General features: G+C 63.1%; 50 protein-coding genes (2 of these 50 only partly in view). 25 read left to right on the plus strand and 25 right to left on the minus strand.

The window, feature by feature from the left end; translation table 11 throughout:
• Positions 1-94, plus strand: the 3' end of a protein-coding gene (tam, locus tag JOE27_RS02630; protein ID WP_046785497.1) for a trans-aconitate 2-methyltransferase. It extends 683 nt beyond the left edge of the window; 94 of the gene's 777 nt are visible here — the last part of the coding sequence; its start codon lies beyond the left edge, outside the window; the stop codon is at positions 92-94.
• Here the strand turns inward: tam and JOE27_RS02635 are convergent.
• Together JOE27_RS02635 and JOE27_RS02640 are read right to left on the minus strand one after the other, a co-directional pair.
• Positions 84-458: a DUF2784 domain-containing protein gene (locus JOE27_RS02635; RefSeq protein WP_204917781.1), complete on the minus strand. Its 375-nt coding sequence runs from the start codon at positions 456-458 to the stop codon at positions 84-86. The genes tam and JOE27_RS02635 overlap by 11 nt on opposite strands.
• A gap of 100 nt (positions 459-558) precedes the next feature.
• The gene (locus JOE27_RS02640) at positions 559-1428 is read right to left on the minus strand and encodes a LysR substrate-binding domain-containing protein (protein WP_115275080.1); all 870 of its coding nucleotides are present in this window, start codon (positions 1426-1428) and stop codon (positions 559-561) included.
• Between the two features lie 240 nt (positions 1429-1668).
• On the opposite strand from JOE27_RS02640, the gene JOE27_RS02645 reads away from it, so the two are divergent.
• From JOE27_RS02645 to JOE27_RS02665, 5 genes are all read left to right on the plus strand, one after another.
• Positions 1669-2985, plus strand: coding sequence for an MFS transporter (locus JOE27_RS02645; protein WP_046785494.1), 1317 nt, complete (start codon positions 1669-1671; stop codon positions 2983-2985).
• Positions 2986-2999: 14 nt separating this feature from the next.
• Complete coding sequence (locus JOE27_RS02650) at positions 3000-4391, plus strand: FAD-dependent oxidoreductase (protein ID WP_174141464.1); 1392 nt, start codon at positions 3000-3002, stop codon at positions 4389-4391.
• 94 nt (positions 4392-4485) lie between these two features.
• Positions 4486-5196 (plus strand): YebC/PmpR family DNA-binding transcriptional regulator, encoded by a 711-nt coding sequence (locus JOE27_RS02655; protein WP_039603624.1) that lies wholly within the window; start codon positions 4486-4488, stop codon positions 5194-5196.
• 135 nt (positions 5197-5331) lie between these two features.
• The gene (locus tag JOE27_RS02660; RefSeq protein WP_204917783.1) at positions 5332-6276 is read left to right on the plus strand and encodes a LysR family transcriptional regulator; all 945 of its coding nucleotides are present in this window, start codon (positions 5332-5334) and stop codon (positions 6274-6276) included.
• A 200-nt stretch (positions 6277-6476) separates the two neighbouring features.
• Positions 6477-7889: a DOPA decarboxylase gene (locus tag JOE27_RS02665; RefSeq protein ID WP_204917785.1), complete on the plus strand. Its 1413-nt coding sequence runs from the start codon at positions 6477-6479 to the stop codon at positions 7887-7889.
• Positions 7890-7924: 35 nt separating this feature from the next.
• Here the strand turns inward: JOE27_RS02665 and JOE27_RS02670 are convergent, their stop codons facing one another.
• Complete coding sequence (locus JOE27_RS02670) at positions 7925-9298, minus strand: MFS transporter (RefSeq protein WP_046785490.1); 1374 nt, start codon at positions 9296-9298, stop codon at positions 7925-7927.
• A 493-nt stretch (positions 9299-9791) separates the two neighbouring features.
• Between JOE27_RS02670 and quiC the strand changes: the two genes are divergently transcribed.
• Both quiC and JOE27_RS02680 read left to right on the plus strand, forming a co-directional pair.
• Positions 9792-11699, plus strand: a complete 1908-nt coding sequence (gene quiC, locus JOE27_RS02675; RefSeq protein ID WP_012314114.1) for a 3-dehydroshikimate dehydratase QuiC — start codon at positions 9792-9794, stop codon at positions 11697-11699.
• Positions 11700-11872: 173 nt separating this feature from the next.
• Entirely contained in the window at positions 11873-12544 is a 672-nt protein-coding gene (locus tag JOE27_RS02680; protein WP_012314115.1) for a TetR/AcrR family transcriptional regulator, read from the plus strand.
• Between the two features lie 7 nt (positions 12545-12551).
• On the opposite strand, the gene JOE27_RS02685 is transcribed toward JOE27_RS02680, so the two are convergent.
• On the minus strand, positions 12552-13559 hold the full coding sequence (locus JOE27_RS02685) for a GlxA family transcriptional regulator (RefSeq protein ID WP_046785488.1): 1008 nt from the start codon (positions 13557-13559) through the stop codon (positions 12552-12554).
• Positions 13560-13698: 139 nt separating this feature from the next.
• Here JOE27_RS02685 and JOE27_RS02690 point away from each other — a divergent pair, with 139 nt between their 5' ends.
• The 4 genes from JOE27_RS02690 to JOE27_RS02705 all read left to right on the plus strand — a co-directional run bounded on the left by JOE27_RS02690 (position 13699) and on the right by JOE27_RS02705 (position 17295).
• Positions 13699-14178, plus strand: coding sequence for a hypothetical protein (locus JOE27_RS02690; protein WP_046785487.1), 480 nt, complete (start codon positions 13699-13701; stop codon positions 14176-14178).
• A 53-nt stretch (positions 14179-14231) separates the two neighbouring features.
• Complete coding sequence (locus tag JOE27_RS02695) at positions 14232-14444, plus strand: PLDc N-terminal domain-containing protein (RefSeq protein WP_012314118.1); 213 nt, start codon at positions 14232-14234, stop codon at positions 14442-14444.
• 120 nt (positions 14445-14564) lie between these two features.
• Positions 14565-15059, plus strand: a complete 495-nt coding sequence (locus tag JOE27_RS02700; RefSeq protein WP_115275073.1) for a GNAT family N-acetyltransferase — start codon at positions 14565-14567, stop codon at positions 15057-15059.
• A 136-nt stretch (positions 15060-15195) separates the two neighbouring features.
• Entirely contained in the window at positions 15196-17295 is a 2100-nt protein-coding gene (locus JOE27_RS02705; protein WP_204917788.1) for an EAL domain-containing protein, read from the plus strand.
• A gap of 26 nt (positions 17296-17321) precedes the next feature.
• Here JOE27_RS02705 and JOE27_RS02710 read toward each other — a convergent pair whose 3' ends face one another.
• Positions 17322-18146, minus strand: coding sequence for an aldo/keto reductase (locus tag JOE27_RS02710; RefSeq protein ID WP_119688821.1), 825 nt, complete (start codon positions 18144-18146; stop codon positions 17322-17324).
• A gap of 227 nt (positions 18147-18373) precedes the next feature.
• On the opposite strand from JOE27_RS02710, the gene JOE27_RS02715 reads away from it, so the two are divergent.
• From JOE27_RS02715 to JOE27_RS02730, 4 genes are all read left to right on the plus strand, one after another.
• Positions 18374-19252 carry a DMT family transporter gene (locus JOE27_RS02715; protein ID WP_012314122.1) on the plus strand — a complete coding sequence of 293 codons (879 nt, stop codon included), beginning with the start codon at positions 18374-18376 and terminating at the stop codon, positions 19250-19252.
• A gap of 312 nt (positions 19253-19564) precedes the next feature.
• Positions 19565-21823: a catalase/peroxidase HPI gene (katG, locus tag JOE27_RS02720; RefSeq protein ID WP_119688822.1), complete on the plus strand. Its 2259-nt coding sequence runs from the start codon at positions 19565-19567 to the stop codon at positions 21821-21823.
• 238 nt (positions 21824-22061) lie between these two features.
• On the plus strand, positions 22062-23273 hold the full coding sequence (locus JOE27_RS02725; RefSeq protein ID WP_174141468.1) for a M24 family metallopeptidase: 1212 nt from the start codon (positions 22062-22064) through the stop codon (positions 23271-23273).
• 114 nt (positions 23274-23387) lie between these two features.
• Positions 23388-24722 carry an MFS transporter gene (locus JOE27_RS02730; RefSeq protein WP_174141469.1) on the plus strand — a complete coding sequence of 445 codons (1335 nt, stop codon included), beginning with the start codon at positions 23388-23390 and terminating at the stop codon, positions 24720-24722.
• Between the two features lie 4 nt (positions 24723-24726).
• On the opposite strand, the gene JOE27_RS02735 is transcribed toward JOE27_RS02730, so the two are convergent.
• Positions 24727-25719: a GlxA family transcriptional regulator gene (locus JOE27_RS02735; protein ID WP_119688824.1), complete on the minus strand. Its 993-nt coding sequence runs from the start codon at positions 25717-25719 to the stop codon at positions 24727-24729.
• A gap of 156 nt (positions 25720-25875) precedes the next feature.
• Here JOE27_RS02735 and pssA point away from each other — a divergent pair, with 156 nt between their 5' ends.
• Complete coding sequence (gene pssA / locus JOE27_RS02740; protein ID WP_239539283.1) at positions 25876-27204, plus strand: CDP-diacylglycerol--serine O-phosphatidyltransferase; 1329 nt, start codon at positions 25876-25878, stop codon at positions 27202-27204.
• Between the two features lie 82 nt (positions 27205-27286).
• The gene (locus JOE27_RS02745) at positions 27287-28453 is read left to right on the plus strand and encodes a GGDEF domain-containing protein (protein WP_115275065.1); all 1167 of its coding nucleotides are present in this window, start codon (positions 27287-27289) and stop codon (positions 28451-28453) included.
• Positions 28454-28556: 103 nt separating this feature from the next.
• Here JOE27_RS02745 and ppnN read toward each other — a convergent pair whose 3' ends face one another.
• On the minus strand, positions 28557-29930 hold the full coding sequence (gene ppnN / locus JOE27_RS02750; RefSeq protein WP_115275064.1) for a nucleotide 5'-monophosphate nucleosidase PpnN: 1374 nt from the start codon (positions 29928-29930) through the stop codon (positions 28557-28559).
• Between the two features lie 50 nt (positions 29931-29980).
• On the minus strand, positions 29981-31042 hold the full coding sequence (locus JOE27_RS02755; protein ID WP_204917791.1) for a YeiH family protein: 1062 nt from the start codon (positions 31040-31042) through the stop codon (positions 29981-29983).
• Between the two features lie 110 nt (positions 31043-31152).
• Here JOE27_RS02755 and JOE27_RS02760 point away from each other — a divergent pair, with 110 nt between their 5' ends.
• On the plus strand, positions 31153-32022 hold the full coding sequence (locus tag JOE27_RS02760) for a LysR substrate-binding domain-containing protein (protein ID WP_204917792.1): 870 nt from the start codon (positions 31153-31155) through the stop codon (positions 32020-32022).
• A gap of 22 nt (positions 32023-32044) precedes the next feature.
• Here JOE27_RS02760 and pncB read toward each other — a convergent pair whose 3' ends face one another.
• Positions 32045-33244 (minus strand): nicotinate phosphoribosyltransferase, encoded by a 1200-nt coding sequence (gene pncB, locus JOE27_RS02765; RefSeq protein ID WP_115275062.1) that lies wholly within the window; start codon positions 33242-33244, stop codon positions 32045-32047.
• Positions 33241-33891 (minus strand): isochorismatase family protein, encoded by a 651-nt coding sequence (locus tag JOE27_RS02770; protein WP_204917794.1) that lies wholly within the window; start codon positions 33889-33891, stop codon positions 33241-33243. The genes pncB and JOE27_RS02770 overlap by 4 nt, the downstream gene beginning before the upstream one ends.
• Positions 33892-34029: 138 nt before the next feature.
• Here JOE27_RS02770 and JOE27_RS02775 point away from each other — a divergent pair, with 138 nt between their 5' ends.
• Both JOE27_RS02775 and JOE27_RS02780 read left to right on the plus strand, forming a co-directional pair.
• Positions 34030-34734 (plus strand): NUDIX hydrolase, encoded by a 705-nt coding sequence (locus JOE27_RS02775; protein WP_115275061.1) that lies wholly within the window; start codon positions 34030-34032, stop codon positions 34732-34734.
• Between the two features lie 191 nt (positions 34735-34925).
• Entirely contained in the window at positions 34926-35720 is a 795-nt protein-coding gene (locus JOE27_RS02780; RefSeq protein WP_309298330.1) for an RHS repeat-associated core domain-containing protein, read from the plus strand.
• A gap of 183 nt (positions 35721-35903) precedes the next feature.
• Here JOE27_RS02780 and JOE27_RS02785 read toward each other — a convergent pair whose 3' ends face one another.
• Positions 35904-37316: a cytosine permease gene (locus JOE27_RS02785; RefSeq protein WP_119688918.1), complete on the minus strand. Its 1413-nt coding sequence runs from the start codon at positions 37314-37316 to the stop codon at positions 35904-35906.
• Between the two features lie 417 nt (positions 37317-37733).
• Here JOE27_RS02785 and JOE27_RS02790 point away from each other — a divergent pair, with 417 nt between their 5' ends.
• Positions 37734-39899: a response regulator gene (locus tag JOE27_RS02790; RefSeq protein WP_204917796.1), complete on the plus strand. Its 2166-nt coding sequence runs from the start codon at positions 37734-37736 to the stop codon at positions 39897-39899.
• A 6-nt stretch (positions 39900-39905) separates the two neighbouring features.
• Here the strand turns inward: JOE27_RS02790 and JOE27_RS02795 are convergent, their stop codons facing one another.
• From JOE27_RS02795 to JOE27_RS02840, 10 genes are all read right to left on the minus strand, one after another.
• The gene (locus JOE27_RS02795; RefSeq protein ID WP_204917798.1) at positions 39906-42089 is read right to left on the minus strand and encodes a response regulator; all 2184 of its coding nucleotides are present in this window, start codon (positions 42087-42089) and stop codon (positions 39906-39908) included.
• 105 nt (positions 42090-42194) lie between these two features.
• On the minus strand, positions 42195-42758 hold the full coding sequence (locus tag JOE27_RS02800) for an NUDIX hydrolase (protein ID WP_039603160.1): 564 nt from the start codon (positions 42756-42758) through the stop codon (positions 42195-42197).
• A gap of 2 nt (positions 42759-42760) precedes the next feature.
• Positions 42761-43525, minus strand: coding sequence for a GntR family transcriptional regulator (locus JOE27_RS02805; RefSeq protein ID WP_012314143.1), 765 nt, complete (start codon positions 43523-43525; stop codon positions 42761-42763).
• An 88-nt stretch (positions 43526-43613) separates the two neighbouring features.
• Positions 43614-44003, minus strand: coding sequence for a carboxymuconolactone decarboxylase family protein (locus tag JOE27_RS02810; protein WP_012314144.1), 390 nt, complete (start codon positions 44001-44003; stop codon positions 43614-43616).
• A gap of 201 nt (positions 44004-44204) precedes the next feature.
• Entirely contained in the window at positions 44205-44690 is a 486-nt protein-coding gene (locus JOE27_RS02815; RefSeq protein WP_204917800.1) for a flavin reductase family protein, read from the minus strand.
• Positions 44691-44703: 13 nt separating this feature from the next.
• Complete coding sequence (locus JOE27_RS02820) at positions 44704-46185, minus strand: aldehyde dehydrogenase (RefSeq protein WP_204917802.1); 1482 nt, start codon at positions 46183-46185, stop codon at positions 44704-44706.
• A complete protein-coding gene (locus tag JOE27_RS02825; RefSeq protein WP_204917804.1) occupies positions 46182-47015 on the minus strand; it encodes an alpha/beta fold hydrolase in 834 nt (277 codons plus the stop codon). The genes JOE27_RS02820 and JOE27_RS02825 overlap by 4 nt, the downstream gene beginning before the upstream one ends.
• A gap of 68 nt (positions 47016-47083) precedes the next feature.
• The gene (locus tag JOE27_RS02830; RefSeq protein ID WP_204917806.1) at positions 47084-47680 is read right to left on the minus strand and encodes an amino acid synthesis family protein; all 597 of its coding nucleotides are present in this window, start codon (positions 47678-47680) and stop codon (positions 47084-47086) included.
• A gap of 252 nt (positions 47681-47932) precedes the next feature.
• Entirely contained in the window at positions 47933-48976 is a 1044-nt protein-coding gene (locus JOE27_RS02835; protein WP_204917808.1) for an LLM class flavin-dependent oxidoreductase, read from the minus strand.
• A gap of 66 nt (positions 48977-49042) precedes the next feature.
• A complete protein-coding gene (locus JOE27_RS02840; RefSeq protein ID WP_012314149.1) occupies positions 49043-49528 on the minus strand; it encodes a flavin reductase family protein in 486 nt (161 codons plus the stop codon).
• Between the two features lie 316 nt (positions 49529-49844).
• Here JOE27_RS02840 and JOE27_RS02845 point away from each other — a divergent pair, with 316 nt between their 5' ends.
• On the plus strand, positions 49845-51248 hold the full coding sequence (locus JOE27_RS02845; RefSeq protein ID WP_115275055.1) for a cytosine permease: 1404 nt from the start codon (positions 49845-49847) through the stop codon (positions 51246-51248).
• A 109-nt stretch (positions 51249-51357) separates the two neighbouring features.
• On the opposite strand, the gene JOE27_RS02850 is transcribed toward JOE27_RS02845, so the two are convergent.
• Positions 51358-52983 (minus strand): methyl-accepting chemotaxis protein, encoded by a 1626-nt coding sequence (locus JOE27_RS02850; RefSeq protein WP_204917811.1) that lies wholly within the window; start codon positions 52981-52983, stop codon positions 51358-51360.
• Between the two features lie 223 nt (positions 52984-53206).
• Positions 53207-54406, minus strand: coding sequence for an NAD(P)/FAD-dependent oxidoreductase (locus tag JOE27_RS02855; protein ID WP_115275053.1), 1200 nt, complete (start codon positions 54404-54406; stop codon positions 53207-53209).
• 265 nt (positions 54407-54671) lie between these two features.
• Here JOE27_RS02855 and JOE27_RS02860 point away from each other — a divergent pair, with 265 nt between their 5' ends.
• On the plus strand, positions 54672-55211 hold the full coding sequence (locus JOE27_RS02860) for an Rrf2 family transcriptional regulator (protein ID WP_046785462.1): 540 nt from the start codon (positions 54672-54674) through the stop codon (positions 55209-55211).
• Positions 55212-55265: 54 nt separating this feature from the next.
• Here the strand turns inward: JOE27_RS02860 and JOE27_RS02865 are convergent, their stop codons facing one another.
• Both JOE27_RS02865 and argC read right to left on the minus strand, forming a co-directional pair.
• The gene (locus tag JOE27_RS02865) at positions 55266-55952 is read right to left on the minus strand and encodes a GNAT family N-acetyltransferase (RefSeq protein ID WP_115275052.1); all 687 of its coding nucleotides are present in this window, start codon (positions 55950-55952) and stop codon (positions 55266-55268) included.
• A 78-nt stretch (positions 55953-56030) separates the two neighbouring features.
• Positions 56031-56972: an N-acetyl-gamma-glutamyl-phosphate reductase gene (argC, locus tag JOE27_RS02870; protein WP_115275051.1), complete on the minus strand. Its 942-nt coding sequence runs from the start codon at positions 56970-56972 to the stop codon at positions 56031-56033.
• A 125-nt stretch (positions 56973-57097) separates the two neighbouring features.
• On the opposite strand from argC, the gene JOE27_RS02875 reads away from it, so the two are divergent.
• On the plus strand, positions 57098-57157 hold the 5' end (the start) of the coding sequence (locus JOE27_RS02875) for a LysR family transcriptional regulator (RefSeq protein WP_204917813.1). It continues 822 nt past the right edge of the window; 60 of the gene's 882 nt are visible here — the first part of the coding sequence; it begins with the start codon at positions 57098-57100; its stop codon lies beyond the right edge, outside the window.

Genomic DNA, 57157 nt, shown 5'->3' on the forward strand with positions numbered 1-57157 from the left:
GTACTTGCAGGCCATGCAGCACGACTACCCGGCGGCCACCGACGGCAAGGTGCTGCTGCCGTTCCCGCGGCTGTTTGTGATTGCTACGCGGTAGGTGAATGGCGCCAGCGCCAGATCACGTAGCTATAGACGCCGAGGTTGACCAGCAGCACGACGCCGCCCAGCAGCCACTGGATCTGCGGCGTCAACCCGGCGGGGTAGATCAGCGGCCAGATGTAGTGCTCGACGAAGCCGCCGTGGTAGCCGGCATCGCCTGCGGCGAAGCGCATGCGGTTCTCCCAGCCGGTCAACGGGCACTCCAGGTGCAGGCCCTCAACCGCCAGGCCCCAGGCCAGGGCGGGCAGGTGGATGAGCAGGGCGGGGCGCCATCTGAGCGTCAGCAGGCCGCCGAACAGCACCAGCAGGATGAAGGCCAGGTGCAGCAGCACCAGCGTGTCGGCGGCTAGACGGAAAAACATGGGATGCACATTAGAGAGGAATGTATACCCAGCATAGTTATGAAGGCTCAGCGCAAAACCAGTGGGAGCTGGCTTGCCGGCGATAGGGCCGGGAAGGCCCCTACAAGCTCTCCTGCACCACCTGCAGGAACGTCGCCACCACCCGCCGCGTACGCTGCTCGCTCAAACACACCAGTGTCTCGGTGAGGTGCCGCTGGCAATCGACAATGGGCAGCGCACACACCCGCGCATCGGCGCCGAACTCGGCGGCCGACACCACCCCCACGCCAATCCCCACCACCACCGCCTCGCGCGCGGCCTCGCGGCCTTCGACCTGGATTGCCGCGCGTATTCGCAACCCGGCGCGTTGCATTTCTTCCTCCAGTGTCTGCCGGGTCACCGAGCCAGGCTCGCGCAGCACCAGCGGCGTGTCGTCCAGGTCCGCCAGGCTGATCGAGCCACGGCTGGCCCAGGGGTGGTTGTGCGAGACGAACGCCACCATCGGGTCGCGGCGCAGCGGCATGCAGTGCAGTCGCTCATCGTCGACATCGCGCCCTAACAGTGCCAGGTCAGCCTGATAGCTGAACAGCCGGGCCAGGGACTCGTCGGTGTTGCCGGTCTCGACCTTGACCTGGATGCCCGGGTAGCGCTGGCAGAAGCGTGCGATCTGCGGCAGCACATGCACCGGCGCATCCACCGCCAGCACCAGGCTGCCGGTGTGCAGGGCGCGGGAGTCCTGCAGCAGTTCGTGGGCTTCGGCCTCACAGGCGAACAGGCGCTTGCTGATGCCCAGCAGGCGTTCGCCCAGGTCGGTCAACTGCACCGAACGCTTGTTGCGGTGGAACAGCAGCACCCCGAAGCGCTCTTCGAGCTTGCGCACCTGGTCGGACACGGCCGGCTGGGTCAAAAACAGCTTTTCTGCCGCCCGGGTGAAGCTGCCGTGCACGGCCACTGCGTGGAAAGCCCTGAGTTGAGCGTGGGACACCGACATGTGGACTCCAGTAACAAGCTGAGCTTATGTGTGAAATACGATAAATCGATTTTATTTATCAGTCACCACCTGTTTCCATACTGACCAACCCAGCGCTGCCACAAGCGGCCGCCGGGCATGGCGCGCACCCCTGCGCCATCTGACCAGATGACGAGCCACGTCATGCAGTGCGCAACACAAAAACAAGACAGGCGTTTATTCACATTCTGCCGGCACACTTGAGCAAGAGGTCAGACGCACATGAATCACTCCCTAGCCGCGTTGAAACGCTGGCGCATCCAGATTTTCGCTATCACCTGGCTGGCCTACGCCGCCTTCTACTTCACCCGCAAGGCCTTCTCGGTGGCCAAGCTCGGTATTGGTGAAGACCCGACATTCATGCTCGACAAGGCCTCCATGGCCAACCTCGACGCCATCTACCTGGCCGCCTATGCCGTGGGCCAGTTCACCTGGGGCATGCTTGCCGACCGCTTCGGCCCGCGCGTGGTGGTGCTCGGTGGCCTGCTGATCTCGGCGGCGGCAGCAGTGGTGATGGGCAGCTACGCGACCTTCCCGATCTTCGCCACCTGCATGCTGATCCAGGGCCTGGCGCAGTCCACCGGCTGGGCCGGGCTGTGCAAGAACATCGGCAGCTTCTTCCCCGCCGTGCAGCGCGGCCGGGTACTGGGGTTGTGGAGCTCGTGCTATGCATTCGGCGGCCTGGTCGCCTCGCCGTTCGCCGGCTGGTGGGCCTATACCCTGATCGGCACCTGGCAGGCGGCATTCTTCTCCACTGCCGCGGTGGTCGCGGCGGTAGCGGTGCTGTTCTTCTTCCTGCAGCGCAACAAACCCGAGGATGTGGGCTTGCCGGCGGTCGAGCCCGAGCCGCAGAGCATGGCCCCGGCCGGCAGCCTGTGCAGTGTGTGGGCGCCGCTGCGCGAGATCCTGCGCAACCGCACGGTACTGACCCTGGGCCTGGCGTACTTTCTTCTAAAACCGGCGCGCTACGCGATCTTGCTATGGGGGCCGGTGATCGTCTTCGAGCAGATGCCCTCGGTCGGCAAGGTAGGTGCTGCGATCATCCCCACGGCCTTTGAACTGGCCGGGCTGCTGGGCCCGATCATCATCGGCCTGGCCTCGGACAAGCTGTTTGGCGCCCGGCGCATGCCGGCCTGTGTGATCAGCCTGGTGCTGCTGACCGTGGCCCTGGCGGCGTTCATGGCAGCCATGCACAGCGGCAGCATCGCCATGGTGGTTGGCCTGCTGTTCTTCATGGGCCTGACCCTGTACGGGCCAGACTCGATGATCAGCGGCGCGGCGGCCATCGACTTCGGCACCGCCAAGGCCGGTGCCACGGCAGCCGGTTTCGTCAATGGCTGCGGTTCGGTGGGCGCGGTGCTCGGCGGCCTGTTGCCCGGTTACTTCGACAGCGTCACGGTGTTCATCGTGTTCGCTGGCTGCGCACTGTTCTCGGCTCTGGTGCTGCTGCCGCACTGGAACAGCCGCCCGGCCAGCGCAGCCCAGGCCAATGATGTGGCGCCCAACACCAGCATGGCGATCAAGCCACTGCGTACCTAAAGGAAAGCGAGCGAATGAGACCCTTCTGGCTGCAACAGGCCCTGGATTGTGAACAGGACGCGGTATGCCCGCCACTGCAAGGCGATGCCCGCTGCGACGTGTGCATCGTCGGCGGCGGCTACACGGGCCTCTGGACCGCGCTGATGCTCAAGGAGGCGGTGCCGGCGCTGGACGTGCTGCTGATCGAGGCTGACATCTGCGGTGCGGGCGCCAGTGGGCGCAACGGTGGTTGCGCGTTGTCCTGGTCGGCCAAGTACTTCACCCTCGAGCGTCTGTTCGGGGTGGCCGAAGCGGTGCGCCTGGTAAGCGAGTCAGAGCGCAGCATCGGTGCCATTGGCACGTTTTGCGCGGCCAATGGCATCGAGTGCGACTACCGCCTGGACGGCACACTGTACACCGCCACCAACCAGGCCCAGGTGGGTGCAACCGATGCGGTGATCGCTGCACTGGAGCACAAGGGGATCAATTCATTCGAGCGTTTGCCGCTGGATGAGGTGCAGCGCCTGGCCGGCTCGGCGCGGCACCTGGAGGGCTGGTTTTCGCCGGCCGCCGCCACCGTCCAGCCTGGCCGGTTGGTACGCGGCCTGCGGCGTGTGGCGTTGCAGCGCGGCGTGCGCATTCATGAAGGCACGGCCATGACCGGCCTGGAGCATGGCACCCCGGCGCTGGTGCGCACGGCCCACGGCACGGTGCGTGCCGACCGCGTGGTGCTCGGCCTCAATGCCTGGATGGCGCGTGCCTTCCCGCAGTTCGAGCGCAGCGTGGCGATCGTCTCCAGTGACATGGTGATCACCGAACCGTGCCCCGAGCTGCTGCACGAGATCGGCCTGAACAACGGCATCAGCGTGCTGGACTCACGGATCTTCGTGCATTACTACCACAACACCTCCGATGGCCGGCTGATGCTTGGCAAGGGTGGCAACACCTTCGCCTATGGCGGGCGCATGCTGCCGGTATTCGATCAACCTTCGCCGTACCGGCCGCTGCTGCGTGAGAGCCTGGCCGATTTCTTCCCTGCCTTGGCCCAGGTGCCCCTGGCGGCCAGCTGGAACGGCCCCTCCGACCGCTCGGTGACCGGGCTGCCGTTCTTCGGGCGGTTGGACGGGCAAGGCAACGTGTTCTATGGCTTCGGCTATTCAGGCAGCGGGGTAGGGCCCTGCCACATGGGCGGGCAGATCCTCTCGTCGCTGGCGCTGGGGCTGGACAACCCGTGGACCCGCTCGCCACTGGTCAAGGGCCCGTTGGGGCTGTTCCCGCCGGAGCCGATCCGTTACCTAGGGTCGCTGATGGTGCGCAATGCAATCCGGCGCAAGGAGCGCGCCGAAGACCGGGGGCTGCGGCCACGCCACCTGGACGTGCGGCTGGCCCGGTTCGCAGCGGCGGCGGGCAAGGCCGACAAAGCGTGAGATTTCTTGTCGAACACTGGCCCGAGGGCGTATAAACTGCTCCCACTTTTGGCCGGTCGCTTCCTGAACCGGCCGCTGAAACAAGAGAGTCGACATGGGCGCACAGTGGAAAGCCAAGCATAGAGAAACAGCTGCCAATGCCAAGGGCAAGATCATGGGCAAGCTGTCCAAGGAAATCCAGATCGCGGCCAGGTCGGGCGCCGATCCCGACATGAACCCGCGCCTGCGCCTGGCCATCGTGCAAGCCAAGAAGGCTTCCATGACCCGCGAGACCCTGGACCGGGCAATCCGTAAGGGCGCGGGCCTGGACGGGGATGCCGTGCAGTACCAGGCGGTGACTTACGAAGGTTTCGCGCCGCACCAGGTGCCACTGATCGTCGAGTGCCTGACCGACAACGTCAACCGCACCGTCGCGCAGATTCGCGTGCTGTTCCGCAAGGGCCAGCTGGGTGCCAGCGGTTCGGTGGCGTGGGACTTCAACCATGTGGGCCTGATCGAAGCCATGCCCGACGGCGATGCCGACCCGGAAATGGCCGCCATCGAAGCCGGTGCCCAGGACTTTGAAGAAGGTGAAGAAGAGGGCTCGACCCTGTTCATCACGGACACCACCGACCTGGATGCAGTGCAGAAAGCCCTGCCCGAGCATGGTTTCACCGTCTCTTCGGCCAAGATCGGGTACACCCCGAAGAACCCGGTGAGCGCTGCCAGCCTCAGTGCCGAGGCACTGGCTGAAGTCGAGGCGTTCCTCGAGGCGATCGACGAGAACGACGACGTACAGAACGTCTACGTTGGCCTGACCGAGTAAAAGCCGGGGCCGCTTTGCGGCCCAATCGCCGGCAAGCCGGCTCCCACAGGTACAGTGCAAAGCTCAGGTTCTGCGCGGTACTTGTGGGGGCCGGCTTGCCGGCGATTGGGCCTGTGTTCAGCCTGGGGAGCCTGCATGAACCCAACCTTCGCCTCCCTCAGCCTCGCCCACCTGCGTACCCTCGACGGCCTCCTGCAGCTGAAAAACCTCAGCCACGCCGCCGAGCGCCTGGGCGTCAGCCAGTCGGCGTTGAGCCGCCAGCTGGCCCATCTGCGCGAAGCCTTCGACGACCCATTGCTGGTGCGCCAGGGCCGTGGCTACGTGCTCAGCGAGTACGCCCAAGCCCTGGTCGAGCCGCTGCGCCAGGTGCTTGAAGAGCTTCAGGCCCTGCGCCAGCCGGCCGCGTTCGATCCGGCCCGTTGCGAGCGGCGCTTCTGCCTGGCCGCGTCCGACTATGTTGCAGAGCACATGCTGCCGCTGCTGGTGGCGGCGCTGGAGCAGGAAGCACCGGGCGTGAGCATCGACTACCGCACCTGGCAGGCCGGGCAATACGCTTTGCTCGCCAGCGGCGAGATCGACCTTGCCACCACGCTGTTCGACGAATCGCCGGCCAACCTGCACGGTCGCCTGCTTGGCGAGGACCGTGCGGTGTGCCTGATGCGCCGGGACCATCCGCTGGCGGCCTGCGAAGTGCTGAGCCAGGACGACTACCTGGCCTTCAAGCACGTGCGCATCTCCGGCGGTGGCGACAAGGACAGCTTCATTGACCGCCACCTGCGCACCCAGGGGCTGCAGCGGCGCATCAGCCTGGAGGTACCGTTCTTCTCGGCCACCGTGCAGGTCATTGGCAACAGCCAGGCGCTGGCGACGGTGCCCGAGCATATTGCCCGCCAACTGTGCCGGCTGCATGGCCTGGCCTGGCGGCCGCTGGGATTTGTGGAGCATACTCAGCGCTACTGGGTGGTGTGGCACCAGCGCCTGCAGGCGTCGGCCGAGCACCGCTGGTTGCGCAACCGGGTGTTCGAGCTGTGGCGCCAGTCACAGTTCGGCGTGCAGGGTGGGCATGCGGCTTTGCCATAGCAGGTATGCGCCAAGCGGGGTTATTGGCGTGGCGGCAGGCGCCTAGACTGGGGCCCTTGTGCTGTTGGTGATGCCCCCATCGCCGGCAAGCCGGCTGCCACAGGTGCCCAGAGCCTTCAAGCCCAGTGCAGTACCTGTGGAAGCCGGCTTGCCGGCGATGGGGGCGGGCCTGACAGCGGACAACCCACAGGAGACCGCGCGTGACCCCAGAACAATTCCGCCAGTACGGCCATCAATTGATCGACCTGATCGCCGATTACCGCCAGAGCGTCGGTGACCGCCCGGTGATGGCCCAGGTCGAGCCTGGCTACCTTAAAGCTGCCTTGCCTGCCGGCGCCCCGCAACAGGGCGAGCCGTTCGAAGCGATCCTCGATGACGTCAACACGCTGGTGATGCCAGGCCTGTCGCATTGGCAACACCCCGATTTCTATGGCTACTTCCCGTCCAACGGCACCTTGTCCTCGGTGCTCGGCGATTTTCTCAGCACGGGCCTGGGTGTGCTGGGCCTGTCATGGCAATCGAGCCCTGCGCTGAGCGAGCTGGAGGAGACCACTCTGGACTGGGTACGCCAGTTGCTGGGCCTGTCGGGGCAGTGGAGCGGCGTGATTCAGGACACAGCGTCTACCAGCACCTTGGTCGCGCTGATCTGTGCCCGTGAACGTGCCACCGATTACGCCCTGGTGCGTGGCGGCCTGCAAGCCGAAGCCAAACCGCTGATCGTGTATGTCAGCGCCCACGCCCACAGTTCGGTGGACAAGGCCGCGCTGCTGGCTGGCTTCGGCCGCACCAACATCCGCCTGATCGCCACCGACGAGCAGTTCGCCATGCGCCCCGATGCCTTGTTGGCGGCTATCGAACAGGACCTGGCCGACGGCAATCAGCCCTGCGCAGTGGTCGCTACCACCGGCACGACCACCACCACGGCGCTGGACCCCTTGCGCCAGATTGGCGAAATCGCCCAGGCCCAGGGGCTGTGGCTGCACGTCGATTCAGCCATGGCCGGCTCAGCGATGATCCTGCCCGAATGCCGCTGGATGTGGGACGGCATCGAGCTGGCCGACTCTGTGGTAGTCAACGCGCACAAATGGTTGGGGGTGGCGTTCGACTGCTCTATCTATTACGTGCGTGACCCGCAGCACCTGATCCGGGTGATGAGCACCAACCCCAGCTACCTGCAGTCGGCGGTCGATGGTGAGGTGAAGAACCTGCGTGACTGGGGCATCCCGCTGGGGCGTCGCTTCCGCGCGCTGAAGCTGTGGTTCATGTTGCGCAGCGAGGGGGTCGAGGCGTTGCAGCAGCGCTTGCGGCGCGACCTGGACAATGCCCGTTGGCTGGCCGAACAGGTTGAGGCGGCAGGGGAGTGGGCGTTGTTGGCGCCGGTACAGTTGCAGACCTTATGCATTGTGCATCGGCCTGGGGGCCTGGAAGGGGAGGCGCTGGATGCGCATACCAAGGCATGGGCTGAGCGGCTCAATGCCTCCGGTGAGGCTTATGTCACGCCGGCGACCTTGAACGGGCGCTGGATGGTGCGGGTTTCGGTGGGGGCGCTGCCCACTGAGCGCGAGCATGTCGAGCGGTTGTGGCAGCGCTTGCAGGCAGTGGTCAACGGCTGAAATGCTTGGGGCCGCACTGCGGCCCCTTGCGTCTGTCAGTGGCTCACTGTCTGAAGGCTACCCTTGCGGCTGGCCTCGTAGGCTTCCTTGTCCATCGGCTTGGCCTGCGGGTTGCCCAGGTCTTCCATCGCCAGGCGATGGGTTTCCGGCGCGACATACGCTGCCAGGGCACATACGCAGGTGATGAAGAACGCCAGGCCGCCAACCACCAGCGGAATGTTATCCGAGCCTGGTGGCGCTACCAGGGCGAACAACGCCGGCAGCATCGCAGTCAGCATGGTGCCGATGTTCTGGGCAATGGCCATGGCCGACACGCGGTAGCGGGTGTTGAACAGCTCAGGGAAGAAGCTTGGGAACACCGCGTTGTAGCCTTGGTAGACCATGCCCCACATCAGGATCGAGGTAGCGAAGGCCAGCGGCACGTTCTGGATGCTGATCGCATACAGGTATACGAAGGCCAGCAGGCCTGAGCCCAGGCAACCGGCGATCATGGTCGGGCGACGGCCGATCTTGTCGGAAAGATTGCCCACGAACGGGATAACCAGCACTGCAACGATGTTGCCCACCACTGGGATCCACAGGTACACGCTCTTGTCGAAGCCGATGCCGTAGGCCGGCTGTACCGCGTAGGCCGCGCCGAAGATGGTGGCAACTACCGGGATCACGTTCATCAAGGCCATGAACATCACCAGCACCATGTGCTTCCAGCTGTGGCGGAAGGCCTCGCTGATTGGCGACTTGGCAACCTTGTCCTGTTTCTCTTCTTTGACGAAGGCCGGGGTTTCGTGCACTTCCTTACGGATGATGAAGCCTGCGATCAGCACGATGGCGCTCATCAGGAACGGAATGCGCCAGCCCCAGTCATTGAACGCCTCGCTGGGCATGAAGTAGGCCAGTGGCAGGAACACCGCCGCCGCCATTACCTGTCCGGCCTGCACGCCCTGCAAGGTAAAGCTGGCGAAGTAGCCGCGCCGCCCGAACGGTGCGTGCTCCATGATCATCGAACTGGCCCCGGAGATTTCGCCGGCCACGGCAAAGCCCTGGACCAGGCGCAGCAGCACCAGCAAGGCCGGGGCGAGCATGCCGATATCGTGGTAGGTAGGCAGCAGGCCCACGGCCATGGTCGAAATGCCCATCAGGAACATGCACAGCAGCAGCACGTTCTTGCGCCCGCGGGTATCACCCCAGTGGCCGAGCACGAAGGCGCCGACTGGACGGGCCAGGTAACCCACGCCGTAGGTGGCCAGCGAGGCGATGATCGCCATCTTGGGGTCAGTGTTGGGGAAGAAGATCTGCGGGAAGATCAGTGCCGCAGCCTGGGCATAGATGAAAAAGTCGTAGTACTCGAGTGCCGAGCCTATCCATCCGCTGGCGGTCGCTTTCTTGGCTTGAGAGCTGGAGTTAGCCATCGTTGTCTCCGTTGTTTTTGTTGGTCGCCGCACAGCCGGTGCCGTCAGGCGGCAAGCCAGTGGGTGTGCGATCGCTATCGGGAGTATGTGGGTGCTTAAAGGGCCGACGATCGCGAGCCAAGTCTGTTTGGAGACAACGATCGAGCAGGTGCGGGTTGCAAGGCGAGGGATGTTTGCATAGGTCTGTACCCGTTTTATTGAACTTATTATGTCGTGGCGCTGGGCTTGTGAGCGCAGGTTGTGCCGAACGGCCACTGGGCAGAAAGTGGTGGTCGGTGTGCCTGCGTCTGGTCTCATGGTTGCGCAGGGGTGGCAGTGAATCAATTCGCCAAAACGGGTTTTGTGCGGTAATCGAACGCAAAACTAACCGTTCCGTACAAAGTGATTGCTGCCATGACTTTACCTGCGAATAATTCATCATGCCAAGAAGTCTGATGGTGTGTTGCTTAGCCCCAGCTTCCAGCCCAGTAGCCCCATAACAAGGAATTCCACCATGCAGCGTTCGATAGCCACCGTGTCCTTGAGCGGCACACTGCCGGAAAAGCTCGAAGCCATCGCCGCCGCCGGGTTCGACGGCGTCGAGATCTTCGAAAATGATCTTCTCTACTATGCCGGCAGCCCGCGCGAGGTGCGGCAGATGTGCGCCGACCTCGGCATCGCCATCACCCTGTTCCAGCCGTTCCGCGATTTTGAAGGCTGCCGCCGCGACCGCCTGCAGAAGAACATCGACCGCGCCGAGCGCAAGTTCGACCTGATGCAAGAGCTGGGCACCGACCTGGTGCTGGTGTGCAGCAACGTGCAGGCCGACGCCCTGGGCGAAGAACAACTGCTGGTGGACGACCTGCGCCTGCTCGCCGAGCACGCCGGCCAACGCGGCATGCGCATCGGCTACGAAGCCCTGGCTTGGGGCCGTCACGTCAACACCTACCAGCAAGTGTGGAACCTGGTGCGCCAGGCCGACCACCCGGCGCTGGGCGTGATCCTCGACAGCTTCCACACCCTGTCGCTCAAGGGCGACCCTGCCGCGATCCGCGACATCCCCGGCGACAAGATCTTTTTCGTGCAGATGGCCGACGCGCCGATCCTGGCCATGGATGTGCTGGAGTGGAGCCGCCACTTCCGCTGCTTCCCGGGGCAGGGCGAAATGGACCTGGCCGGTTTCCTCGCGCCGATCCTGGCCACCGGTTATCGCGGCCCGCTGTCGCTGGAAATCTTCAACGACGGTTTCCGCGCCGCACCACCGCGCCAGAACGCCGCTGATGGCCTGCGTTCGCTGTTGTACCTGGAGGAACAGACCCGCCTGCGCCTGCAACAGGAGGGCACCGCGATCGAGCCGGGTGTGCTGTTCGCACCGCCCGCCGCCAGTACCTACGACGGCGTGGAATTCCTCGAATTTGCCGTGGACGAAGCGGTCGGCGCGCGTCTGGGCAGCTGGCTCAAGCGCCTGGGTTTTGCCGACGCCGGCAAGCACCGCAGCAAGGACGTACGCCTGCTGCGCCAGAACGACATCAACATCGTGCTCAATGCCGAGCCCTACTCCTTTGGCCACAACTTCTTCGAGGCCCACGGCCCATCGTTGTGTGCCACCGCGCTGCGGGTCAAGGACGAGCACGCGGCGCTGCAGCGCGCCACCGACTTCCGCGGCCAGCCGTTCCGTGGGTTGGTCGGCCCCAATGAATGTGAGGTGCCTGCAGTGCGCGCCCCGGATGGCAGCCTGATCTACCTGGTGGAGCAGGGCAAGGAAGGCCCGTCGCTGTACGACACCGACTTCCGCCTGGACCAGAGCGCCAGCAGCACCGGTGGCCTGCAGCGCATCGACCACATGGCCCTGGCCTTGCCGGCCGAGTCGCTGGACAGCTGGGTGCTGTTCTACAAGAGCCTGTTCGACTTTGCCGCAGATGATGAAGTGGTGTTGCCCGACCCCTACGGCCTGGTCAAAAGCCGTGCCCTGCGCAGCCAGTGCGGCAGCCTGCGCCTGCCGCTGAACATATCGGAAAACCGCAACACCGCCATCGCCCACGCGCTGTCGAGCTATCGCGGGTCGGGCGTTCACCATATCGCCTTCGATTGTGCCGACATCTTCAAGGAAGTGGCGCGGGCGAAGGAAGCCGGTGTGCCGTTGCTGGAAATTCCGCTCAATTACTACGACGATCTGGCGGCGCGTTTCGATTTCGATGACGAGTTTCTCAGCGAGCTGGCGTACTACAACGTGCTGTACGACCGCGATGCCCAGGGCGGCGAGCTGTTCCACGTGTACACCGAGGCGTTCGAGGACCGGTTCTTCTTTGAAATCATCCAGCGCAAGGGGGGGTATGCCGGGTACGGTGCGGCCAACGTTCCTGTGCGGTTGGCGGCGATGGCCAAGCGGCGCAGCGGAGCGGCGCGCAAGCCGGTGCTGTAACGGCCCAAGGGTTCACGGCTTGTGAGATCGGGCGCTGCCTGTGCAGCGCTTGATCAAGGGGCTCAGGCTGGGCCCCCGCCAATCCTGCCCACCCGATCAACAGCGCGCTTCCTTCCAACCCTCCACTCACGGATAATCCCGTCCAAATCCCAATAAATACCCCGTGAGCAGCTATGAGCAATCCCGTTGCCCCCCTCGGCCAGCCCGAGATCGAAGGGACACGCAAGTCGCGCAAGAACAACCCTGAAAAAACCCGCGAGGACATCCTCCAGGCCGCCATCAACGAGTTCGTCCAGCAAGGCCTGGCAGGCGCGCGGGTGGATGCCATCGCCGAGCGCACAGCCACCTCCAAGCGCATGATCTACTACTACTTCGGCAGCAAGGAGCAGCTGTACGTCGAGTGCCTGGTCAAGCTGTACGGCGACATCCGCAAGACCGAGCACCGCCTGGACCTGGAGTCGCTGCCGGCCGAGCAGGCCATCCAGCGCCTGACCGAGTTCACCTTCGACCACCACGACCGCAACGTCGATTTCGTGCGCATGGTCTGCACCGAAAACATCCACTACGGCGAGTACGTGAAGAAAACCCCGGCCATCCGCGAGATGAGCAGCCTGGTGCTGCAGGCGCTGGGCCGCACGCTGGAGCGTGGCGTGCAAGAGGGGGTGTTCCGCCCGGGCATCGAGGTCATCGACCTGCACATGCTGATGAGCGCGTTCTGCTTCTATCGGGTCTCGAACCGCCATACCTTCGGCGACATCTTCCAGATCGACCTGCTGGATGAGCAGGTCAAACTGCGCCACAAGGCCATGATCTGCGAAGCAGTGATGCGTTACATCCAGGCCTGAGTGCCGTTCACTCGCCCAGCCGTTGCTCACGTGACGGCGGGTAGCCGAAGTAGGCCGCGTAGCACTTGCTGAAGTGCGACACCGAAACAAAGCCGCAGGCCACCGCAACCTCCATCACCGACAGGTCGGAGTACTGCAGCAGGCGGCGGCTCTTGGTGATGCGCAGTTCCATGTAGTAGCGCCGCGGCGAGGTGCCCAACTGGGCCTGGAACAGGCGGTCGATCTGCCGCCGCGAGCGGCCGCTGTAGGCCGCCAACTGGTCGAGGCTGAGGGTTTCCTCGAGGTTGTTCTCCATCAGCTCGACGATGGTGCGCAGGTGCAGGCTCATCGACTTTTTCGCCCCCGGGCCGACCTGCCGGTAGCGGGCGCCAGAGAACGACAGGATTTCTTCGACGCCTTCTGCCAGGCCGTCACCGTAAAGGCGGCGGACCAGGCCGAGCATCAGTTCCATGGCGCCATTGGGGCTGGCGGCGCTGAGCCGGTCACGGTCCAGGGTGAAGCTGGCCGGGGTGATGCGTGTCTGCGGGCTGCGCTCGGACAGGCTGGCGCGCTGCTCGGGGTGGATACTGCAGCCATAGTCATCCAGTACCCCGGCGCGGCCAAGAAACCAGGCGCCGTTCCATAGCCCGCCCAGGGCCTTGCCGTGGGCGGCGCAGTCATCCAGCAGGCGGTCCAGTTCGGGGTACTTCAGCGGTGTGCGCAAGCCTCCGCAGATGATCAGCAGGTCAAGTGCTTTCAGTTCGCTGGCAACAAGGTCAGTGGCCACCAGTTCCAGGCCCAGGTCGCTCAGTACCCGGTCGCCGTCCAGCGACAGTGGGGTGAAGCTGAAGCTGTCGGCGCGCAGCAGGTTGGCGGTGACCAGCACGTCCATGGCCACGGTGAAACTGGCCATGGAGAAGTGTTTGAGCAGGACGAAGTCGACGCGGTAGGGCGCCTGGGGGCTGCCCGCGGTGGCCTTGAGCCGCAGCATGTTGGTGGTGCTGGTCTTCTTGCTGAACTGGCGTGGGGTGGGCACTCTGGACTCCGCTTCCTGGATGGCCTGGCGAGTGTGGCCGGTAGCCAGGGGAAAGACAATCGCCTGGGTGGGCCTGTGGTATTGGAGGTCGTATTGAGGCAACTGGGCTATGCTGGCGCCTCCCACCTGGAGAACCTCGATGAAATACGCCGTCGCCCTGTTGTTCAGCCTGCTGCCACTGGTGGCAAACGCCCTGCAAACCGGGGAAAAGCTCGCACCGTGGACGCTGCTCGACCAGCATGACCAGCCCTATACCCTGGACGCCGGCACGCATGTGCTGCTGGTGGCCCGCGACATGGACGGCGCCAAGCTGGTGAAGGCGGCCCTGGCTGAACAGCCCAAGGGCTACCTGGAGTCGCGCGATGCGGTGTTTGTGGCGGATATCCAGCGCATGCCGGCGCTGATCAGCAAGCTGTTCGCCATCCCGGCCATGCGTGATTACAACTACCGGGTTATGCTTGATCGTGAAGGGCAGGTGGCCAGCCGCTATCCTGGGCAGGAAGGCAAGGTGCTGTGGTTGCAGCTTGAGCAGGGAGCGTTGGTCAGCCAGCAGGAGTTCGCTGATGCGAAGGCGTTGAAGGCTGCACTGGAAAAGGCCCAGGCAAGTAAATCCGAATGAACCCTTGCCGCTGGCAGTAACCCAACCCTTTACATGCCAACGGGAGAGTGCTCATGGAAATCGGAACGATCTGGATCATTGTCGCGGCCTTGGTCATCTTGCTGGAGATCTTCGCCATCTGGCACATCATCGGCAGCGAACGGCGCGCGGAGCGCAAGATGCTATGGATCGTCTTCGTCGTCTACGCCCCGTTCCCCGGGTTGCTGTTCTGGGCCTGGCGCGGGCCGCGGGCAGTGAAGGGCAGGGCGGTACTGCAAGAAAAGTGAGGGGCACGGCATCAGGTGCGGGGCGCCTGATGCCGTTCATGGCGCTGAGTTGAGCCATAATCTGGGGGCCGGTACTTTCAACATGAAAGCCTTTCAACCACCCCTGTGCCCGAGCCCCCCATGCTGCCCATCGAATTGCTCACCACTACCCGCGACCAGGCCGACCTGATCCGTAATCTCTATCAGTTCTATGCCTACGAGTCCTCTGACTGGGAGCAGGAAGACGTCGAGGTAGACGGGCGCTTCTACATTCACGAAGAGCACCTGCAGCGCTATTGGCTTGCAAACGGTTGGAGCGCAAACCTGGTACTGGTGGATGGTTTCATTGCCGGTTTCGTGCTGGTCGAGCGCAGCGAGCTGCCTGGCATCAATGCCAGTGAGCTGGCCGACCTGTTCATCCTCAAGCGCTACCGCCGGCAGGGTATTGGCCGTGCGGTCGCGCTGCAGTTGCTCAGCGGTGCCGGAGACTGGCTCCTGCGCTGCTATGCGCCGGACCCCACCGCCGTTGCCTTCTGCAAAGCCGTCGTGGCCGACTTGCCGCGGCCGGTGCAGCAAATCGTGCTGGGTGATGACCCGGACCTGCTCACCTATAAGGTTACGTCCGCTTACCACTGAGCGGCGCTGGCAAAAAACTGTGAGCCACTTCACAAAATCCACTCAAGCGGCATAATGCCATTACCTCGTATTCAAGACCCGGTCGCTCTGGCCTGGGGTTCCTTTTCGTGCGCGTTGCAGGTTCAGGGAAATTTTCATGTCGCTAGTCGCAAGCCCCGACATCATGTATCGGCTGTTGATCCAGAGCGTGGTGGACTATGCCATCTACCTGCTCACCCCCGACGGTATCGTCGCCAACTGGAACCCGGGCGCCCAGCGGGCCAAGGGTTACCTTGCCGACGAAATCGTCGGCAAGCACTACTCGCTGTTCTACAGCGAAGCCGAGCGCGTCGCCGGCCTGCCCGAGCAGAACCTTGCGCAGGCGCGCGACACGGGCCGCTTCGAAGAAACCGGCGCACGCCTGCGCAAGGACGGCTCGACCTTTCATGCCCACGTGGTGATCGAGGCGGTGCGCGATGACAACGGCCATCTGATTGGCTTCGCCAAGGTCACCCGCGACATTTCCGAGCGGCGCCAGCAGGAACTGGAGCTGTTGCAGGCCAAGGAGCTGGCTGAACAGTACAGCCAGGAGATGACCAAGCTCTCGCAGTTCCTTGATTCGGTGATCGCCAACATTCCCGCCAGCGTTATCGTCCAGGACCTGGAAAGCCAGCGCATCCTGTTGGCCAACCAGCAGGCCGAACGCCTGTTCGGTGGTCGCGGCAGCAGCATGATCGGCCAGTTGCCGGGTGAGTGCCTGGCACCGGCTGCGGCTGACTACCTGGAACAGCAGCTCGCCCGTGGCGCGCGCAACCCCAAGGGTTATGCTGCTGAAACCCGGGTCGATACCGCCTGTGGTCCGCGTACCTTGCGCAGCCGCGCACTGCTCAGCCAGAACCGCGAGGGCCAGGCCGACTATGTGTTGTTCGTGGCAGAGGACGCCACCGAGGAACTGGCCGCCCACGCCCAGATCCACCACATGGCGCACCACGACGCGCTGACCGGTTTGCCCAACCGCACACTGTTCAACGAGCGGCTCAAGCAGGCACTGGTGCGCGGCCAGCAGAGCGAAAAGCTGACCGCAGCGCTGTGCCTGGACCTGGACAACTTCAAGAACATCAACGACTCCCTCGGCCATGCCTTCGGCGACAAGCTGTTGCGCGCCCTGGGCAAGCGCCTGCGCCGCGAGCTGCGCGAGCAAGACACCCTGGCCCGTTTGGGCGGCGACGAGTTCGCCGTGGTGCTGACTGGCCTGGACGGCCGCGAGGCTGCCTGCAATACGGCGAAGCGCCTGATTGAAGCGATTTGCCCGCCGTTCCAGATCGAAGGCCACCAGTTCACGGTGGGCGTGAGCATCGGCATCGCCATTGCCCCCGATGACAATGAGCAGGCCGAACAGCTGCTCGGTTACGCCGACATGGCCCTCTACGAAGCCAAGCGCAATGGCCGTAACCGCTACGAGTGCTTCCACGTCGAACTGGATGTCGCCGCCCGCCAGCGCCGCCTGGTCGAGACCGACCTGCGCACTGCGCTGCACCTTGGGCAGTTGCACCTGCATTACCAGCCGATAGTGGACCAGCAGACCAGCAGCGTGACTGGCTACGAGGCGCTGTTGCGCTGGGAGCACCCGACCCGTGGCATGGTCATGCCCATGGACTTCATTCCCATTGCCGAGGAGACCGGGCTGATCCACGAACTCGGCACCCGTGCGCTGAACCTGGCGTGCCAGGAGGCGGCCAGTTGGGACAGTGAGCAGACGGTGTCGGTCAACCTGTCACCGGTGCAGTTCAAGAACGCCAACCTGGTCCATACCGTGGCGCTGGCCCTGGCCGACTCGGGCCTGGCGCCCCAGCGCCTGGAGCTGGAAATCACCGAATCGGTACTGCTGGGCAACAGCGAGGAGAACGTGCGTACCTTGCGCGCGCTGAAAGACCTGGGGGTGTCGATTTCGCTGGATGACTTCGGCACCGGGTATTCGTCGCTCGGTTACCTGCGCTCGTTCCCGTTCGACCGGATCAAGATCGACAAGTCGTTCGTGCATGACATGTGCGACAGCCGCGAGGCGATGTCCATCGTTCGGGCGATCACCGAGCTGTCCAACAGCCTGATGATCAAGACCACGGCAGAGGGGGTGGAGTCCGAGGAGCAGATGCAGCGCCTGGCGGCGGAGGGGTGCTCGCACTTTCAGGGTTATCTGTATGGGCGGCCGGTGCCGGCGGGGGAGCGGTTGAAGCAGGTGGCTGTGGCGGTGGGTTGAAGGGGCCGCAAAGCGGCCCCTGGCATTCAGCTGTTCCAGTCCGGCGCAAAGTCTGGGTTCACCACCCGCTGATCCTTTGGCAACCCGGCAATCAGCGCCCGATCCTGATCATCCAGGCGCACATCCAGCGCCGCCAGGTTGCTCAGCTGGTTCTCGCGGCTGCTGGCCTTGGGGATCACCGCCACGCCGCCCTGGTCCAGCAACCACTTGAGCGCCACCTGGCTCGGCAACACACCATGCTTGTGGGCGATGTCCTGGATCACCGGCTGCGCCGCCGCCCGCCCGCGGGCCAGCGGGGTATACGCCGTGAGCAGCAGGTCGTGCTGGCGGGCATAGTCGAGCAGCGGTTGCTGGCTGAGCAGCACGTGGTATTCCACCTGGATCGCCGCCAGCGGCGCGCCCAGCGTTTCGATCACTTGGCGCAGCAGGCCGAGGGGGAAGTTTGCCACGCCGATGCTGCGTACCTTGCCCTCGTCACGCAGGGCCACCAGCGTCTCGATGCTACGGGCCAGGTCCCAGTCCTTGCCGGGCCAGTGAATATGGAACAGGTCGACCTGCTCGGTGCCCAGGGCGCGCAGGCTGTTCTCCAGGGATTGGCGCATGGCCTCGGGCGCCAGGCGGTCCCACCAGACCTTGGTGGTCAGGTGGATCTGTTCGCGTGGCACGCTGCTGTCGCGCAACGCCTGGCCAACAGCAGCTTCGTTGTCGTAGGCGGTGGCGGTATCGATGTGCCGGTAACCCAGCTCCAGTGCCTGGTGAACTGCACGCGTGCACTCGGCGCCGGTCATCGGCCAGGTGCCCAGGCCGATGCTGGGTAGGTCGAGGCCGTTGCGGGTGGTGAGCCTATGCATGAAAACTCCTTGTTCGGGTTCGAGGGCCACGTTCGATGGTGCGCGTTTCGCCTCTCAGGTGCGACGAGTAGGGAGCTGAAAGTGGTCGATCAGCGAACGGAAAACACATTGCCTTGAACCGGCGTGTCAATTGACCTTCCTTAAGTCGTCGTATCTCTTCTAGAATCCCTGTTGTCGCACTGCCTTCACCTGGCGCTGCATGCCGCAGCGCCGCCATCGAGAACGCCATGAGTTCCAGCACACCGCTGTCCGGAGTCAACCACCCCCTGCGCGGCATCGCCCTGGTGGTGGTGGCCACGTTCCTGTTCGCCAGCCACGATGCCTTGTCCAAATTCCTCGGTGGGCTATACCCGATCATCATGGTGGTGTGGGCCCGCTACCTGGTGCACACGCTACTGATGGCCGGCATATTCCTGCCCAAATCCGGCCTGAATGTGCTGCGCACCCGGCGCCCGGTGCTACAGACGTTGCGCGCGTTAAGCTTGCTAAGCACCAGCCTGCTGTTCACCACCGGCTTGCAGTACCTGCCGTTGGCCGAGGCGACCTCGGTCAACTTCCTGGCCCCGGTGCTGGTCACTGCGCTGTCGGCGCCGCTGCTCAAGGAGCGCGTCACGCCAGGGCAATGGGTGGCGGTGGTGCTGGGATTCATCGGCGTGCTGGTGGTGGTGCACCCCGGTGGCGCGATGTTCACCCCGGCAATCCTGTACCCCTTCGGCTCGGCGCTGGGCTTCTGCTTCTACCAGTTGCTCACGCGCATACTCGCCGCCCATGACAGCCCCACCACCAGCAACTTCTACGCCGGGCTGTGCAACACGCTGGTAATGAGTGCTTTGGTGCCGTTCTTCTGGGAGCTGCCGCGCTGGGACCACGCGCTGCTGATGCTGGCATTGGGCGGTTTCGGCATGAGTGCGCACCTGCTGCTGACCCAGGCCTTCCGCCACGCCGCGCCGGCTCTGCTGGCGCCGTTCAGTTATTGCCAGATCGTGTTTGCCGGCTTGCTGGGGTTGCTGATCTACGGGCAGGTGCCCGATAGCACCACCTTGCTGGGTATCGCCATCATCTGCCTGAGTGGGCTTGGGGCAGCCTGGATGCAACGCAGGAAGTGAGCCGGTGGCAGGGGGCGCTGTCGCCTGCCCGGCAATCCTGACAGAGCCTACCTATCACCCTCCAATAGCCACTCTATTAGAAGTCTGCCCAAGCTCGACTAGTCTTGATCGTGGCCCTGCGAATTCCCCTGCGGGCGGCGTCAGAGCACCTGGGTGCAAGACCCTGCCGCCACGCCGTGACAGCTTCGCAAGCCCCTGTCGGAACGTGACCGACCTGACCTGATGAGGGGTAGGCATGAGCCCATGTGCTCGGCTCAAAGAACACCTGGCATAGACCGGAAATCTGGATAACCGACCCAAAGGTAACAGCAGATGTCGAACGAATCGAAATGCCCGTTCCATCAAACCGCAGGTGGCGGCACCACCAACCGAGACTGGTGGCCTGACCAGCTCAACCTCAGGATTCTCCACCAACATGGCGCCAAGTCCGACCCGATGGACCCGGACTTCGACTACGCCAAGGCGTTCAAGAGCCTCGACTTCCAGGCGCTCAAGCAAGACCTGACCGCCTTGATGACCGACTCCCAGGACTGGTGGCCGGCCGACTTTGGCCACTATGGCCCGTTGTTCATCCGCATGGCCTGGCACAGCGCCGGCACCTACCGCATCGGTGACGGCCGCGGCGGCGCCGGCTCTGGCCAGCAGCGTTTCGCACCGCTCAACAGCTGGCCCGACAACGTCAGCCTGGACAAGGCCCGGCGCCTGCTGTGGCCGATCAAGCAGAAGTACGGCAACAAGATCTCCTGGGCCGACCTGATCGTGCTCACCGGCAACGTCGCCCTGGAATCGATGGGGTTCAAGACCTTCGGTTTCTCCGGCGGCCGGGCGGATGTGTGGGAGCCGGACGAAGACGTGTACTGGGGTTCGGAAAAGGTCTGGCTGGGCGGCGACACCCGTTACGGCAAGGACCAGGTCAAGGCCCAGGCGCCCGGGCAGGGGGACCTGGTGGCCGAACCCGCCAAGCACGGTGAAGAGCAGAACCGCGACCTGTCGGCCGAGCGCAACCTGGAAAACCCGCTGGCCGCCGTGCAGATGGGCCTGATCTACGTCAACCCGGAAGGCCCGGAAGGCAACCCCGACCCGGTGGCTTCGGGCAAGGATATCCGCGAAACCTTCGGCCGCATGGCCATGAACGATGAAGAAACCGTGGCCCTGATCGCCGGTGGCCATGCCTTCGGCAAAACCCATGGCGCAGGCCCTGCTGATAACGTCGGCCCCGAACCGGAGGCCGCCGGCCTTGAACTGCAAGGCCTGGGCTGGGCCAACAAATTTGGCACCGGCAAGGGTGGCGACACCATCACCAGCGGCCTGGAAGTGACCTGGACCTCTACGCCAACGCGTTGGAGCAACGAGTACCTGAACAACCTGTTCAACTTCGAGTGGGAACTGACCAAGAGCCCGGCCGGTGCCCACCAGTGGCAGCCCAAGGAGGGCAAAGGCGCTGGCACCGTGCCGGATGCCCATGACCCAGGCAAACGCCACGCACCGTCCATGCTCACCTCTGACTTGGCCCTGCGCTTCGACCCGATCTACGAGCCGATTGCCCGGCGCTTCAAGGACAACCCCGACCAGTTGGCAGACGCTTTCGCCCGTGCCTGGTACAAGCTGATCCACCGCGACATGGGCCCCCTGGCACGTTACCTCGGGCCGGAAATGCCCAACGAGGAACTGCTCTGGCAAGACCCGCTGCCCAAGGCCGATCAAGCGTTACCCAGTGAGCAGGACATTGCCGCGCTCAAGAGCAAGATACTGGCGTCGGGATTGAGCGTCGGTGAGCTGGTATCCACCGCCTGGGCGGCCGCCTCGACGTTCCGTGGTTCCGACAAGCGCGGTGGCGCCAACGGTGCGCGCCTGCGCCTGGCGCCGCAGAAGGACTGGCCAGCCAACCAGGGCACGGGCAAAGTGCTGGCGGCACTGGAGCAGATCCAGGGTGAATTCAACAACGGTGGCAAGCACATCTCTCTGGCCGACCTGATTGTGCTGGCCGGTACCGCCGCTGTGGAAAAGGCCGCCAAAGATGCCGGCTACGCTGGCAACGTGCAATTCCGCCCGGGCCGTGTCGACGCCTCCCAGGAACAGACCGATGTCGAGTCGTTTGCTGTGCTCGAGCCACTGGCTGACGGCTTCCGCAATTTCACCAAGGCGCGTTACAGCGTCAAGGCCGAGAAACTGCTGCTGGATAAAGCCCAGTTGCTGACCCTCACCGCGCCGGAACTGACCGTGCTGATCGGCGGCCTGCGGGTGCTCGGTGCCAACCATGGCGGCAGCAAGGACGGCGTGTTCACCGACCAGCCTGGCACCCTGAGCAATGACTTCTTCCGCAACCTGCTGGACATGGGTGTGGAGTGGAAGGCCACCTCGGGCGACAACGAAAGCTTCGAAGGCCGCGACCGCAAGACCGGGCAGGTGAAGTGGACAGGCACCCGTGTGGACTTGGTGTTCGGCTCGCATGCGCAGTTGCGGGCGCTGAGCGAGGTGTATGGCAGCAGCGATGGCAAGGACAAGTTCGTCAAGGACTTCGTTGCGGCTTGGGTGAAGGTGATGGAGCTGGATCGTTTTGATTTGAAATAAACGCGATGACTGGGGCTGCTTTGCAGCCCAATCGCCGGCAAGCCGGCCCCCACAGTTACACCACAAAGCCTGAAGGCGGTGGAGTGCTTGTGGGGGCCGGCTTGTTTGCAATGGGGCAGTGGCCATCGCGCCAATTCCAGGTCGGATAGGTACAAAAGCGTCCTCGTTCGTTCTGCTGCAATGCATCTCAGGCGGCCGGCCTGAAACAGCGTGCTCACAACGACAAGGAACACCGACCATGCAAATGCCCCAGACCCTGAAGATCCGCAACGGCAACAAGGCTAAACCGACCTTTTCCGCACAGGAATACGCCGCCCGCCATGCCCGGCTGCGGGCCTACATGGCCGAGCAGGATATCGAGGCGGCGATTTTCACCTCCTACCACAACGTCAACTACTACAGCGACTTCCTCTATTGTTCGTTTGGCCGCCCTTATGCACTGGTGGTGACCCACGACAAGGTGGTGTCGATCAGCGCCAACATCGACGGTGGCCAACCTTGGCGTCGTACGGTCGGCACCGACAACATCGTCTATACCGACTGGCAGCGCGACAACTATTTTGTGGCCATCCAGCAGGCGCTACCGCTGGCGTCGCGTATCGGCGTGGAGTACGACCACCTCAACCTGCAGAACCATGCCAAGCTCGCTGCCTGCTACCCAAGGGCCGAGCTGCTGGACATCGGTGCGCCCTGCATGCGCATGCGCATGATCAAGTCCGCCGAGGAGCAGGCGCTCATTCGCCACGGTGCGCGGGTGGCCGACATTGGCGGTGCGGCGGTGGTCGAGGCGCTGCAGGACCAGGTGCCGGAATATGAAGTGGCACTGCATGCCACCCAGGCGATGATCCGCGAGATCGCCCGCAGTTTCCCCGACAGCGAGTTGATGGACACCTGGACCTGGTTCCAGTCCGGGCTCAACACTGACGGTGCGCACAACCCGGTGACCAGCCGCAAGGTAAACCCGGGCGACATTCTCAGCCTCAACTGCTTCCCGATGATCGCCGGCTACTACACCGCACTGGAGCGTACGTTGTTCCTGGGCCACTGCCCGGACGAGCATTTGCGCCTGTGGCAAGCCAACGTCGAAGTGCACGAGGCAGGGCTCAAGCTGGTGCGCCCGGGCATGCGCTGCTGCGATATCGCCCGCGAGCTGAACGAGATCTTCCTGCGCCATGACCTGCTGCAGTACCGCACCTTCGGCTATGGCCACTCATTCGGCACCCTCAGCCACTACTACGGCCGCGAGGCAGGGCTGGAGCTGCGCGAGGATATCGATACGGTGCTGGAACCGGGCATGGTGGTATCGATCGAGCCGATGATCATGCTGCCCGAAGGGCTGCCGGGGGCAGGGGGCTACCGCGAGCATGACATCCTGATCGTCAATGAAACGGGTGCCGAGAACATCACCAAGTTCCCGTATGGACCGGAGCACAACATCATTCGCAAATGATGACAGGTGCCGGCCTCTGCGCGAATGAAGAGGCCGGCACAAACAACACAATAACAACTAACTGTATGACCTTCAGACCCTGCCTCCAATTAGAAGAACCAGAGGGTATCCGTCATGTCCAGCACCACCCTGAATGCTCCCACCCTCGCCGGTGCCACCCAAGGCGCCGAACGCCAGGCCCTGCGCAAGGCCGCCCGTGCCAGTTTCATGGGCAACTTCGTCGAATGGTTCGATTACGCGGCCTACGGCTACCTGGCGACCATCATCGCCGCCACCTTCTTTCCGCAAACCGACAAGACCAGCGGCTTGCTGGCGACGTTCGCGGTATTCGCCCTGTCCTTCCTCGTACGCCCGCTGGGCGGGGTGGTGTGGGGCCATTTCGGCGATCGCCATGGGCGGCGCAACGCGCTGTCACTGTCGATCCTGATCATGTCGATCTCGACCTTCTGCATCGGCTTGCTGCCGGGGTATGCGCAGATCGGCCTGTGGGCACCGTGCCTGCTGTTGCTGATCCGCCTGGTGCAAGGTTTTTCCGCTTCGGGCGAGTATGCCGGCGCTGCGGCGTTTCTCGCTGAATACGCACCGCCTGGCAGACGGGGGCTGTACACCAGCATCGTGCCTGCCAGCACCGCGGCCGGGCTGTTGTTCGGTGCAGCATTCGTCGCGGCCTTGCATGAACTGCTCAGCACTGAAGACCTGCACAGCTGGGGCTGGCGCCTGCCGTTTTTGCTGGCGGCACCGTTCGGCCTGGTGGGACGTTATATCCGCATGAGCCTGCAGGACACACCCAAGTTCCTGGAGATGGAACAGCGGCTGGAAAGCAAGGCTTGCATGACGCCGGCGCCGATCCGCGAACTGCTGAGCCGGCACCGCCGCAGCCTGGCCATCGGTATCGGGGTTACCTGCCTCAATGCTGTGGCGTTCTACCTGCTGCTCAGCTACATGCCCACTTACCTGTCGAATGAAATGGGCATGAGCGAGCGTGACTCGTTCATCGCCTCGACGGTTTCCCTGGCCACCTACATTGGCCTGATCTTCCTGATGGGACGCCTGTCTGACCACTTTGGCCGCAAGACCATGCTGGTGGTTGCTTCGCTGCTGTTCCTGGGGTTGACCGTGCCGCTGTTCAAGCTGCTCGATGGTCAGCCCCTGCTGGTGGTCCTGGCGATCCAGATCTTCTTCGGGGCGATGCTGGCGATGAACGACGGCACCTTGCCTTGCCTGCTTGCGGAAATCTTCCCCACCCGCGTCCGTTTCAGTGGCTTTGCCTTGAGCTTCAACCTGGCCAACGCCTTGTTTGGCGGGACGGCACCGTTCATCGCCACCTGGTTGATTCATGTGACTGGTAGCAAACTGGCGCCGGCCGGGTACCTGCTGGCGGCGGCGCTGGTGGCGCTGGTGGCCATGTTGATGTGCCGGGAAACGGCCCATGACGAACTGAAAGACTGAGGTATCAGTGCAACGATGCCTGCCGCCGTTCCCCCAGCGGCGACAGGCCAAAGAAGCGGCTGTAGCTCTTGGAAAAATGCGCCGGCGAACTGAACCCGCATGCCAGCGCCACCTCCCGCACTTGCACGTCGCTGCGCAACAGCAATTCCCGCGCCCGCGACAGCCGCAACTCCAGGTAATACTGGCTGGGCGTGCGCTGCAAATACTTGTGGAACAGCCGCTCTAGCTGGCGCACGGTCACCTCGTTGAGGCTGGCCAGTTCCTCCAGCGCCAGCGGCTCCTCCAGGTTGGCCTCCATGATCGCCACCACTTGGCTAAGCTTGGGCTGGGCACTGCCCAGCAAGGTGCGCAACGGCACGCGCTGTCGCTCGCGCTCGCCGCGCACCCGGTCGCACAGCAGCAACTCGGCCGCCTTGGCGGCGATGTCTTGGCCACCGGCTTCGCGGGCGACCAGTTGCAGCATCATGTCCATCGCCGCAACGCCACCGGAGCAGGTGTAACGGTCGCGGTCCAGTTCGAACAGCTGGCTGGAAATGACGATCCCGGGGAAATGCTCCTGCAGGGCTTCGATGTCCTCCCAGTGGATGGTGCAACGATAGCCTTTGAGCAGGTCGGCTTTGGCCAGCAGGTAGCTGCCGGTACAGATGCCGCCTAGCGGAACGTGCTGGCGGGCCAGTTGGCGCAGCCAGTCGATCAGGGGCCGGTTACCTCGGCTGCGGTCGATCGGGTTGGCCCCGACCACGAACAGGGCATCCAGCGGCGGGGCCTCGGCGATGGCATGGTCAGGCAGGATACGCATGCCATTACTGGCCATCACCGGCGCTTCGCTGGCAGCGAGCAATACGGTGCGGTAGAGGGGGCGGCGGGCTGCCAGGTTGGCCATGCGCAAGGTTTCCACCGCCGACGCCAGGCCGATGGTGGTGAAGTTGGGCAGCACCAGAAAACCGAAGGTCTTGGCTGGGCAAGGCGAGACGATTGCAGAAACGGGGTGGACCATTGCGATCTTCCTGTGCAAGCTGAGGCGTGATTCGTCGGGGGCAGTGAAAAACAGGCCTCGCATGTTTCTTGTTGTTATGGGTCGTTGCCCGGTCGATCTTACACCCCGGCGTGATGGCCAGGAATGGACCTGAATGCAGACAGAAGGTGAAGCTACTTGAACCCCGAATCCATGCTGGCGGCGCTGCCAGGTTTCGCCATCGCGCCGCAGGCCATCCAGGTGTTGCCCGATGCCGCGGCCTATCGCGCCTGCTTGCTCGAGCGCATCGGCGCTGCGACCCGGCGCATTGTCATTGTCGCCTTGTACTTGCAGGAGGACGAGGCCGGGCAGGAAGTGCTGGATGCCCTGTACCAGGCCAAGGCGGCGCGGCCGGGCCTGGAGATCGTCATCGTGGTCGACTGGTTTCGCGCCCGCCGTGGCCTGCTGGGCGCCGGGCGTCAGCCGGGCAATGCCGCCTGGTACCAGGCCCAGCGTCAGCTGCGTGGGTTGGACGTGGTTATTCATGGCGTGCCAGTGCAAACCCGTGAGTTGTTCGGCGTGCTGCACCTCAAGGGCAGCGTGATCGATGACTGTGTGATCTATACCGGCGCCAGTTTGAACAACGTCTACCTGCACCGTTTCGACCGTTACCGCCTGGACCGTTACCACCTGTTCCAGTCGCCTGCGCTGGCCGATGCCATGGTCGGCCTGGTACGGCGCCTGTTGCACCACACTGCTACACCGCGCCTGGACCTGCCGGCGCCACCGACCAACCGCAGCCTGCGCGGCGATATTCGCCGCTTGCGTGCACGGCTGCGGCGCATGGCGTATGACGCACCGGCTGCCGTTGCAGGGCAGGGCCTGCGGGTGGTGCCGTTGCTCGGCGTTGGCCGTGGCAACCCGCTTAACCGCGCGGTGTGCGCGTTGCTGGCTGCGGCGCGGTCACAGATCATCATCAGCACGCCTTATTTCAACCCGCCCCGGGTGGTGATGCGCGAGATCGACCACGCCCTGGACCGCGGCGTGCGGGTGGAACTGATTGTCGGCCACCTTACGGCCAATGATTTTTATATCGCACCCGGCGAGCCATTCAGCGCCAGTGGCGCGTTGCCCTATCTGTATGAAGACAACCTGCGCGCCTTTGCCCGGCGCCGCCATGCCAGCATTGTCAGCGGCCAACTGGTGGTTCGGATCTGGAACGACCCTGGGCATACCTTTCATGCCAAAGGCGTCTGGGTCGACCAGCGTTACTCGTTGCTGACAGGCAACAACCTCAACCCGCGCGGGTTCAACCTGGACTTGGAGAACGGGCTGCTGATCGACGACCCGCAGGGCGAATGGATGGTGCCGCGGGAAGTGGAACTGGAGGGCATTCGCCGGTATGCACCGAAGATCGGCTCGGCGCAAGAACTGGGCGTCAAGGCAGAGCACCCCAAAGAAGTGCGCAGGTTCTTGCGCCGCTTGCGTTTCAGCCGGCTGGAGCCGTTGATCAAGCGGGTGTTGTGAGCCGTTTTTACCTCTCTGAAAAGTCATGGCAAACGAATACAATCAGCCGTTTTCCACGTTAACCAGACAGGCCAAAACTTTCATGGCGCTTGATCCACCCACGATGCTGACCATCACCATCGCCCTGGCTGCCGCCGCAGCCTTGTACCTGGCGATCGAGTGGCGCAGCGTCCGCGAACCCTCGCTGCTGTTCTGGAGCGCGGGTTTCGCTACCATCACCATCGGCTCCACCCTGGCCCTGCTGCGCGGGATCGGCTTGCTGTTGATCGGTATCTGGTTCGCCAACGGTTTGCTGGTGGTGGCGCATGCGTTCTTCCTGCTGGGGGTGCTGCGCTTTACCCAGGCCCGCCTGTCATGGGGCTGGCTGCTGATCGTCGTCGCCTGGTTTGCCTTGCTGCTGCTGCCCGTGGGGCCTCAGTGGTCGAAGGTCATGCTGATGGTCAATTCGCTGCTGGTGGCGCTGCTCACGCTCAAGGCCAGCCTGCTGTTGCGCCCGCACGGCAAATCGTTGAGCGTGGGGGCGGTGCAGTTGCGTTATGTGCTGCTCATCCATGGCCTGTTCTATGTGGTCAAGGCTGTCATCGCGGTGACGCCTGGCACGCTGATCGACCTGGCAACCTTCGGCGGCCTGATCATTCAGGTGTCGCTGGTTGAGGGAGCCATGGCGATCATGCTGATCGCCCTGTCGATGACCGGTACCGTGCGTTATCGCCGTGAAGAGCGGATCGCCCGGCTGGCTGCCCGCGATCCGTTGACGGCGCTGTACAACCGCCGGGCGTTGGAGGTCCGCGCCACGCCCCTGTTAAAAGACGTGAGCCCGGCCCGGCCTGGGGCGCTACTGCTGATAGACATCGACAACTTCAAGCTGGTCAATGACCTGCATGGCCACGCGGCTGGCGACCGGCTGTTGGTCACGCTCAGCGAGATGATCCGTGCGGTGTTGCCGGAGCGGTCACTGGCGGCGCGGCTGGGCGGGGATGAGTTCGTCATCCTGCTCAGCGATGCCAGCAGTGAGCGGGTGGTGGAGCTGGGCGGTGTTTTGCGTAGCCAGTTCCAGCAATTTGCCGAGCAGGCAATGCCGACCCCGCAGGCCGTGACCCTGAGTATTGGCGCCAACCTGTTCGACCATCCGCCGGCGAGCCTGGCGGCGTTGATCGAGCAGGGTGATGTGGCGCTGTATCAGTCCAAGCGTGGCGGGCGTAACAGTATTCGCCTGGTTGACCGCAGCGAGATGAACCCGGTCAGGTAGCGTTTCAACCGGCCCTCACAGGTACCCCGCTGCTCTCAAGCTCAGCGCAAACCCAGTGGGGGCCGGCTTGCCGGCGATGGGCCGCAGTGCGGCCCTGTTGTCTTCAGGTCACAACCTGATAGCAAGGCACATACTCCGCGCCACCCGGCAGCTTCATCCGGTGCTGGTCGACAAACGCCTGCAACAGGCGCCCCAGTGGCTCCAGTACCGCACTGTCCCCGCGGATCTGATATGGCCCGTGCTCCTCGATCAGGCGGATGCCCTTGTCCTTGACGTTACCGGCAACGATGCCGGAAAACGCCCGGCGCAGGTTGGCGGCCAGTTCATGCGGCGGCAGGTCGCGGCGCAGGGCGAGTTCCGCCATGTTGGCGTGGGTCGGGTCGAACGGATGCTGGAAGCCGCCGTCGATCTTCAACAGCCAGTTGAAGTGGAACGCGTCGTTGCGCTCACGGCGGAACTGCTTGACCTCCTTGAGCCCTTCGACCATCTGCCGCGCGACCTCGGCCGGGTCATCGATGATGATCTGGTAGTGGCGCTGGGCGGCCTCACCCAGGGTGGCACCAACGAAGGCATGTAGCTGCAGCAGGAACGGCTCGGCGCTGCGCGGCCCGGTCAGCACCACCGGGAAGGGCAGGTCCTGGTTGTCCGGGTGCATCAGAATGCCCAGCAGGTAGAGGAATTCCTCGGCAGTACCGGCGCCACCTGGGAAGATGATGATGCCGTGGCCGACACGTACGAAGGCTTCCAGGCGCTTCTCGATGTCCGGCAGAATCACCAGTTCGTTGACGATCGGGTTTGGCGCCTCGGCGGCAATGATGCCCGGCTCGGTCAAGCCCAGGTAACGGCTGCCGTGCATGCGTTGCTTGGCATGGGCGATGGTGGCGCCTTTCATCGGCCCCTTCATCACACCTGGGCCGCACCCGGTGCAGATGTCGAGCTTGCGCAGGCCCAGTTCGTGGCCAACCTTCTTGGTGTACTGGTACTCCTCGCTGCTGATCGAATGGCCGCCCCAGCACACCACCATTTTCGGCTCGACGCCCGGGCGCAGGGTGCGTGCATTGCGCAGCAGGTGGAAGACGTAGTCGGTGATGCCCTGGGAGCTTTCCAGGTCGATGCGCTGGCTGGCCAGTTCGCTTTCGGTGTAGACGATATCGCGCAGGGCGCTGAACAGCATCTCGCGGGTGCTGGCGATCATTTCACCATCCACGAAGGCATCGGCGGGTGCATTGAGCAGCTCCAGGCGCACGCCGCGGTCTTGCTGGTGGATGCGTACCTCGAAGTCCTTGTAGGCCTCAAGGATGGTCTTGGCATTGTCGACATGGGCGCCGGTGTTGAGGATGGCCAGGGCGCACTGGCGGAACAGGGTGTAGAGGCTACCGGTGCCGGCTTCACTCAGTTGCTGGACTTCACGTTGCGACAGCGTCTCCAGGCTGCCTTTGGGGCTGACGGATGCATTGATGACATGGCGTTGGGGCATCTAAGTCTTTCCTGTGCAGGTAAAACATCCTTCTTTGACAACACCATAAGTCATGCGAAGAGCTTTTGCACACCCAGCGTAATCGCCAGCCCGCCACCGAGCAGCCACAGGTTGAGAATCGCCCCGGTCACCAGTGCCCGCGGGCCAGCCTGGCGGATCTGGCTCAAGCGTGTCTCCATGCCCAGTGCGGTCATGGCCATGGTCAGGGCGAAGGTGTCCAGGCTGTTGACCGCTTGGATCACGCTGCCTGGCAATACTTGCAGCGAGTTCACCAACACCAGCGCGAGGAAGCCAAAGGCGAACCAGGGCATGGCGATGCGACCGTTGCCTTGTGCCTGGCCCGGCAGCCGGGTACGGCTGATCCAGACACCCACCACCAGCAGTACCGGCACCAACAGCATCACCCGGGTCATCTTGACGATGGTAGCGATGTGCGTGGCCTCGGGGCTGACATTGCTTGCCGCGCCCACCACCTGGGCAACCTCATGAACGGTGCCGCCCAGGAACAGGCCGGCACCCAGGGTATCGAGGTGCAGCCAGCCGCTGTTGATCAGTAGCGGGTACAGGAACATCGACAGGGTGCCGAACAGCACCACGCTGCCCACTGCCATGGCACTCTTGTGCGGTGCGCTGCGCAGCGCCGATTCGAAGGCCAGCACTGCTGCGGCGCCGCAAATGGCGCTGCCGGCTGCGGTCAACAAGGCGGTATCGCGGTCCAGCTTGAGCAGCTTCATGCCACACCACAGGCCGATCAGCAGGGTGCTGACCACCACCAGCAGCGAGACCGCAAGGCCTGACCAGCCGACTTCGGCGATTTCCTGCAGGCTGACACGCAGGCCGAAGAAGGCCACCGCGATGCGCAGTAGCCCGCGGGCAGAAAAATTGATACCCGCCGCCCAGCTGGCCGGTACGCCATCACGCAGGGCGTTGCCGTAAAGGGCTCCGGCGACGATGCCGACGATCAGCGGGCTGATGCCCAGGTTGGCGATAACGGGCACGGCCGCCAGTTGGGTGACGGCGAACGCGAACAATGCGACGAACAGGATGCCGTTGAGCCGCCCTCGGGTAGAGAAGGTAGGGGCAAAGGCAGGGTTGGACGGTACCGTGGCCATGTGAGTCCTCCGGACATTGAATCGACAGGGCCTACTTTAATTTGGTTATAAGCTTATAAAAAATCGTAATTCAGGATGGAAAATATCCGTTTAGCTGATATTTTGCATTCATGACCCCGGAACAGCTGATAACGTTTGCCACCGTTGCCGAGCATGGCAACATCAGCCATGCGGCGTTGGCCTTGCATCTGTCGCAGCCGGCTGTCTCTGGCCAGCTCAAGCTGCTGCAGGACGCATTCGGCGAGCCTCTGTACCAGCGTGCCGGCCGCGGCGTGCGGCTTACTGCGGCCGGCGAGCAGCTGCTGGCCCATGCCGAACGCCTGCGTGAAACCTTTCGCCAGGCCCAGGCACTGCGCGACGCCATGCGCGGGCTGGAGCGCGGCACCTTGCGCATCGGTGCCAGCACTACGCCCGCCAGCTACCTGCTGCCTTACCTGATCGCCGACTTCCATGCGCAATACCCCGAGGTGCAGGTGAGCACCTTGCACGGCAATACCGCAGAGATCGTCTCGGCGCTGGGCAATGTGGACATCGCCCTGATCGAAGGCCCGCCCGGGCAGGAGCTGCCTCTGGGCACGGGTGTCACGCCGTGGCGTGAGGACGAAATCGTCGCCATCGTGCCCAGCGCTCACCCGTTGGCCAATCAGGCGGGCCAGACGCTGGAAGCCTTGGGCAGCTACCCCTTAGTGCTGCGTGAAAGCGGCTCTGGGGTTCGGCAGATCGTTGAACGGGCATTTGCGCACAGTGGCGTGGCCATGCGCGTAGCCTTGGAAATTGCCGGGGTCGAAGGGGTGAAGGAGGCGGTGCGGGCGGGGATGGGCATCGGCTTCGTTTCGGCGATGTCGATCAGGCATGAGGGTGGCGCACTGCAGCGCTTGCATATCGCCCCGCAGCCGTTGGTCAGGCACTTTTCCATCCTGCTGCCGCATGCGGCCACGCCCTCGCGGGCGGCGGCGCGGTTCATGGCGCTGTGTACGTGACACTCATGATATATGACAGTGCTCAAGCCACTTTGAATACATGTTTAAGGTACGCCACGAAGTTCTCATCGCGGCACTGGGTCTTGCCTGGGCTGTCACTGATCTTGGCCACCGGCGCGCCGTTGCAGGCCGTCATCTTGATCACCATGTTCATTGGCTTGACGCCGGGGATATCGCAGGTCAGGTTGGTGCCGATGCCAAAACTCACATTGATGCGCCCGTGCAAGGCGCGGTACAGCCCAAGCGTCTTGGCGAAATCCAGCCCGTCGGAAAATATCAGCGTCTTGCTTTGCGGGTCGATGCCCAATCTCTGGTAGTGGGCGATGGCCTTTTCGGCCCAGGCCAGCGGGTCGCCCGAGTCGTGGCGCAAGCCATCGAACAGCTTGGCGAAGTACAGGTCGAAATCGCCCATGAACGCGTCCATGGTGATGCAGTCGGTCAGCGCGATGCCCAGCAGCCCACGGTATTCGCGCACCCAGCACTCAAGCGCGGCAGCCTGGCTGTCGACCAGGCGCGGGCCGAGTTGCTGGTGGGCCATGAACCATTCGTGGGCCATGGTACCGATGGGCTTGAGCTCGTATTCGCGGGCCAGGTGCACGTTGCTGGTGCCGACGAAGCGCCCCGGGAAATCGCGTTTGAGGGTATGTACCACGGTTTCCTGTACACGGTACGAGAAGCGCCGCCGGGTACCGAAATCAGCCAGCTGCAAGCCCGCCAGCTCATCGGCACTGGCATGGGCCTTGAGCCAGTCCAGTTTCTGGTACAGCCGCTCGCCCACCTGTTCCATCACCACTTCGCGATAGCGGTAGCGGTTGCGTACCTCGCTGATGATCGCCAGCAGCGGGATCTCGTAGAGAATTACATGCAGCCACGGCCCGCGCACGCGGATCGCCAGTTGCCCGGCGTCATCCAGGCCGACCTGGACATAGCGCAGGTTGAAGCGGAACAGGCTGAGGAAGCGGATGAAGTCCGGCTTGATGAACGGGATTTTCTCCAGATACGCCAGTTGGTCGTGGGTGACTGTGACGTCTGCCAGTTGCTCCACCTGATAGCGAATTTCAGCCAGGTAAGGCGAGAGGTCCTCGCCGTTACGGCAGCGAAACTCCCATTCCACTTCGGCGTTGGGGTAGTTGTGCAGCACCGCCTGCATCATGGTGATCTTGTAGAAGTCGGTGTCCAGCAGGTTCTGGACGATGCGTGGGCCGAAAACGCTTTCGCTCATGGGCGGTCTTCCTTGATCAGAGAGAGCTGGTGGTCGAGCGCGGCCTCGTCGCCGCAGAGGATGACGCCCTCGGCTGCCAGTGCGCCGCACGCGCTGATGGCGCCTTCCTGGGTCAGGGCGCGGCAGGCAGGCAAGTACAGGAGTACCTGGAAGCCCGCCTGGCGCAGCTGCCGGGCGGTGGTCTTGACGCAGTAGTCCAGGGTCAGGCCACCGACGATCACCGCGCCCACCTGCTGCACCTTGAGGTATTCGATGACGCCCGTGGAGCGGCGCTCGGCCAGGTCGTGGTAGCAAGCACCGTAAGGGTGCAGGTCGGGTTCGACGCCTTTCCACACGAAGTAGTCGTAATCGATGGGGGCGGGCAGGCCTGGCAGCAGTTCGAAGCCGGGCGTGCCCGGCACGCAGTGGCTGACCCAGGTCAGGTCGGCATTGGCCAGCGTCAGCGGTTGCAGCATTTGCCCAGGTTCTGTGACCACCCACGCGGCATTGGCCGGGTGCGCGTCCTTGCTGCCCAGGCGCAGGTCGGCGCGCAGGGCCATGGTGTTGAGGTCGGCGGCGATTTCATTGCCTTCGGGCACCGGCAATTCCTGTGGGGCATTGGCGGTGAAGCCGTTTTGCGCGTCGACATCGAAACTGGCGATTTTCATGGGGCTCTCCTCGCTGGGCTGGTTATATAATTCACCTGGTGATATAAGTGTGTCAAGCACACGTCCTGCAGTTATCGATGCTTGCCCCAGTTAAGCGCTCTGGTGGAATATTGCGTCATTGAGCAGTGGAGCCTTTTAGTGAGTACAGCCGAAGTCCTGGCCAGCGTCGATATCGTCGCGCTGCGCCTGGCCCCCGAAGCCCAGCATCTGCAAGTGTTGTTGCATCGCCGCGAGCGCGAGCCCCATGCCGCTCAGTGGGCTCTGCCCGGCGTGCTCGTCAATGGCCGCACCCCGGACACCAGCCTGGAGGCCGCCGCCGAGCGCGCGCTGGGCGAGAAGGCCCGGGTGCTGCCGCGTTACCTGGAGCAGGTAGGCACCGAAGGCAATGCCTTCCGCGACCCGCGCGGTTGGTCGTTGAGCACCTATTACCTGGCCTTGCTTGACCCTCGGCAGCAGGTCGAAGGTGACCAGTTGGCCTTTTTTGACCTGGACAGTGTGTTGGGCCGCAAGGTGCTGCTGCCGTTCGATCACAACCTGCTGGTGGAGCGCGCCCGCGAACGGTTGGCGAGCAAGACGGTGTACAGCAGCCTGCCGCTGAACCTGCTGGCCGAGAAGTTCACGGTGCTCGATGCATTGGGGGCGGTGCAGGCGTGCCTGGGCCAGGCCGTGAACAACACCTCGCTGCGCAAGCGCCTGGAGCGCCTGCGTGAGCTGGGTTGGGTGCGCGATACAGGGGAGAAGAATCAGCCGCGGCTCGGCAGGCCGCAGCAGTTGTATCAATATACGCCGCAGGGAGATCGGCCGTTCATGTTCGACCGGAGCTTACTGCCGGAAGGTGCTTGATCGCTCAAACTGTTCCGCGATTGTCACCTCCCCTAACCTATGGTGGGTGGGGAGGAGTGACCTGATAAAACTGCCAGTGGGCAGCTTGTTGGACTTTGGAGTAGCTTACAAACTTTGCACAATTTGGTGCCAAAGTGAACGACCTTGATCGAAAACAGACGCCGGCACCGGATGGCGGCGAGACTTGCAAGATAACCTACTCGCCTTATGGCTCTTGCGCTATTGTCCAACGGGCGCCGATGATAGGGTTCGTTGGGCAGAAGCTTGATCCCGCGAGCGGTTTCTATCCGTTGGGGGATGGCCATCGATGGTATGCACCTCCAATCAGAAGATTCACCAGCCCTGACGCCTTGAGCCCATTTGGCGTGGGAGGGCTGAATGCCTATGCCTATTGCGCAGGGGATCCTGTCAACTACATCGATCCGGACGGTCGGAACCGTTACGGCCCCTGGGCAGCGGCACGCCTGGAAAGGCACCAACGAGACGTAGTGACGCTCAAGGCTGCAAAGTTTCCGCAAAGCCTGCGGCCTCAGCTTGAGCACCTCAGGCAACAGGTAAAAAAAGGATTTGTCGACAGTAACCCGCACACAGAGGTCCATGTGGCAACGCTGTACAAGCGATCAGACCCGCACAATGCCTACGGCCGATGGAATTTGCACTACAAGGGGAGTAACGACTCGTTTTCGCTCGAATTCATGTTCGGCAATCCCATTGAGTTTTTACCATCGGGCAGGTATCAGCTCACTAAAAATGTATATATGAGTGCGATGAATAATGTCGAGTTAAAAAAAGGACTTCCGAACTATAGGTCCTATCGCGTACGCGCAGAAGATCTGGAAAGTTTTGCACTGCCGGCCAGTCAGCATGTCAGAGCACCCCTCCCTTTCACGCAGTACGTGAAGTACGCCCACAAGCGCAAGCATCCAATTTCAGACTCCCCAGAGGTGCCTGCTCGACGACATTTAACTGCCAGAAGTGGCTTTTAGCTAACTGTTCGCACGAGGGATGATTCGTTACACCTGCTTTATATGGCTTTAGAGCGGTGTTCAAAACCCTGATGCCGGATTTTCTGAGCCAATGCTGTGACATTAGGGGCGGCGCCCTGAGCTGTCACAACCGCCCGTTTCCAGGCGATTGTCATTGCGCCAGGCCCTGGCGCATCTGCCTGATCAGCTTGCGGCCGCGAGCTTGGCGCTGGTCTGGCGACGGCGATAGGCACTGTCGCGGCTCGCCAGCCACCAGTACAGCGGCGAAGTGATCAGCAGGCCCACCAGCCAGGACAGGTCGGCACCGTTGATGTGCTCGGAGATCGGCCCCACGTACAGCGGCGTGTTCATGAACGGAATCTGCACCACGATACCCACTGCATAGGCGGTCAGCGCCTGCGGGTTGTAGCGCCCGTAGATACCGCCATCGACCTTGAAGATCGACTGGATGTCGTAGTCGCCCTTGTGAATCACGTAGAAGTCGATCAGGTTGATCGCGGTCCACGGCACCAGCACCACCAGCAACACCAGCACCATGTCGACGAAGTGGCCGATGAAGTCCGCCGAGGCGAACACCGCCACCACGCAGCAGGCCGCCAGCACGATCAGCGACAGTACCGCACGGCTCTTGGCTGTGGGGATCCAGCGGTAGGCGAAGGTCTGGATCAGGGTGATGATCGACAGCACTGCGCCATAGAGGTTGAGGGCGTTGTGGCTGATCACGCTGAGCAGGAAAAGCACCAGCATGATCGGGCCGAGGGTGCCGGTGGCGAGTTTGACCGCGTCCATGGTGTCCATGCCGGCGGGGATCGCCAGCACCGCCACGGCGCCAAAGATGAACGACAGGCTCGAGCCCAGTGCCGACCCAAGGTAGGTGGTCCAGAAGGTCGATGAGACCTTCACGTCAGCCGGCAGGTAACGCGAATAGTCCGACACGTAGGGAGCAAAGGCGATCTGCCACAGCGCCGCCAGCGACACGGTGGCCAGCCAGCCGGCCAAGTTGAAGCCCCCGCGGGTGAGGAAATCGTCGCTCTGCACGTGGGTGAAGATGTAGCCGAAACCGATCACGATGCCGATGCCCAGTACCCAGGTGCCGATGCGGTTGAGCACGTGGATGAAGCGATAGCCGATGATGCCGATGATCCCCGAGCCCAGCGCGCCGATGACGATACCTACCGGTACCGGCACGCTGTCTACCACGCCATGCAGCGATTTGCCGGCCAGGACGATGTTGGAGGCGAAAAAGCCGATGTACATCACGCCGGCGATCACCACCACGAGGAGTGCCCCGAGCGAGCCGAACTGGGCGCGGCTCTGGATCATCTGCGGGATGCCCATTTGCGGGCCCTGGGCCGAGTGCAGCGCCATCAGCACTCCGCCGACCAGGTGGCCAACCAGAATGGCGACGATGCCCCACAGCAGGTTCAGGTGAAACAGCTGCACGCCGAGCGCGCCGGTGACGATGGGCAGCGGCGCGATGTTGCCGCCGAACCACAGCGTGAACAGATCCCTTACCTTTCCATGGCGGTCTTGCGGGGGCACGTAGCCGATCGTGTGTTTTTCTATGAGGGGTGCCGAATTGGCTGCACTGGTCATGACTGACTCCAAGGCAAGGTTGGGCATCGGGTGCTGCCCGGGTGCGTGCCGGCGAAGGGCGACGCGTTCTTGTTGGAGCGATGATGCGGGGTGCGGGGGGAAGGAGAAATTAGTAAATATGTGCCCATAAACCTTAAAAAACCTAAGGCTGACAAAAGGTTAAGGGGCGAGTGGTAGCAAGGAGCGGGCCACCGGGCTGGGAGGCCCGGGTTTGGCCGGTTTGAGCAGGTATGCGTTCAAACGGGTGTGCGGTGTTGGTGCGAGCTGCCCGATTGAAGTGCATTAAGTTACATCGACAGCATCCAGTTCTGAATCAGGCAGAGGGGGAGTAATTAACGGCCAATCCCTGGGAACGAACTGTTTATTGCACATCTCTTATCATCAGATGGATGGCAATATGCCCGGGACTTCCCAGACATGAAACCGCTTCAACGACACGAAACCCCCAATCCGCTACCACACTTCCTGCTCAATGGCGGTGCCATCGGCACACTGCTGCAGACGATGGACTGGAGCGACTCGCCGCTCGGCCCGCCTGAAGCATGGTCGCCCCACTTGCAGGCGGTGATGGCCACATTACTGCCGGCCCAGGCGCAGTTCGTGCTGTTCTGGGGTGAGGCCTTTGCTGCGCTTTACAATGACGCCTATGCGCCGACCATTGGCAGCAAGCATCCCCACGCACTGGGGCGTCCAGGCAAGGAGTACTGGCGCGAACTGTGGCATGACCTCGAGCCGTTGCTGCGCGGTGTGCGTGAGACTGGCCAGACCTTCGCGGCTAAGGATCGCCCCTTTTATATAGAACGCCACGGATTGGGCGAGACGGTGTACTTCGATGTGTCTTATTCCGCGGTGCGTGAGGCCGATGGTACTGTCGGCGGCGTGTTGTGCCTGGTCACCGAGACCACCGAGCGGGTGCGCCTCCAGCAGAACCAGGCGTTCTTGCTGGAGTTGGGCCGCACGTTGCCCGGGCTGGGCGAAGCAGACCGCATCGAAGCCTATGTGGTGAGCCGCCTGGCCGAGCACCTGGGGGCGGCGCAAGTCTGTTTTGGCGAAGATCAGGGCGATGGCGCAGGTTTCAAGGTCGCGCACGATTGGGCTGAGGGCGTGCCATCGCTCGTCGGCCAACACCACTATGCGACTTACGGCGCATCGCTGCATGAGCAGTTGGCGGCAGGGCAGGTGGTGCAGCAAGCGCATGACAGCGCAACGTCACCCCTGAGCGGCCTATGTTCCACGCTGCATGTACCGGTGCTGCGTGGCGGTCGCCTGGAGGCCATGCTTGGCGTGCACTTTCATAGCCCGCGCCAGTGCCTTGAAGAGGAATGCCAGTTGGTGGCGGAAACCGCCAAGCAAGGCTGGGCGGCCATTACCCATGCCCGCGCAGAACGCGCCCTGCACCTGCTCAACGACAGCCTGGAGGAGCGCGTCACGGCGGCACTCGCCCAGCGTGAGGCTGCGATGCTGCAGTTGCACGAAGCGCACAAGCTGGAAATGATCGGGCAGTTGACTGGCGGCATCGCCCATGACTTGAACAACATGCTCACGCCTATCATCGCCTCTTTCGAGCTGCTGCGCCGGCAGCCGCACTCCGAACGTGCCCCGCGCCTGATCGACGGGGGGCTGCAGGCTGCCGAGCGTGCGCGCAATCTGGTCGGGCGGTTGCTCAGCTTTGCCCGCCGACAAACGCTCAAGCCACAGGCCGTGTCGTTGGCCGCTCTGGTAGAGGACATGCACGAGCTGCTGGCCCGATCACTGGGGCCGACAGTTGCCGTGCAGGTACAGATTGACCCAGCCCTGCCTGCAGTCCTCGTAGACCCCCATCAACTGGAACTGGCGCTGCTCAACCTTGCGGTCAACGCCCGCGACGCCATGGGCGACGGTGGCACCTTGAGGATCTGCGCAGGGCTTGAGGCCGACGGGCCCCCAAGGCCTGCGGGCCTCACTGAAGGGACGCTGGTGTGGCTGCAGGTTCGCGACAGTGGCAGTGGCATGGACGAAGATCAGTTGCGCCGCTGCGTCGAACCGTTCTATTCCACCAAAGGCGTGGGAAAGGGCACTGGTCTTGGCCTGCCGATGGTCCAGGGGCTGGCCGTACAGTCTGGTGGCGGCTTCCAGATACGCTCGCAGCAAGGGGAGGGTACCGTTGCCACGTTATGGCTGCCGAGCAGCGATGTGGCTGCGGTGTGTCGTGACAGTGAAATGGCCGAGGTGCCGCTTGCCGACGGTGCACTTCGGGTGCTGCTGGTGGACGACGAGGAGATCGTGCGCCATGCCACAGCGCTGCAGTTGCGTGAACTGGGTTATCAGGTGACCGAAGCCGCCAGTGCCGCTGCAGCGTTGCAGCTGGTGGAGAAGGGCTGGTGGCCGGATGTTCTGGTGACCGATCATGTCATGGCTGATATGACCGGGGTGCGGTTCGCTCAACGGATGCGCGAGCGTCAGGCTGACCTGCCAGTGCTGATCATTACCGGCTACGCCAACCTGACACCGCGCGAACTCAAGGGCTTCGAGGTGTTGCGCAAGCCGTACCGGCGCGCAGAACTGGCGCAGAGTGTGGCGCGCTTGCTTACCGGCAAGCCTTGACAGCCATCAGGGCCCCAGCACCTTCCCAAGCAGCAGGCATACCTGCTCTGCCGAATAGGGCTTTGCCAGGAATGTGAACCCCTCATGGCCGCCTTCGGCAATCGCGTCGCTGTAGCCGGAGGTGAGGATCACAGGCAATTGCGGGCGCTGGCGGCGTAGCTCGCGGGCCAGGGCCAAGCCGCCCATGCCGGGCATCATCACATCGGAAAATACCGCATCGAAATCTTCCGCCGCGCCGTCCAATTCCCTCAAGGCCTCTTCCGCAGAGTTCACCCAGCTGATCCGGTAGCCGTGGTCTTCGAGGATCTGTGCGGTGAAAGTGCCCAGGTCCGGGTCGTCCTCCACCACCAATATTCTTCGCCGCGCGCCACTCACCAGCGGTTGGCTGGCCTCTGCGGCCGCATTGGCCTGCTCGGCAGGCTGTTCCACTTGTGGCAGGTACAGCGTAAAGGTCGTCCCTTGGCCCTGGATGCTGGCTACCTCTACATCGCCCCCTGATTGCTTGGCGAAGCCGAACACCTGCGACAGTCCAAGCCCTGTGCCTTCGCCGGGCGCCTTGGTGGTGAAGAACGGGTCGAAGATACGGTCGAGCAACTCGGCGGCGATGCCGACACCGCTGTCCACCACCGAGATGGCGGCAAACGGCCCTGGGTGCTCTTGATGATCGCGCAGGCCAGACATGCTTTGGTTGGGCAGCAGGCGCAGGTGCAAGGTGCCTTCGCCAGCCATGGCATCACGGCCGTTGAGCATCAGGTTGATCACTGCGGTTTCCAGTTGGCTGAGGTCGGCGCGGATGTGGCATGGCGTCGATGGCAACTCCAGTTTTACCTGGACCCGCGCGCCCGTAGCGGCATCAAGCATGTCGGCCATGGCCTGCAGGCGCGATCCGGCTTCGAGTACTTGGGGGCTCAATGCCTGACGACGGGCGAAGGCCAGCAGCTGGCCGGTCAGCTTGGCGCCGCGGTCGACCGTGTCGGTCATGGTCTTGAGATAGCGTTCGCGACGGCTTTCGTCGAGGTTCGGCCGCTGCAGGAAGTGCAGTGACGAGCGAATGATCGTCAGCAGATTGTTGAAGTCATGGGCCACGCCACCGGTCAGTTGGCCGATGGCTTCGAGCTTCTGTGCCTGTCGCAGTACCGCTTCGGTATGCAACAGCTGAGCGGTGCGTTCTTCGACCCGGTGTTCCAGGCTGGCGTTGAGCGATTCCAGTGCGGCCAGCGCCTCGCGCACTTCGGCATGGGCCTGGACCCGCTGAATATGCGCCCAGCAACGTTCCGTCACTTCTCCGATCAGCGCCTGCTCGTAAGGCGACCACCGCCGTGGCGCCTTGTCGTGGATGGCCATCAGCGCGGTGAGTCTGCCTGCCTTGATCAATGGCATGCAGATGGTTGCGGTAATGCCAATGGCCTGAAAGGTGGCGGCTTCCTCACTGGGCAGTTCGCTCAGGTTGTCGGTTATAACCAGCGGCAGGCCATTGCGCAGCCGGCTGACCGCCAGGCGGCCAAAGTCGCCCAGGCGGTAGTGGCCCACCAACCGTGGCGAGCCGGGTGCTACAGAGTCGCCGCAGATGGTGAAGCCATCTTGGTCTGCATCCATCACGGCGTACGCACAGCTGGACAGCTGCAGGTGCTCCACCAGCATGCCGGTGGTGATGGTCATTACCCGGTCCGAGTCGGTGGCATTGGCCACCGCCCGGCCCAGGTCGTCCAGAAACGCCAGCCGCTGGTTGGTGACCACGCTGGCGGTCGTTTCGGTGACTGTGTCGAGCATGCCCACCACTTCGCCGTTCTGGTCGCGGATAGGGCTGTAGCAAAAGGTGAAGTAAGCGCACTCCGGGCCGCCGTTGCGGTCGATGGTCAGCGGGAAGTCCTCGATATAGACGGCTTCACCGCCCAAGGCGCGTTCGGCCATGGCCTCGATGTCGGCCCAGGCTTCCTGCCATACTTCGCGAAACGGCTTGCCCAACGCTTGCGGTTTTTTGCCAAGAATTGGCAGAAATGCGTCGTTGTGCAGGGTGAGCAGGTCTTGCCCCCAGAGAATTGCCTGAGGAAAGCGCGAGGCCAGGCACAGGGCCACGGTGGTCTTGAGTACGTCAGGCCAGGTCTCGATCGGGCCCAGGGAGGTGGTGCTCCAGTCGTGATTGCGAATGCGTTCGGCCATCAGCCCGCCGCCGTCCAGCCATTTAGCCATGTGTGCTCTGCCCATCCTTCTGCCGGGGATGATAAGGGTGCACCGAGAATAGCGGATTGGCGAGGGCTTTATGCAGCCTGCACCGGTGATGAGGCCGCAGCAGGCTCAACGAATGAAGTGCACCTTGCCGGTGTCGTCATTGCCCATGTAGATCCCGTACACCCCAGCCTGCCGCTCGAGGATGTAACGCTCGAGAATCTGCCGTATCGCCGGGTAGTAGATCTCTTCCCAAGGGATCTGGTCGGGTTCGAAGAATGTGTAGGCCAGCGTCTCGGGCCCGTACTGCCCGGTCTCCTCGGTGGCGATCGCGCGAAAGATGATGTACACCTCGCTGATTTTCGGCACGCTGAAGATCGAGTAGGGCGAGACGATTTCGGCACGCACGCCGCTTTCCTCCCACACCTCGCGCAGCGCTGCCTGCTCGGTGGTTTCGCCAGCCTCCATGAACCCGGCCGGCAATGTCCAGGTGCCTGGGCGGGGCGGGATCGCCCGCTGGCACAGCAGGTACTTGCCATCGCGCTCGATGATGCAGCCAGCGATGATCTTCGGGTTGACGTAGTGGACATAGCCGCACCCGGTACAGCGCAGGCGCTCGTGAGTGTCGCCGTCGGGAACGCCCCGGGCCAGTTCTGTGGTGCAGTGCGGGCAGTAGCGCGGGGCGTTGGGCATGGTCAGCGGCCTATGCGGGGTTCTATACGAGGTTCCTTGAGGGCCAAAGGCTCGACCATGTCGCGCACCTTGGTGTTGTCGTCCTGCTTCTGGCGCAGGTAGTCCAGCGCCACCTTGGCGGCGGCCCGCACATGATCGACCGAGGCCTGGTGGGCGACCAGCGGGTCGCCACTCTTGATGGCGTCGACGATTTTTTCCATTTCAAGGTTGCTGGCGCCACGGCGGTTTTGCTGCGACACCGAGGTGGCGCGCAGGTAGCTGATGCGGGCCTGCAGCTGGCGCAGCTGTTGCGCTGCGACCTGGTTGCCGGAGCCTTCGAGCAGCACTTCGTAAAAGCCTTGCACCGAGTCCAGCACCTGTTGCAACTCGCCTTCCTCGAGAGCCTCGCGGTTGACCTCCAGCGCCCGCTCCAGGGCCCGGATGTCCTTGGCTTTGGCATTGAGGGTGAACAACTGCACGATCAGGCCTTCGAGTACACAGCGCAGCTCGTAGATATCGCGGGCGTCTTCCAGGGTGATGATGGCCACGCGTGGGCCCTTGGCATCGGCGAATTCCACCAGGCCTTCGGACTCCAGGTGGCGCAGGGCTTCACGCACCGAGGTACGGCTGACGCCGAGGCGGTCGCAGAGGTCGCGCTCGACCAGGCGATCGCCCGGGAGCAGGTGGAAATTCATGATCGCGCCGCGCAGTTTGTCGAGCACGATTTCACGCAGTGTTACGGGGTTGCGGTTGACCTTGAAGCTGTCGTCGAGTGGCTGGCGTTTCATCAGGTGCGCTCTTTATGAGGCTGTTTCGCCAACATCGCGGAACACCCCGAACCGAGGTGCTCCCTGCAGTGGTTCGAACAGCCCGTTGTTAACGGGTTGACTCCGCATCGGCTTCGGCGAACGCCTCGCGGGCCAGGCGGAAACTGTCCACCGCCGCGGGCACGCCGCAATAAATGCCGACCTGGAGCAGGATCTCGCGAATCTGTTCACGGCTCAGGCCATTACGCAAGGCGCCGCGAATATGCAGCTTGAGCTCGTGGGGCCGGTTGAGCGCGGAAATCATGGCCAAGTTTATCATGCTGCGCTCTTTGAGCGACAAGCCATCGCGGCCCCAGACATGGCCCCAGCAGTACTCGGTAACCAGCTCCTGCAAAGGCTTGGTGAAGTCGTCGGCGTTCTGGATCGAGCGGTTGACGTAGTCCTCGCCCAGCACCTGCGTACGGATCTGCAGGCCTTTTTCGTACTTTTCGTTGCTCATTGCCTAGCTCCGAATCAAAAGAGGGGCCGCAACCAAGGGTGAGAGGGTCGCGCGGCCCCTGAAAAAGAAGTATCGGGGCCGCTTTGCGGCCCAATCGCCGGCAAGCCGGCTCCCACAGGTACAGCACAGGCTTTCATCACAGTGGAGATCCTGTGGGAGCCGGCTTGCCGGCGATCGGGCTGCGCAGCAGCCCCAAGGGCATCAGCCCAGCGGGGGCAGGGCGCCCAGTTTGCCTCTGTGATAGACCATCGGGGTCACCGGGTCGCTGGGCAGCACCAGGTTCTTCACCGCGCCGACGATGATCGCGTGATCGCCGCCATCATACTCGCGCCACAGCTCGCACTCGATGATTGCCGTGGCCTTGGCCAGCAGCGGGTTGCCCAGCTCGCTCAGGTGCCACTCGATGCCCTTGGCCTTGTCCTTGCCCTTGCCGGCGAAGGCGTAGGCCTCGGCGGTCTGCTCGGCGGACAGCAGGTGGATCGCGAACTGCTTGCTGTCACGCAGAATCGGGTAAGTGTCAGAGGCGTAGTTGGGGCAGAACAACACCAGCGCCGGGTCGATCGACAGCGCACTGAACGCACTGGCGGTGATGCCGACAATGGCGCCGTCGGCGTCCAGGGTGGTGACCACCGTGACCCCTGACGGAAAGGAGCCCATCACGTCTTTGTAGATGCCTGGTTCGATCATCGTGTATTACCTCTTAGCGCATCACAAACGGGTCGGGCATCGGCGCGGTGGACAGGTTGATCCACACGGTCTTCAGCTCGGTATAAGCCAGCACCGAATCGATGCCGCTTTCACGGCCGTAGCCGCTGTTCTTGAAGCCGCCGATCGGTGCCATGGCCGACACTGCGCGGTATGTGTTGACCCAGATGATCCCCGAACGCACGTCACGGGCCAGGCGGTGGGCACGGCCCAGGTCGCGGGTCCAGATGCCGGCAGCGAGGCCGAACTGCGAGTCGTTGGCAATGGCCAGGGCCTGTTCCTCGGTCTTGAAGCGGATGACCGCAGCGACCGGGCCGAACACTTCTTCCTGCATGATGGTCATCGAGTTGCTGTCGCACTCGAACAGCGTCGGCTCGTAGTACCAGCCTTCGCCCTCGACTTCGGCACGCTTGCCACCCATGTGCAACTTGGCGCCTTCAGCCTTGGCCGCAGCAACCAGGCTTTCGACCACGGCCAACTGCTGGGCGGTGGCCATCGGGCCCATTTCGCTGGTGTCGTCCTGAGGGTTACCGATGCGGATGCGCTTGGCCCGCTCGATCAGGCGGGCGACGAACTCGTCGAAGATCTCGTCCTGCACCAGCAGGCGCGAACCTGCCACGCAGCTTTGCCCGGAGGCGGCATAGATGCCGGCCACAGCACCGTTGATGGCACTGTCCAGATCGGCGTCGGCGAAAATGATGTTCGGTGACTTGCCGCCCAGCTCCAGCGACAGTTTGGCGAAGTTCTCGGCACTGCTGCGCACCACGTGGCGAGCGGTGGCGGCGCCGCCGGTGAAGGCGATCTTGCGCACCAGCGGGTGGCGCGTCAGCGCAGCGCCGGTGCTTGGGCCGTAGCCGGTGACCACGTTGACCACGCCCGGCGGGAAGCCTGCTTCCAGCGCCAGGCGGGCCAGCTCGAGGATGGTCGCCGAGGCATGCTCGGAAGGCTTGAGCACGATGGTGTTGCCGGCGGCCAGCGCTGGCGCCAGTTTGATCGCGGTGAGGTACAGCGGGCTGTTCCACGGGATGATCCCGGCTACCACGCCGATCGGTTCGTGCACGGTGTAGGCGAACAGGTCCGGCTTGTCCAGCGGCAGGGTGCCGCCTTCGAGTTTGTCGGCCAGGCCCGCGGTGTAATGGAAGAACTCCGGCAGGTAACCGACCTGGCCACGGGTTTCGCGGATCAGCTTACCGTTGTCACGGCTTTCCAGCTGAGCCAAATGTTCTTTGTTCTCGGCAATCAGGTCACCCAGCTTGCGCAGCAGTTTGCCCCGCGCAGTGGCGGTGATGCTGCGCCAGGCTTTGCTGTCGAACGCACGCTGGGCGGCCTGGACCGCCAACTCCACATCGGCCTCATCAGCGTCGGGCAGTTGCGCCCAGGCCTGGGCGGTGGCTGGGTTGAGGCTGTCGAAGGTCTTGCCGCTCTGGGCATCGAGCCATTGGCCGTCGATACACATCTGGAAACGAACGAGGGTCATGCAACAATCCCCTTGGCGGATTCGGTGAGGGTGCGGGCTTGGCTGAGGAAATCCAGAAGCATCTTGTTGACTTCACGGGGGGCCTCCACCGGCATCATATGCCGTTGTTCGGCGAGGACCACACTTTGCGCGCCAGGAATGCTGGCAGCGAGCTGGCGGGTCATGGCCGGGGTGGAGCCCGAGTCGAGTTCGCCGGTGGCGATCAGTGTCGGCACCTGAATGCTGCCCAGGTCAGTGGCGCGGTACATGTCCTGTGTGGCGAACAGCGAATAAGTGGTGTGGTAGCCCTGCGGGTCGTTGCTCGCCAGTACCTGGCGAATCGCGGCGACCTGCGCCGGGTTGGCTGCCTTGTATTCCCGACTGAACCAGCGGTCGAGCGCGGCGTCGACGTTGGCATCGGGGCCTTGTTGGGCAGCTTGGGCTGCGCGTGCGATGACGCCAGCGCTCTGCTCCGGGGTGCGGTTGAACACGCTGTTGAGTACCACCAGCGCAGACAAGCGCTGTGGGTAGTTCAGGGCAAAGGCGCGTGCGACCAGGCCGCCCATGGAGAAGCCGATCACGGTCGCCTGGGCGATCTGCAGGTGGTCGAGCAGTTCCGCCAGCTGGGCAGCGTAGCCTTCCAGGCCGGTGTCGGCGGCAGGCAGTGCGCTCTGGCCATGGCCGAGCATGTCGTAGGCAATGACGCGGTAGTCGTTGGCAAGGCCCACGAACTGCCCGCCCCACATTTCCTTGTTCAGGCCCACGCCGTGGATCAGCACCACGGGTTGGCCCTGGCCTTGGGCCAGGTAACTGGTCCCGGCCGGTGTACGTTCAGCGACAGGCTGAATCATGGAGGGCGCTCCTTGAAGGTCGGGCGCGGCGGGTAAGCACGCCACGCCCCGGCCCGTCTTGGTTGTTGTTATTGAGCGTTGGCTTTTTCGGCAGCCAGTTCTTCCAGGTCGATATAACGGTTGCCGATGCGCGGGTGCAGGCGGCCGCCGTCGGCAGCGCCCAGTACCACGACGATTTCGTCGGCACGCGGGGCGTCTTCGATCTGCATTTCCAGGGTGATGTAGTGCGAGCGCAGGCCTTCGTCGTCCTTCTGCATCATCGGGATCTGGATCGAGGTGCCCGGGCCGCCGCGCTTGTTGGTGAAGCTCAGGTAGCTCTTGGCTTGTACGGCTTCGCGGTAATGGTTGCCGAAGCGCAGGGTGTGGATCACCGCCGAAGCGTGCTCGATCTCGCCATCGGTGCCGACCACGGCAGCTTTACCGTAGGCTTCGATCTTGTCGGCGCCACCGATGGCAGCTGTCAGGCGCTCGACCATCAGCGCACCCAGCTCGGAGCAGTTGGCGCGGATTTCCGGCTTGAGGTCTTCAACGAAGCCGCGGCCGGCCCATGGGTTCTTGATCACCACGGCCAGGCCGACCATGGTCACCGGCTTGTCGGTGGCCTTGCCGCCTTCGATGCGGGTCTCTTCGGAGTAGGTGACGATCTTGCGGATTTCGAAACTCATGAGGGGCTCCTGGTGAGGGTTATCAGTTCTTGTTGTCTGATGGTATACCATAATATTTGTTGTGCAAGAGGCCGCTGGAAATTTCTCTGATGAGAAGACGAAAGGCAGCGTGAGCCGGCTCCAAGCTCCAAGCTCCAAGCTCGCGGACGAGCACGTACGCCCTTGCTTGCAGCTAAAAAAACGCCCGCTCGCGAGGGCCAACACGGCCGCCGGGAGCGGGCTGATCCCGCAACGTTTTCAGGCAATGGGAATTCAGGCGAACGCCGGCACCACTTCCTTGATGAACAGCTCGAGCGACTTCTTCTTCTCGGCGTGGGGCAGGCTGTTGTCGCACCAGAAGCTGAACTCGTCGACGCCAAGTTCCTGGTAGTACTTGATGCGCGCGATGATTTCTTCTGGTGTACCGATCATGGTGTTCTTGCGGATGTTCTCCAGCGCGAAGGCCGGCACCTCGGCGAACTTCGACTCTGGGCTTGGTTCCAGGAAGCCGTTGACCGGGACCGTCTTGTTGCCAAACCAGGCATCGAAGGTACGGTAGAAGCGCGAAATGGCCTGGGCGCCGATTTTCCAGCCATCGGGCTCCGACGGGCTGTGCACATGGGTGTGGCGCAGCACCATCAGTTGCGGGCGCGGTACCTCGGGGTTGTTGTCCAGTGCAGCCTGGAACTTGTTTTTCAGGTCCAGTACTTCTTCATCACCCTTCATCAACGGGGTGACCATGACGTTGCAGCCGTTTTTCACCGCAAAGTTGTGTGAGTCCGGGTCGCGCGCAGCGATCCACATCGGCGGCATGCCCTGCTGCACCGGCTTGGGCACACTGGTGGAGGTGGGGAAATTGTAGACTTCGCCTTCGTGGGCGTAGTCGCCTTCCCACAGCTTGCGTACCGCCGGGACCATTTCGCGCAGGGCCTTGCCGCCGTCGGTGGCTGGCATGCCATTGGCCATGCGGTCGAACTCGAACTGGTAGGCGCCACGGGCCAGGCCCACTTCCATGCGGCCGTTGCTGATCACGTCGAGCAGGGCGCATTCACCGGCCACGCGGATCGGGTTCCAGAACGGCGCAATGATGGTGCCGGCGCCCAGGCGGATCTTCTCGGTACGCGCAGCCAGATAGGCCAGCAGCGGCATCGGGCTTGGCGAAATGGTGTATTCCATGGCGTGGTGTTCGCCGATCCACACGGTGCTGAAACCGCCGTTCTCGGCCATCAGGGTCAGTTCGGTAAGGTCTTCGAACAGCTGGCGGTGGCTGACCTGTTCATCCCAACGTTCCATGTGTACGAACAACGAAAATTTCATGGGGCATTCCTCGCAGCTTGAAAGTCTCGCCTGGCGTGCCAGGCGTCAGTAATAACGTTAGGCGTCTCAGGCGAAGGCGGGCAGGCTGGCCATTTTGCCGCGGCAGTAGACCATCGGCCGTGGGGCCTGCTCGGGAACGATCAGGTTGTGCACCTTGCCGACCATTATCGCGTGGTCGCCACCTTCATATTCACGCCACAACTCGCATTCGATCACCGCAGTGGCCCCCGCCAGCACCGGGTTGCCCAGTTCACTCAGGGTCCACTCGATACCGGCGGCCTTGTCCTTGCCTTTTTTGGCGAAGGCGTAGGCTTCAGCCTGCTGTTCACCAGAGAGCAGGTGAATGGCAAAGCGCTTGTTCTTGATCAGCACAGGGTAGGAATCGGAACTGTAGTTGGGGCAGAACAGCACCAGCGGCGGGTCCATCGACAGGGAAGAAAAGGCGCTGGCGGTAAGGCCGACGATCGAGCCGTCGTCGTCCAGGGTGGTGATGACGGTGACGCCTGAGGGGAAGGAGCCCAAGACGTTCTTGTAAACGGTTGCGTCGATCATGGCGTGTACCTCGAAGGGGGTAGCGGTGGGCCGCTTTTTATCGTTGATGTGTCTGATGGTATACCGTAATACTCGTTTTGCAAGCGGAATTTTTAGTGCTGTAAAAAACATGATGAATGGCTCAAGGCCGCATGAAATGGGGCTTTGCTGAAATAATCAGGGCGTGGCCTCGGCTGCTGAACCGGATCAGTAAGGGTTTTTAAAACCGAATCAGTGTTGTCAAAAGCTTGGAATACCATAATATGGTCCGCAGCTGAGAGGCCGCCTAGACGCGGTTTCCTTACAAAGATAAAAACGACCTTTCGAGCTGAAAACCATGTCCCAACCGTCATCGCAACACCAGTTTGTCGAGAATCACACGGTCGATTACGTTCCACCTGCCGAGCGCCATGGGAAGGCGCGCGACCTGTTCACCCTCTGGTTCAGTACCAACATCGCGCCACTGCCTATCGTCACCGGCGCCATGGTGGTCCAGGTATTTAACCTGAACCTGCTGTGGGGCCTGATCGCCATCGTGCTGGGCCATCTGATCGGGGGCGTGGTCATCGCCCTGGCCTCTGCACAGGGACCGCAACTGGGCATCCCACAGATGGTGCAGAGCCGCGGCCAGTTCGGCCGGTACGGTGCCCTGCTGATCGTGTTCTTCACGGCGTTGATCTATGTTGGTTTCTTCATTTCCAACATCGTGCTGGCAGGCAAGTCGATCCACGGCATTGCCCCAAGCGTGCCGATGCCCACGGCGATCGTCATCGGGGCCCTGAGCGCGACGGCGATCGGTGTTATCGGCTACCGCTTCATTCATAGCCTGAACCGCATTGGCACCTGGGTGATGGGGTCGGCATTGCTGGCCGGTTTCATCATGATGTTTACCCAGGAACTGCCGGCCGACTTCTTCAGCCGAGGCGCGTTCAACCTGTCGGGCTTCATCGCCACCGTGTCGCTGGGGACCATCTGGCAGATCAGTTTCTCGCCGTACACCTCCGACTACTCGCGTTACCTGCCCAAGGAAGTCGGTATTGCCAAGCCGTTCTGGGCCACGTACTTCGGCGCCACCCTGGGCACCATCCTGTGCTTCAGCTTTGGTGCGGTGGCGGTGCTGTGCGTGCCCCAAGGCACCGACGCGATGGATGCGGTCAAGCAGGCCACCGGCTGGCTGGGCCCGATCCTGATGGTGCTGTTCCTGCTCAACATCATCAGCCACAACGCCCTCAACCTGTACGGTGCGGTGCTGTCGATCGTCACCGCCATCCAGACCTTCTTCGCCCAATGGACGCCCAGCATCAAGGTGCGGGTAATGCTGGCTGCAGTGATCCTGGTGGCGTGCGGGATGGTTGCGCTGAATGCCTCGGCGGACTTCATCGGCCACTTCATCGGGCTGATCCTGGCACTGTTGCTGGTGCTGGTGCCGTGGGCTTCGATCAACCTGATCGACTTTTACCTGATCAAGAAGGGCGAGTACGACATCGCCTCGATCTTCCGCGCTGATGGTGGGATTTACGGGCGCTTCAACCCCCACGCGATCATTGCCTATGCGTGCGGGATTCTGGTGCAGTTGCCGTTTGCCAACACGTCGCTTTATGTAGGGCCCTATTCGAACATTGTCGAGGGCGCGGACTTGTCCTGGCTGTTCGGCTTGATCGTGACGGTGCCGTTGTATTACTGCCTGGCTACGCGGGGCAAGGCCGAGAAGGTTGTGCGGGCTGTCAGCGCCAAGGGGTAGGTGCCCGGGGGCTGCGTTGCAGCCCTTTCGCGACACAAAAGCTCAAACGTTTGCGTAGGAGCGGCCTTGTGTCGCGAAAGGGCCGCAACGCGGCCCCAGCAGTTTCAGCTCAGACTTTGAACTGCGCGACCATGCCGTTCAAATCAACCGCCAGGCGCGACAAATCCTGCGCCGCCGCACTGGTCTGGTTGGCGCCCGCCGAGGTCTGCATCGCCAGGTCGCGGATGTTGACCAGGTTGCGGTCCACCTCCCGCGCCACTTGTGCCTGTTCTTCCGAAGCACTGGCGATCACCAGGTTGCGCTGGTTGATCGAAGCGATCGCCTCGGCAATCACTTCCAGCGCCTGCCCGGCACCCTGTGCCACTTCCAGCGTACCGGTGGCACGCCCCTGGCTGCTGTGCATGGCCGTCACCGCACGCTCGGTACCGTTCTGAATCCCCGCGATCATCTGTTCGATTTCTGCGGTGGACTGCTGGGTGCGGTGGGCAAGTGCACGTACTTCATCGGCGACCACGGCAAAACCACGGCCCGCTTCACCGGCACGTGCGGCTTCGATGGCAGCGTTGAGGGCCAGCAGGTTGGTCTGGCCGGCAATCGCGCCAATCACATCGAGCACGCGGCTGATCTCGTTGGCATTGCTGGCCAACTGCTCGATTTCGGCAGAGGTGCCGGTGACGTCATCGACCAGGTGCTGGATAGAGGCGAGCGCCTGGTTGACCTGATCGCGGCCATCGCGCGTGGTGCGGTCGGCGCCCTGGGACGCATCTGCAGTGCTCACCGCGTTGTTCGCCACTTCTTCTACGGCGGCGGTCATCTGGTTGACGGCCGTGGCCGCCTGGTCGATCTCCGCGCTCTGTTGGTGCAGGCCACGGCTGGTATCTTCGGTAACCGTGTGCAGCTCTTCCGAAGCCGAGGCCAGCTGGTCGGACGAGGCCGCAATCTTGCGAATGGTATCGCGCAGGCTTGCCTGCATGCCGCTCAGGGCGCGCAGCAGCAAGGCTGGTTCATCGCGGCCGGTAATCGTGATGTCCTGGGTCAGGTCGCCGGTGGCAACACGCTCGGCCACGGCCACGGCATCTGCCAACGGCACGACGATGCTACGGGTAAGCACGGTGGCAATGGCCACCAAGGCGATCATGATCACCAGCAGTGAGCCGACAATGGCTGCGAAGGCTTCATCGGCCACGTCACTGCTGCGCTGTGAGGCCTGTTCGGCCCCGTTGCTGTTGTAGGTGATCAACGCCGACAGGGCTTTCATCATGGTGTCGGCGTACTGGGTGAGCGGCCCGCTGATCTGCTGCTTGGCTCCGGCCATGCGGCCGGCGGCAATGTCTTTGAGTACCTGCGACTGCAGGCCGAAGTACTGTTGATGGGCCGCGATCAATGCGTTGAACAGGGCACGGTCATCGGCGGCGATGATGGTGGCTTCATAGTCTTTCAGGCCGTTGTTGAGTTGCTCATTGATGCGTTTGAACAACTCGATGTTGCGCATGCGCTCGCTGTGGCTGTCATCCAGCGCGGCGCGCAGGGTGATAGCGCGGGCGCGGCCGAGGTTGGTACTGATGTCACCGAGGGCGACCACGGCAGGCATCCAGGTGACGCGGATTTCGTCCGTGGCCTCGTCCATCTGCCGGGTTTCGTAAAGTGCGATAAGGCCCATGACCAGGACCAGGGCGCCCAACAGGGCAAATACGCTGGCAGCGCGAATGCCGATCTTCATATTCCGTAACTGCATGGAATGTTCCTTGACGGTGGTGCGCAATCAAGCAATGGGCACACCCCCGGTTCAACGGGGCGATGCCAAGCGCTCAATGTGCTGCAATATAGTTATGTGCCTCACCTCTGATTATTGTTTTTCAGAATAGTGCCATATTGCCATCATTATTGACCAGACATTCAATGCAGCGTCATCTGCTGACAAATCCGTCATTTATTGACGGATCTGTCAGGAAGTTACGTCAAACGATCGGAATCAATGGGTCGGCGGCCGCCAGGGCCAAGGCACGGTCAGCGGCTGGCGGGTAGATCCATACGCTGTTGATCTGGCGCTTGAGGGCCTTGCCTTCCTGGCCCTGCAATTTAAGTTCGCGCTCCCAGCCTTCACTGAACGCCGCGCCCCAGCCGCCCAAGTCCAGGCAGGTGACGTACTTGGGTTGGCGATACACCACCGGCTGTTCGCCGAGCAGGTCGGCCATGGCATTGTTGCCTGCGTAGCGGCCCATGGGGATGGCGTGCTGGCAGGTCATCAGCGCATGGTTGCCCAGTTCGTCGACGGCTGCCCAGGCGGTGTCACCCGTGGCGTAGATGTGTGCCTGGCCAACCACCTTGAGGTGGTCGTCTACCTTCAGACGGCCGAAGGTGTCGCGCTCGCCCGCTACCTGGGTGGTCAGCGGGCTTGCCTTGACGCCCACGGTCCAGATTATGGTCTTGCTGGCGATATACTCGCCGTTGTCCAAGGTGACGCCACCGGCATCGACGGCAACCACCGAGGTGCCGGCCAACCACTCGACGCCCGCCTGTTCGCAAGCCGCGACAATCGACGGCGTGATGCCCTTACCCAACGCGGCGCCAACCTGGGCACCTCGATCAACCACCAGCACGCGCACCGCAGCGTCACCGAGTACGGCATGCAGGCGGGCAGGCATTTCAGTAGCGGTCTCGATGCCCGTGAAACCACCGCCGCAAACCACCACGGTGTTGCGTGCCGGTGAGGCGGGCAGGGCGGCCAGGCCCGCCAGGTGCTGCTCGAGACGCACGGCCGACTCCATCTGGTCGACGTCAAAGGTGTGTTCGGCCACGCCTGCTATCGCCGGGCGTGCCACCTGGCTGCCGGCTGCCAGGATCAGGCGGTCATAGGCGATCTGCTGGGGCAGGCCGCTTGCGTCGGTGTAGCTCACGCTGCGCCCTTGGGCGTCGATGGTCTGCACATGGCCTGCGAGGAACTGCACACCCACGGCTTCGAACAGCTCACCCACTGGCGCCTTCATGCCATGCACGTCGGCTTCGTAGAAGCGTGGCCGGATACGCAGTTCAGGCTGGGGCGCCAGCACGCTGATGCTCAGGTCGTCGCGCCGGGCCTGGTCGAGCAGGCGGGCGGCGCTCAAAGCGCTCCATACACCGGCAAAGCCGGCACCGATGATCAAAACGTTAGATTTCATGAGGATGCTCCGTGGGTAAGGGGGGCTTCGACGGGTGTGTGTCTGTGCGAAACAACTACGACTGTATTGATCGTAGTTCTATCGTGCAACTCTTTTTTCCAGCCGAGCCTTGGCCGAGAAGCCGATCTGAGCGCTGAAAGACTTATGAATAAAGGGTTGGATAGGTATTCTCAGGGAGCACGGCTAGCGACCAATGGCATTTCATGGCTTTGCCATTGCACGCCGGTAAGCGTAATATTGGCGACAAGTTTGGTCGGAGATTTATATGTCGCTCTACAGTGCTGGCGTTGAATACGGCATCCATTGCCTGCTGTACCTGGTGGACGAGCGCGGTGACACACGCGAGTCGAGTGTTCGCGACCTGGCGCAGTTGCAGGGGGTGCCGCAGGAATACCTGGCCAAGGTATTCACCAAATTGGCCCGGGCCAAACTGGTGGCAGCAACCGAAGGCGTGCGGGGGGGCTTTCGACTGGCCCGGCCGTCGGACGAGATCACTGTGCTGGACATCGTCAATGCCATTGACGGGCCGAAGAAGATCTTCGACTGCCGCGAGATCCGCGAGCGTTGCACGCTGTTCGAAGGCTCACCGCCGGGTTGGGCCACCGAGGGCACCTGTGCGATCCATGCAGTAATGCTGGGGGCGCAAAAGCGGATGGAAGAGGCCCTGGCGCAGCAGACTATCCTCGACCTGGCACGGCGCTTCGGGCGCAAGGCACCGGCGCAGTTCGGCCAGCAGGTCAGTGACTGGATTGGGGAGCGGCGCGATGGCAAGGGTGGGGGAGATATTCCGGTGAGTCAGGTCTAGCTCAAGTGCTTGTTCAGGCCTGATCGCGGGGGCGCCCGCGATCAGGCCCCACGGTCAATGCACCGTCTTGCGTTGCCTCACACAGGCGCGGGCCTGCTCCGTCAGCTCATCCAGCCACTCATCGCGCTGCTGCTCGGCTTCGATCATCGCATCTTCACCCTGCTGATTGAGCAGGTAGGTATGAATCTGGTGCACTTCAGTGGCCTGGTAAATCGGCGCGATATCCAGGCGGCCGATCAGCGCGCCGCTGGCTTGGCCGGTGCTGCTCATCAACACTTGCGGCCCACTGGCGGCCACCACCTGCATGCCCCTCGCTTCGAACCATGGCACCTGGTTGGCAAAGGCGTTCAGTTCGACGCTGGCAAAGCGTGCCTGCACATCGGCCAGCAAGGCGCGGCCGATACCTTGACGGCGATGCCCGGGCACCACGGCGAGAAAGGCCAGTGCACAGGCCTGCGCATTGTCCTGGGCCGGTAATGTAAGGGCGAAACCGAGCATCTGGTCCGGCGCTTCGGCGTCCAGTGCCAGGGTCAGCTCCACTGCAAGGCCGCGAGTACCGTCCATGGCCTGCAGGTACTGATGCACCTCCATGCCGACGCCGTATTGGTACAGAGGGTACAACGGGTTGTCGGCACGAATGGCGACGCTGCTCAGTTCGCCGACATGGTGGATCACCAGCTCACGGATCTGGTTCTGGAAGGATTCGGGCGGCACGCTGTCGAGGCGGCTCAGAATGAACATCGGTGGACGGGCTCCGGCGGCTGTTGTATCGCCCCGCACCGGTTGATGCGGGGCGCACAGTCTACCCCTTTTTACCTGTCAGCCGTGTGCCTGCGGTGCTGCGACCATCAGCTCGAGGTTTTGCACCGCCGCGCCCGAAGCGCCCTTGCCCAGGTTGTCGAATACTGCCGTGAGCAGTACCTGGCCGTGTTCGGGGTTGGCGTACAGGGCCAGGCGCAGGTCGTTGCTGTCGTTCAATGCTTCAGGATCCAGCGGCGAGGCCGCCCCCTGCTGGTGCAGTGGGGACACCATCACGTGGCGTGCGCCCTGGTAGTGCCGTTCAAGGCATGCCTGCAATTGCTCGGCGCGGATCTGGCCTGGCAGCAGGCGCAATTGCAGCGGGATGCTCAGGACGATGCCCTGACGATAGGCCGCATAACCAGGCAGGAACATCGGCCGGGCTGCCAGGCCGGCATGCAGCTGGATTTCCGGTACATGCTTGTGCGCCAGCTCCAGGCCGTACATCTGCAGGGTGGGCGCCCGCTGCGCCCCGGGCTGCTCATGGCGCTCGACCGCCGCACGGCCACCGCCGGAATAGCCGGAGATGGCATGGATGCTCAGCGGGTAGTCGGCGGGCAACAGGCCAGCCTGCACCAGCGGGCGCAGCAGGGCGATGGCGCCAGTGGGGTAGCAGCCGGGGTTGCTGACCCGCTTGGCCAAAGCAATGCGCTCGGCCTGCCGCGGGTCCAGTTCAGGCAGGCCGTAGACCCAGCCGGGGGTGGTGCGATGCGCGGAGCTCGCATCGATCACCCGCACCGCCGGGTTGCGGATGGCCGCCACGGCCTCGCGCGCGGCGGCGTCGGGCAGGCAGAGCAGGGCGATGTCAGCGCTGTTGATGGCGTCGCTGCGCCGTTGCGGGTCCTTGCGTTCAGCCTCGGGCAGGGTCAGCAGTTGCAAATCGGTGCGCCCTTGCAGGCGGGCATGGATCTGCAGGCCGGTGGTGCCTTGGTCGCCGTCGATGAAGACAATAGGGGTGCGCATGGTCGGGTCCGGTCAAAAGGAAGATGGCCTATGCTCACCTGCCGTCGTGGTAAATAAAATTTGAATATCATGATGCAAACGTTCATATTTTCTGAACGAGATGTATCCTGAACCGGCCCACCCCCATGCGTGAAATCAGCCTCGATCGCCTCCGCACCCTTGTGGTCATTACCGACCTGGGGTCA

The sequence above is a fragment of the Pseudomonas sp. M5 genome (assembly GCF_016907075.1).
Taxonomy (GTDB): Bacteria; Pseudomonadota; Gammaproteobacteria; order Pseudomonadales; family Pseudomonadaceae; genus Aquipseudomonas; species Aquipseudomonas putida_E.

Bases quoted from the DNA above. Each gene is read 5' to 3' on its own strand.
- JOE27_RS02635 (WP_204917781.1), bottom strand. From the start codon at position 458: ATGTTTTTCCGTCTAGCCGCCGACACGCTGGTGCTGCTGCACCTGGCC.
- JOE27_RS02640 (WP_115275080.1), bottom strand. From the start codon at position 1,428: ATGTCGGTGTCCCACGCTCAACTCAGGGCTTTCCACGCAGTGGCCGTG.
- JOE27_RS02645 (WP_046785494.1), top strand. From the start codon at position 1,669: ATGAATCACTCCCTAGCCGCGTTGAAACGCTGGCGCATCCAGATTTTC.
- JOE27_RS02650 (WP_174141464.1), top strand. From the start codon at position 3,000: ATGAGACCCTTCTGGCTGCAACAGGCCCTGGATTGTGAACAGGACGCG.
- JOE27_RS02655 (WP_039603624.1), top strand. From the start codon at position 4,486: ATGGGCGCACAGTGGAAAGCCAAGCATAGAGAAACAGCTGCCAATGCC.
- JOE27_RS02660 (WP_204917783.1), top strand. From the start codon at position 5,332: ATGAACCCAACCTTCGCCTCCCTCAGCCTCGCCCACCTGCGTACCCTC.
- JOE27_RS02670 (WP_046785490.1), bottom strand. From the start codon at position 9,298: ATGGCTAACTCCAGCTCTCAAGCCAAGAAAGCGACCGCCAGCGGATGG.
- quiC (WP_012314114.1), top strand. From the start codon at position 9,792: ATGCAGCGTTCGATAGCCACCGTGTCCTTGAGCGGCACACTGCCGGAA.
- JOE27_RS02680 (WP_012314115.1), top strand. From the start codon at position 11,873: ATGAGCAATCCCGTTGCCCCCCTCGGCCAGCCCGAGATCGAAGGGACA.
- JOE27_RS02690 (WP_046785487.1), top strand. From the start codon at position 13,699: ATGAAATACGCCGTCGCCCTGTTGTTCAGCCTGCTGCCACTGGTGGCA.
- JOE27_RS02695 (WP_012314118.1), top strand. From the start codon at position 14,232: ATGGAAATCGGAACGATCTGGATCATTGTCGCGGCCTTGGTCATCTTG.
- JOE27_RS02700 (WP_115275073.1), top strand. From the start codon at position 14,565: ATGCTGCCCATCGAATTGCTCACCACTACCCGCGACCAGGCCGACCTG.
- JOE27_RS02705 (WP_204917788.1), top strand. From the start codon at position 15,196: ATGTCGCTAGTCGCAAGCCCCGACATCATGTATCGGCTGTTGATCCAG.
- JOE27_RS02710 (WP_119688821.1), bottom strand. From the start codon at position 18,146: ATGCATAGGCTCACCACCCGCAACGGCCTCGACCTACCCAGCATCGGC.
- JOE27_RS02715 (WP_012314122.1), top strand. From the start codon at position 18,374: ATGAGTTCCAGCACACCGCTGTCCGGAGTCAACCACCCCCTGCGCGGC.
- katG (WP_119688822.1), top strand. From the start codon at position 19,565: ATGTCGAACGAATCGAAATGCCCGTTCCATCAAACCGCAGGTGGCGGC.
- JOE27_RS02725 (WP_174141468.1), top strand. From the start codon at position 22,062: ATGCAAATGCCCCAGACCCTGAAGATCCGCAACGGCAACAAGGCTAAA.
- JOE27_RS02730 (WP_174141469.1), top strand. From the start codon at position 23,388: ATGTCCAGCACCACCCTGAATGCTCCCACCCTCGCCGGTGCCACCCAA.
- JOE27_RS02735 (WP_119688824.1), bottom strand. From the start codon at position 25,719: ATGGTCCACCCCGTTTCTGCAATCGTCTCGCCTTGCCCAGCCAAGACC.
- JOE27_RS02745 (WP_115275065.1), top strand. From the start codon at position 27,287: ATGGCGCTTGATCCACCCACGATGCTGACCATCACCATCGCCCTGGCT.
- ppnN (WP_115275064.1), bottom strand. From the start codon at position 29,930: ATGCCCCAACGCCATGTCATCAATGCATCCGTCAGCCCCAAAGGCAGC.
- JOE27_RS02755 (WP_204917791.1), bottom strand. From the start codon at position 31,042: ATGGCCACGGTACCGTCCAACCCTGCCTTTGCCCCTACCTTCTCTACC.
- JOE27_RS02760 (WP_204917792.1), top strand. From the start codon at position 31,153: ATGACCCCGGAACAGCTGATAACGTTTGCCACCGTTGCCGAGCATGGC.
- pncB (WP_115275062.1), bottom strand. From the start codon at position 33,244: ATGAGCGAAAGCGTTTTCGGCCCACGCATCGTCCAGAACCTGCTGGAC.
- JOE27_RS02770 (WP_204917794.1), bottom strand. From the start codon at position 33,891: ATGAAAATCGCCAGTTTCGATGTCGACGCGCAAAACGGCTTCACCGCC.
- JOE27_RS02785 (WP_119688918.1), bottom strand. From the start codon at position 37,316: ATGACCAGTGCAGCCAATTCGGCACCCCTCATAGAAAAACACACGATC.
- JOE27_RS02790 (WP_204917796.1), top strand. From the start codon at position 37,734: ATGAAACCGCTTCAACGACACGAAACCCCCAATCCGCTACCACACTTC.
- JOE27_RS02795 (WP_204917798.1), bottom strand. From the start codon at position 42,089: ATGGCTAAATGGCTGGACGGCGGCGGGCTGATGGCCGAACGCATTCGC.
- JOE27_RS02800 (WP_039603160.1), bottom strand. From the start codon at position 42,758: ATGCCCAACGCCCCGCGCTACTGCCCGCACTGCACCACAGAACTGGCC.
- JOE27_RS02805 (WP_012314143.1), bottom strand. From the start codon at position 43,525: ATGAAACGCCAGCCACTCGACGACAGCTTCAAGGTCAACCGCAACCCC.
- JOE27_RS02810 (WP_012314144.1), bottom strand. From the start codon at position 44,003: ATGAGCAACGAAAAGTACGAAAAAGGCCTGCAGATCCGTACGCAGGTG.
- JOE27_RS02815 (WP_204917800.1), bottom strand. From the start codon at position 44,690: ATGATCGAACCAGGCATCTACAAAGACGTGATGGGCTCCTTTCCGTCA.
- JOE27_RS02820 (WP_204917802.1), bottom strand. From the start codon at position 46,185: ATGACCCTCGTTCGTTTCCAGATGTGTATCGACGGCCAATGGCTCGAT.
- JOE27_RS02825 (WP_204917804.1), bottom strand. From the start codon at position 47,015: ATGATTCAGCCTGTCGCTGAACGTACACCGGCCGGGACCAGTTACCTG.
- JOE27_RS02830 (WP_204917806.1), bottom strand. From the start codon at position 47,680: ATGAGTTTCGAAATCCGCAAGATCGTCACCTACTCCGAAGAGACCCGC.
- JOE27_RS02835 (WP_204917808.1), bottom strand. From the start codon at position 48,976: ATGAAATTTTCGTTGTTCGTACACATGGAACGTTGGGATGAACAGGTC.
- JOE27_RS02840 (WP_012314149.1), bottom strand. From the start codon at position 49,528: ATGATCGACGCAACCGTTTACAAGAACGTCTTGGGCTCCTTCCCCTCA.
- JOE27_RS02845 (WP_115275055.1), top strand. From the start codon at position 49,845: ATGTCCCAACCGTCATCGCAACACCAGTTTGTCGAGAATCACACGGTC.
- JOE27_RS02850 (WP_204917811.1), bottom strand. From the start codon at position 52,983: ATGCAGTTACGGAATATGAAGATCGGCATTCGCGCTGCCAGCGTATTT.
- JOE27_RS02855 (WP_115275053.1), bottom strand. From the start codon at position 54,406: ATGAAATCTAACGTTTTGATCATCGGTGCCGGCTTTGCCGGTGTATGG.
- JOE27_RS02860 (WP_046785462.1), top strand. From the start codon at position 54,672: ATGTCGCTCTACAGTGCTGGCGTTGAATACGGCATCCATTGCCTGCTG.
- JOE27_RS02865 (WP_115275052.1), bottom strand. From the start codon at position 55,952: ATGTTCATTCTGAGCCGCCTCGACAGCGTGCCGCCCGAATCCTTCCAG.
- argC (WP_115275051.1), bottom strand. From the start codon at position 56,972: ATGCGCACCCCTATTGTCTTCATCGACGGCGACCAAGGCACCACCGGC.